At 58.9% G+C, this 57,671-nt stretch carries 49 protein-coding genes and 2 pseudogenes (1 of these 51 running past the window's edge); 34 read left to right on the forward strand and 17 right to left on the reverse strand.

Features of this window, described 5'->3' with window-relative positions:
* Positions 1 to 153 precede the first annotated feature (153 nt).
* Entirely contained in the window at positions 154 to 972 is an 819-nt protein-coding gene (suhB, locus tag AACY18_RS19975) for a type III secretion system regulator SuhB (RefSeq protein ID WP_016773320.1), read from the reverse strand.
* 145 nt (positions 973 to 1,117) lie between these two features.
* On the opposite strand from suhB, the gene trmJ reads away from it, so the two are divergent.
* From trmJ to AACY18_RS20080, 21 genes are all read left to right on the forward strand, one after another.
* Entirely contained in the window at positions 1,118 to 1,888 is a 771-nt protein-coding gene (gene trmJ / locus AACY18_RS19980) for a tRNA (cytosine(32)/uridine(32)-2'-O)-methyltransferase TrmJ (RefSeq protein ID WP_108226533.1), read from the forward strand.
* 3 nt (positions 1,889 to 1,891) lie between these two features.
* Positions 1,892 to 2,668 carry a serine O-acetyltransferase gene (cysE, locus tag AACY18_RS19985; RefSeq protein WP_339432824.1) on the forward strand — a complete coding sequence of 259 codons (777 nt, stop codon included), beginning with the start codon at positions 1,892 to 1,894 and terminating at the stop codon, positions 2,666 to 2,668.
* A 232-nt stretch (positions 2,669 to 2,900) separates the two neighbouring features.
* The gene (gene iscR / locus AACY18_RS19990; protein WP_009045442.1) at positions 2,901 to 3,392 is read left to right on the forward strand and encodes a Fe-S cluster assembly transcriptional regulator IscR; all 492 of its coding nucleotides are present in this window, start codon (positions 2,901 to 2,903) and stop codon (positions 3,390 to 3,392) included.
* Between the two features lie 50 nt (positions 3,393 to 3,442).
* Positions 3,443 to 4,657 (forward strand): IscS subfamily cysteine desulfurase, encoded by a 1,215-nt coding sequence (locus AACY18_RS19995; RefSeq protein ID WP_221733371.1) that lies wholly within the window; start codon positions 3,443 to 3,445, stop codon positions 4,655 to 4,657.
* A gap of 83 nt (positions 4,658 to 4,740) precedes the next feature.
* Positions 4,741 to 5,127: a Fe-S cluster assembly scaffold IscU gene (iscU, locus tag AACY18_RS20000; RefSeq protein WP_003227907.1), complete on the forward strand. Its 387-nt coding sequence runs from the start codon at positions 4,741 to 4,743 to the stop codon at positions 5,125 to 5,127.
* 34 nt (positions 5,128 to 5,161) lie between these two features.
* The gene (iscA, locus tag AACY18_RS20005; RefSeq protein ID WP_003227904.1) at positions 5,162 to 5,485 is read left to right on the forward strand and encodes an iron-sulfur cluster assembly protein IscA; all 324 of its coding nucleotides are present in this window, start codon (positions 5,162 to 5,164) and stop codon (positions 5,483 to 5,485) included.
* An 8-nt stretch (positions 5,486 to 5,493) separates the two neighbouring features.
* Entirely contained in the window at positions 5,494 to 6,015 is a 522-nt protein-coding gene (gene hscB, locus AACY18_RS20010; RefSeq protein ID WP_008084660.1) for a co-chaperone HscB, read from the forward strand.
* A 51-nt stretch (positions 6,016 to 6,066) separates the two neighbouring features.
* Complete coding sequence (hscA, locus tag AACY18_RS20015) at positions 6,067 to 7,932, forward strand: Fe-S protein assembly chaperone HscA (RefSeq protein WP_339465869.1); 1,866 nt, start codon at positions 6,067 to 6,069, stop codon at positions 7,930 to 7,932.
* The gene (gene fdx, locus AACY18_RS20020) at positions 7,932 to 8,273 is read left to right on the forward strand and encodes an ISC system 2Fe-2S type ferredoxin (protein WP_007916885.1); all 342 of its coding nucleotides are present in this window, start codon (positions 7,932 to 7,934) and stop codon (positions 8,271 to 8,273) included. The genes hscA and fdx overlap by 1 nt, the downstream gene beginning before the upstream one ends.
* Before the next feature lie 14 nt (positions 8,274 to 8,287).
* The gene (gene iscX / locus AACY18_RS20025) at positions 8,288 to 8,488 is read left to right on the forward strand and encodes a Fe-S cluster assembly protein IscX (RefSeq protein ID WP_339432826.1); all 201 of its coding nucleotides are present in this window, start codon (positions 8,288 to 8,290) and stop codon (positions 8,486 to 8,488) included.
* Between the two features lie 88 nt (positions 8,489 to 8,576).
* Positions 8,577 to 9,002 carry a nucleoside-diphosphate kinase gene (gene ndk, locus AACY18_RS20030; RefSeq protein WP_007916882.1) on the forward strand — a complete coding sequence of 142 codons (426 nt, stop codon included), beginning with the start codon at positions 8,577 to 8,579 and terminating at the stop codon, positions 9,000 to 9,002.
* A 28-nt stretch (positions 9,003 to 9,030) separates the two neighbouring features.
* Entirely contained in the window at positions 9,031 to 10,179 is a 1,149-nt protein-coding gene (rlmN, locus tag AACY18_RS20035; RefSeq protein WP_339465870.1) for a 23S rRNA (adenine(2503)-C(2))-methyltransferase RlmN, read from the forward strand.
* A gap of 12 nt (positions 10,180 to 10,191) precedes the next feature.
* Positions 10,192 to 10,950, forward strand: a complete 759-nt coding sequence (gene pilW, locus AACY18_RS20040; RefSeq protein WP_339432828.1) for a type IV pilus biogenesis/stability protein PilW — start codon at positions 10,192 to 10,194, stop codon at positions 10,948 to 10,950.
* A complete protein-coding gene (locus AACY18_RS20045) occupies positions 10,950 to 11,957 on the forward strand; it encodes a RodZ family helix-turn-helix domain-containing protein (protein ID WP_339432829.1) in 1,008 nt (335 codons plus the stop codon). Before pilW ends, AACY18_RS20045 begins: the two co-directional genes overlap by 1 nt.
* A gap of 3 nt (positions 11,958 to 11,960) precedes the next feature.
* Positions 11,961 to 13,070 (forward strand): flavodoxin-dependent (E)-4-hydroxy-3-methylbut-2-enyl-diphosphate synthase, encoded by a 1,110-nt coding sequence (gene ispG / locus AACY18_RS20050; protein WP_064589068.1) that lies wholly within the window; start codon positions 11,961 to 11,963, stop codon positions 13,068 to 13,070.
* Between the two features lie 37 nt (positions 13,071 to 13,107).
* Positions 13,108 to 14,397 (forward strand): histidine--tRNA ligase, encoded by a 1,290-nt coding sequence (hisS, locus tag AACY18_RS20055; RefSeq protein ID WP_339432830.1) that lies wholly within the window; start codon positions 13,108 to 13,110, stop codon positions 14,395 to 14,397.
* 41 nt (positions 14,398 to 14,438) lie between these two features.
* On the forward strand, positions 14,439 to 15,080 hold the full coding sequence (locus AACY18_RS20060) for a tetratricopeptide repeat protein (RefSeq protein ID WP_221733378.1): 642 nt from the start codon (positions 14,439 to 14,441) through the stop codon (positions 15,078 to 15,080).
* The gene (bamB, locus tag AACY18_RS20065; RefSeq protein WP_221733379.1) at positions 15,073 to 16,224 is read left to right on the forward strand and encodes an outer membrane protein assembly factor BamB; all 1,152 of its coding nucleotides are present in this window, start codon (positions 15,073 to 15,075) and stop codon (positions 16,222 to 16,224) included. The genes AACY18_RS20060 and bamB overlap by 8 nt, the downstream gene beginning before the upstream one ends.
* Positions 16,225 to 16,363: 139 nt before the next feature.
* Complete coding sequence (der, locus tag AACY18_RS20070) at positions 16,364 to 17,833, forward strand: ribosome biogenesis GTPase Der (protein WP_339432831.1); 1,470 nt, start codon at positions 16,364 to 16,366, stop codon at positions 17,831 to 17,833.
* A 132-nt stretch (positions 17,834 to 17,965) separates the two neighbouring features.
* Positions 17,966 to 19,114, forward strand: coding sequence for a pyridoxal phosphate-dependent aminotransferase (locus AACY18_RS20075; RefSeq protein ID WP_339465872.1), 1,149 nt, complete (start codon positions 17,966 to 17,968; stop codon positions 19,112 to 19,114).
* Positions 19,102 to 19,893, forward strand: a complete 792-nt coding sequence (locus AACY18_RS20080; RefSeq protein ID WP_339432833.1) for an amidohydrolase — start codon at positions 19,102 to 19,104, stop codon at positions 19,891 to 19,893. Before AACY18_RS20075 ends, AACY18_RS20080 begins: the two co-directional genes overlap by 13 nt.
* Before the next feature lie 162 nt (positions 19,894 to 20,055).
* On the opposite strand, the gene leuA is transcribed toward AACY18_RS20080, so the two are convergent.
* From leuA to xseA, 3 genes are all read right to left on the reverse strand, one after another.
* Positions 20,056 to 21,735, reverse strand: a complete 1,680-nt coding sequence (leuA, locus tag AACY18_RS20085) for a 2-isopropylmalate synthase (protein ID WP_339432834.1) — start codon at positions 21,733 to 21,735, stop codon at positions 20,056 to 20,058.
* A gap of 457 nt (positions 21,736 to 22,192) precedes the next feature.
* A complete protein-coding gene (locus AACY18_RS20090) occupies positions 22,193 to 23,014 on the reverse strand; it encodes a peptidoglycan DD-metalloendopeptidase family protein (protein WP_339465873.1) in 822 nt (273 codons plus the stop codon).
* Between the two features lie 3 nt (positions 23,015 to 23,017).
* Positions 23,018 to 24,397, reverse strand: coding sequence for an exodeoxyribonuclease VII large subunit (gene xseA / locus AACY18_RS20095; protein ID WP_339465874.1), 1,380 nt, complete (start codon positions 24,395 to 24,397; stop codon positions 23,018 to 23,020).
* 219 nt (positions 24,398 to 24,616) lie between these two features.
* On the opposite strand from xseA, the gene AACY18_RS20100 reads away from it, so the two are divergent.
* From AACY18_RS20100 to guaA, 3 genes are all read left to right on the forward strand, one after another.
* Complete coding sequence (locus AACY18_RS20100) at positions 24,617 to 25,165, forward strand: sugar ABC transporter ATPase (protein ID WP_339432837.1); 549 nt, start codon at positions 24,617 to 24,619, stop codon at positions 25,163 to 25,165.
* Positions 25,166 to 25,281: 116 nt separating this feature from the next.
* Positions 25,282 to 26,751: an IMP dehydrogenase gene (guaB, locus tag AACY18_RS20105; protein ID WP_339465875.1), complete on the forward strand. Its 1,470-nt coding sequence runs from the start codon at positions 25,282 to 25,284 to the stop codon at positions 26,749 to 26,751.
* Positions 26,752 to 26,850: 99 nt separating this feature from the next.
* Positions 26,851 to 28,428 carry a glutamine-hydrolyzing GMP synthase gene (guaA, locus tag AACY18_RS20110; protein WP_339432839.1) on the forward strand — a complete coding sequence of 526 codons (1,578 nt, stop codon included), beginning with the start codon at positions 26,851 to 26,853 and terminating at the stop codon, positions 28,426 to 28,428.
* An 81-nt stretch (positions 28,429 to 28,509) separates the two neighbouring features.
* Here the strand turns inward: guaA and AACY18_RS20115 are convergent, their stop codons facing one another.
* Together AACY18_RS20115 and treR are read right to left on the reverse strand one after the other, a co-directional pair.
* Positions 28,510 to 31,602, reverse strand: a complete 3,093-nt coding sequence (locus AACY18_RS20115; protein WP_339465876.1) for a membrane-targeted effector domain-containing toxin — start codon at positions 31,600 to 31,602, stop codon at positions 28,510 to 28,512.
* A 101-nt stretch (positions 31,603 to 31,703) separates the two neighbouring features.
* Positions 31,704 to 32,408, reverse strand: coding sequence for a trehalose operon repressor (treR, locus tag AACY18_RS20120; RefSeq protein WP_339432841.1), 705 nt, complete (start codon positions 32,406 to 32,408; stop codon positions 31,704 to 31,706).
* A 238-nt stretch (positions 32,409 to 32,646) separates the two neighbouring features.
* On the opposite strand from treR, the gene treP reads away from it, so the two are divergent.
* The 7 genes from treP to tadA all read left to right on the forward strand — a co-directional run bounded on the left by treP (position 32,647) and on the right by tadA (position 41,975).
* Positions 32,647 to 34,089 (forward strand): PTS system trehalose-specific EIIBC component, encoded by a 1,443-nt coding sequence (gene treP, locus AACY18_RS20125; RefSeq protein ID WP_339432842.1) that lies wholly within the window; start codon positions 32,647 to 32,649, stop codon positions 34,087 to 34,089.
* A 28-nt stretch (positions 34,090 to 34,117) separates the two neighbouring features.
* Positions 34,118 to 35,770, forward strand: a complete 1,653-nt coding sequence (gene treC, locus AACY18_RS20130) for an alpha,alpha-phosphotrehalase (protein WP_339432843.1) — start codon at positions 34,118 to 34,120, stop codon at positions 35,768 to 35,770.
* Between the two features lie 97 nt (positions 35,771 to 35,867).
* On the forward strand, positions 35,868 to 37,091 hold the full coding sequence (locus AACY18_RS20135) for a maltoporin (RefSeq protein ID WP_339432844.1): 1,224 nt from the start codon (positions 35,868 to 35,870) through the stop codon (positions 37,089 to 37,091).
* 62 nt (positions 37,092 to 37,153) lie between these two features.
* Positions 37,154 to 39,691 carry a phosphoenolpyruvate--protein phosphotransferase gene (gene ptsP / locus AACY18_RS20140; RefSeq protein WP_339465878.1) on the forward strand — a complete coding sequence of 846 codons (2,538 nt, stop codon included), beginning with the start codon at positions 37,154 to 37,156 and terminating at the stop codon, positions 39,689 to 39,691.
* 2 nt (positions 39,692 to 39,693) lie between these two features.
* A complete protein-coding gene (locus AACY18_RS20145) occupies positions 39,694 to 39,984 on the forward strand; it encodes a PTS glucose transporter subunit IIB (RefSeq protein WP_339432846.1) in 291 nt (96 codons plus the stop codon).
* A gap of 117 nt (positions 39,985 to 40,101) precedes the next feature.
* Positions 40,102 to 41,478 carry a multicopper oxidase family protein gene (locus tag AACY18_RS20150; RefSeq protein WP_339432847.1) on the forward strand — a complete coding sequence of 459 codons (1,377 nt, stop codon included), beginning with the start codon at positions 40,102 to 40,104 and terminating at the stop codon, positions 41,476 to 41,478.
* Positions 41,478 to 41,975 (forward strand): tRNA adenosine(34) deaminase TadA, encoded by a 498-nt coding sequence (gene tadA, locus AACY18_RS20155; protein ID WP_339465879.1) that lies wholly within the window; start codon positions 41,478 to 41,480, stop codon positions 41,973 to 41,975. Before AACY18_RS20150 ends, tadA begins: the two co-directional genes overlap by 1 nt.
* Before the next feature lie 133 nt (positions 41,976 to 42,108).
* Here tadA and cmoB read toward each other — a convergent pair whose 3' ends face one another.
* From cmoB to lon, 8 genes and pseudogenes are all read right to left on the reverse strand, one after another.
* Positions 42,109 to 43,065, reverse strand: coding sequence for a tRNA 5-methoxyuridine(34)/uridine 5-oxyacetic acid(34) synthase CmoB (cmoB, locus tag AACY18_RS20160; RefSeq protein ID WP_339465880.1), 957 nt, complete (start codon positions 43,063 to 43,065; stop codon positions 42,109 to 42,111).
* Positions 43,062 to 43,805 carry a carboxy-S-adenosyl-L-methionine synthase CmoA gene (gene cmoA / locus AACY18_RS20165; protein WP_339432850.1) on the reverse strand — a complete coding sequence of 248 codons (744 nt, stop codon included), beginning with the start codon at positions 43,803 to 43,805 and terminating at the stop codon, positions 43,062 to 43,064. The genes cmoB and cmoA overlap by 4 nt, the downstream gene beginning before the upstream one ends.
* A 156-nt stretch (positions 43,806 to 43,961) precedes the next feature.
* Positions 43,962 to 44,456, reverse strand: coding sequence for a hypothetical protein (locus AACY18_RS20170; RefSeq protein ID WP_339432851.1), 495 nt, complete (start codon positions 44,454 to 44,456; stop codon positions 43,962 to 43,964).
* Positions 44,457 to 44,584: 128 nt separating this feature from the next.
* Positions 44,585 to 44,716, reverse strand: a pseudogene (locus tag AACY18_RS20175) (lysoplasmalogenase); the annotation flags it as partial.
* Between the two features lie 2 nt (positions 44,717 to 44,718).
* A pseudogene (locus tag AACY18_RS28185) lies at positions 44,719 to 44,821 on the reverse strand (carboxy-S-adenosyl-L-methionine synthase CmoA); the annotation flags it as partial.
* Positions 44,822 to 45,559: 738 nt separating this feature from the next.
* Positions 45,560 to 46,195 carry a lysoplasmalogenase gene (locus tag AACY18_RS20180; RefSeq protein WP_339432853.1) on the reverse strand — a complete coding sequence of 212 codons (636 nt, stop codon included), beginning with the start codon at positions 46,193 to 46,195 and terminating at the stop codon, positions 45,560 to 45,562.
* 2 nt (positions 46,196 to 46,197) lie between these two features.
* The gene (locus AACY18_RS20185) at positions 46,198 to 46,590 is read right to left on the reverse strand and encodes a protease inhibitor I42 family protein (RefSeq protein ID WP_339432854.1); all 393 of its coding nucleotides are present in this window, start codon (positions 46,588 to 46,590) and stop codon (positions 46,198 to 46,200) included.
* A 214-nt stretch (positions 46,591 to 46,804) separates the two neighbouring features.
* On the reverse strand, positions 46,805 to 49,222 hold the full coding sequence (lon, locus tag AACY18_RS20190; RefSeq protein WP_339465881.1) for an endopeptidase La: 2,418 nt from the start codon (positions 49,220 to 49,222) through the stop codon (positions 46,805 to 46,807).
* 230 nt (positions 49,223 to 49,452) lie between these two features.
* On the opposite strand from lon, the gene AACY18_RS20195 reads away from it, so the two are divergent.
* The gene (locus AACY18_RS20195) at positions 49,453 to 50,712 is read left to right on the forward strand and encodes an IS256 family transposase (protein ID WP_339465882.1); all 1,260 of its coding nucleotides are present in this window, start codon (positions 49,453 to 49,455) and stop codon (positions 50,710 to 50,712) included.
* Between the two features lie 428 nt (positions 50,713 to 51,140).
* Here AACY18_RS20195 and AACY18_RS20200 read toward each other — a convergent pair whose 3' ends face one another.
* From AACY18_RS20200 to AACY18_RS20210, 3 genes are all read right to left on the reverse strand, one after another.
* Positions 51,141 to 52,511, reverse strand: a complete 1,371-nt coding sequence (locus tag AACY18_RS20200; protein ID WP_339465883.1) for a hypothetical protein — start codon at positions 52,509 to 52,511, stop codon at positions 51,141 to 51,143.
* Positions 52,512 to 52,806: 295 nt separating this feature from the next.
* On the reverse strand, positions 52,807 to 55,218 hold the full coding sequence (locus tag AACY18_RS20205; protein WP_339465885.1) for a glucose/quinate/shikimate family membrane-bound PQQ-dependent dehydrogenase: 2,412 nt from the start codon (positions 55,216 to 55,218) through the stop codon (positions 52,807 to 52,809).
* Between the two features lie 152 nt (positions 55,219 to 55,370).
* A complete protein-coding gene (locus tag AACY18_RS20210) occupies positions 55,371 to 56,732 on the reverse strand; it encodes a carbohydrate porin (protein WP_339465886.1) in 1,362 nt (453 codons plus the stop codon).
* 300 nt (positions 56,733 to 57,032) lie between these two features.
* Between AACY18_RS20210 and AACY18_RS20215 the strand changes: the two genes are divergently transcribed.
* Both AACY18_RS20215 and AACY18_RS20220 read left to right on the forward strand, forming a co-directional pair.
* Positions 57,033 to 57,263: a VF530 family protein gene (locus AACY18_RS20215; protein ID WP_221732149.1), complete on the forward strand. Its 231-nt coding sequence runs from the start codon at positions 57,033 to 57,035 to the stop codon at positions 57,261 to 57,263.
* A gap of 1 nt (position 57,264) precedes the next feature.
* Positions 57,265 to 57,671, forward strand: the 5' portion of a protein-coding gene (locus AACY18_RS20220) for a Pr6Pr family membrane protein (protein ID WP_339432860.1). 226 nt of this gene lie beyond the right edge of the window; the window shows 407 of its 633 coding nt (coding positions 1-407); it begins with the start codon at positions 57,265 to 57,267; its stop codon lies off the right edge, out of view.

Below are 57,671 nucleotides of genomic sequence, written 5' to 3' on the forward strand. Positions count from 1 at the left end.
CAGGCTGGTCTGGCTGCGAGACTCTCCTTGGATGTAAGCCATAACGAAAAATGCTCCGTATCTTTCGATACGGAGCATTTTCATTGAGCGCTGCGCAGATTGCTAGGTTTTCACACAGTCTGCGAAGGGTGCTTTTTGCGTTTCGCTAAAAGCTTAGCGCTTCAGCGAAGCCGGCAGGTGCGGCTGGATCGCCGTCAGAACTGCCTTGAAGCACTTGGTGTTGCCGGCAACGATGTGGCCTTTTTCAAGGAAATCGTGACCGCCGGTGAAGTCGCTCACCAAACCGCCGGCTTCTTGAATCAGCAGGGCGCCTGCAGCCATGTCCCACTCGGACAGGCCCGACTCCCAGAATGCATCGAAACGACCGGCAGCGACGTAAGCCAGGTCCAGGCTCGCCGAACCAGCGCGGCGGATGCCGGCAGTTTGACCCACCAGAGCGCGGAACATGCCCAGGTAGTTGTCGAGGTTGTCCATCTGGTCGTCCCGGAACGGGAAGCCGGTGCCCAGCAGGGCGCCGTCGAGGCTGGTACGACCGCTGACGCGCAGGCGACGACCGTTCAGTTGAGCGCCGCGACCACGGCTGGCGGTGAATTCTTCCTGGCGAACCGGGTCCAGAACCACTGCGTGTTCCAGGCGACCGCGATATTTGCAGGCGATGCTGACGGCAAAGTGAGGAATGCCGCGCAGGAAGTTGGTGGTGCCGTCCAGTGGGTCAATGATCCACAGGTATTCTTCGCCTTCGATGCCGGTGCCGGCGTGCAGGCCAGTTTCTTCACCCTGGATCGAGTGATTCGGGTAAGCCTTGCGCAGGGCGTCGATGATTTTCTGTTCGGCGGCACGGTCAACCTCGGATACATAATCCTTGGCGTCTTTTTCGTCGACCTTGATGGTATCCAGGCGCTCGATGGAGCGGAAGATCAGTTCACTGGCGCTGCGGGCGGCGCGCAGCGCGATATTCAGCATGGGCTGCATGGATGTGTCACCTAAGGTTGTTAAAGAAAGCCGCGCATTCTATCAGAACTTTTCTTCAGGTGAAGGACGCTGTTCGCTTTCATAGCTTAACGGTAGGCTGTTCTGTAAGATTTGCACCCCTTCCCTGTGTCCGAGAGCGCCTCCCTTGCTGCAGAACATTCGTGTCGTCCTGGTCAATACCAGCCACCCCGGCAACATCGGCGGGGCTGCGCGCGCCATGAAAAACATGGGTCTGTCGCGATTGGTGCTGGTTGAGCCGCGGCTGTTCCCGCACCACGAAGCCGATGCTCGTGCTTCCGGTGCCGGTGACATTCTTGAAAACGCGCAAGTCGTCGCCACTTTGGAAGATGCCTTGGTCGGCTGCAATCTGGTGCTCGGCACCAGTGCTCGTGATCGACGCATTCCGTGGCCACTGCTGGATCCGCGCGAATGCGGCACCAAAGTGGTTGAGGAGGCCGGGCAGGGTGCCGAAATCGCTCTGGTGTTCGGTCGTGAAGATTCCGGCCTGACCAATGAAGAGTTGCAGCGATGTCACTTTCACGTGCACATCCCCTCCGATCCGGAGTTCAGTTCGCTGAACCTCGGCGCGGCGGTGCAGGTGTTGAGTTATGAAGTGCGCATGGCCTGGCTGGCCGCACAGGGTCAGCCGAGCAAGATCGAGAAAGAAGAAGTGGCCTCGGTGAAAAGTGCCGAACTGGCGACCATGGATGAGTTGGAGCGATTCTATGAGCATCTGGAACAGACGCTGGTCGCCATCGAATTCCTTGATCCGGAAAAACCACGGCACTTGATGGCGCGCCTGCGCCGGTTGTACGGACGCAGCTCGGTCAGCCGGGCGGAAATGAATATTTTGCGTGGCATTCTCACGGAAACCCAAAAAGCGGCCCGTGGTGAGCTTCTTAAGCGGAAGGACTAAATGATGTTTGAGCGTTTGCGTGAAGATATCCAAAGTGTGTTCCATCGAGACCCGGCGGCGCGTAACGCTTTTGAAGTCCTGACCTGCTACCCCGGGATGCATGCGATCTGGATTCACCGATTGGCCGGGATGCTCTGGCGCCATGATCTGAAATGGCTGGCGCGTCTGGTGTCGAACTTTGGTCGCTGGTTGACCGGGATCGAGATTCATCCGGGGGCGAAAGTCGGTCGACGCTTCTTTATCGATCACGGCATGGGGATCGTCATTGGCGAAACCGCCGAGATTGGCGATGACGTAACCATTTATCAGGGCGTGACCCTGGGTGGCACCAGTTGGAATAAAGGCAAGCGCCATCCGACGTTGGGTGATGGCGTTGTGGTGGGGGCAGGCGCCAAGGTGCTTGGTCCATTCACGGTCGGCGCTGGTGCCAAGGTCGGCTCCAATGCCGTGGTAACCAAAGAAGTGCCGCCGGGCGCCACGGTTGTGGGGATTCCTGGGCGAATCATCGTCAAATCCGATGAGGAGCAGGACGCCAAACGCAAGGCCATGGCCGAGAAGATCGGCTTCGATGCCTATGGTGTCAGTGAGGACATGCCTGACCCGGTGGCGCGTGCCATCGGTCAGTTGCTTGATCACCTGCAAGCGGTGGATGGGCGACTGGAGGGGATGTGCGGCGCGCTGAAGGATCTGGGCAGTAGTTACTGTGCGAAAGATCTGCCTGAGCTGCGTGAAGAAGACTTTGCCTGCGTCAAAGGCAAGGATCAGAGTCAGGCGAGCTAAACCGCGTCGTTTTCTTCGCGAGCAGGCCAGCGTTGCACTGCATTCCCTTGTGGGAGCGGTCTCGCTCGCGAAGAACGATAACGCGGTATGTCTGGCTGTGCGCCACCAGCCTTTGCTATGATGCGCGCGCTCTTTTGCGGGTAAACCCGACTAAAGCACTAGGTCTTATAGTTGACTTAAATGCTCGGGAATTGCATACTCCCGCCCATTCTGAACTCCGTGGTAACTGTCCATGCGACTGACTACAAAAGGCCGATACGCCGTGACCGCCATGCTCGACCTGGCGTTGCACGCGCAGCACGGGCCCGTGTCTCTGGCCGATATCTCCGAGCGCCAAGGCATCTCCCTGTCCTACCTCGAACAGCTTTTTGCCAAGCTGCGCCGCAGTAACCTGGTTTCCAGTGTTCGCGGTCCGGGCGGTGGCTACCAGTTGTCCCGCGACATGCAGGGCATTCAGGTTGCTCAGGTGATCGATGCGGTGAACGAGTCGGTCGATGCTACCAAGTGCCAGGGCCAGGGCGATTGCCATTCCGGTGACACCTGTCTGACCCATCATCTGTGGTGCGACCTGAGCCTGCAGATTCACGAATTTCTGAGCGGTATCAGCTTGGCTGACCTTGTGACTCGCCGTGAGGTGCAAGAAGTAGCCCAGCGTCAGGATCAGCGTCGTTGCAATGGCAAGGCGCAGCACCTGGACAAGATTGAAGCGTCCGCCGTCGAATGACAGCCAAAGAGCTAGCGGCACGCCAGCCAGCCTGATTTAGGAGATAGTCCATGAAATTGCCGATTTACCTTGATTACTCTGCGACCACCCCGGTCGATCCGCGCGTTGCGCAAAAGATGAGTGAATGCCTGCTGGTCGACGGAAACTTCGGTAACCCGGCGTCCCGTTCCCATGTGTTCGGCTGGAAGGCTGAAGAGTCCGTCGAAAATGCCCGTCGTCAGGTGGCCGACCTGGTCAACGCCGACCCGCGCGAAATCGTCTGGACTTCCGGTGCTACCGAGTCCGATAACCTGGCAATCAAGGGCGCGGCACATTTCTACGCCTCCAAGGGCAAGCACCTGATCACCTCCAAAATTGAGCACAAGGCTGTCCTCGACACCATGCGCCAACTGGAGCGTGAAGGTTTCGAAGTGACCTACCTCGATCCTCAGACTGACGGTCTGATCACTCCTGAGATGATCGACGCCGCGCTGCGCGAAGACACCATCCTCGTGTCGATCATGCACGTAAACAACGAAATCGGCACCGTCAACGACATCGCTGCCATCGGCGAACTGCTTCGTTCGAAAGGCATCCTGTTCCACGTTGACGCCGCTCAGTCCACTGGCAAGGTCGAGATCGACCTGCAGAAGCTGAAAGTCGACATGATGTCGTTCTCGGCCCACAAAACCTATGGCCCTAAAGGCATTGGCGCGCTGTACGTCAGCCGCAAGCCGCGTGTGCGCATCGAAGCGACCATGCACGGCGGCGGTCACGAGCGCGGCATGCGTTCCGGCACTCTGGCGACTCACCAGATCGTCGGCATGGGCGAAGCGTTCCGTGTGGCCAAGGAAGACATGGTTGCTGAAAACGTTCGTATCAAAGCCTTGAGCGATCGTTTCTACAAGCAGGTCGAACATCTGGAAGAGCTGTACGTAAACGGCAGTCTGACTGCCCGCGTTCCGCACAACCTGAACCTGAGCTTCAACTACGTTGAAGGCGAATCGCTGATCATGGCGCTCAAGGATCTGGCGGTTTCGTCCGGTTCGGCCTGCACCTCGGCATCGCTTGAGCCTTCGTACGTACTGCGCGCTCTGGGCCGCAACGACGAACTGGCGCACAGCTCGATCCGCTTCACCTTCGGCCGTTTCACCACCGAAGAAGAAATCGACTACGCCGCGCAGAAAGTCTGCGAGGCCGTTACCAAGCTGCGCGCTCTGTCGCCGCTGTGGGACATGTACAAAGACGGTGTCGACATTTCGAAAATCGAGTGGGCGGCACACTGATTTCAAGTCGCCGCGAACCGGCCCTGTCAACTCAGGTTGTGGGGCATAAAGAGCGACTCTCTGATGAGTGAGGATTAAGAATCATGGCTTACAGCGAAAAGGTCATCGACCACTACGAAAACCCGCGTAACGTCGGCAAGATGAATGCCGAAGACCCGGATGTCGGCACTGGCATGGTCGGCGCACCGGCGTGCGGCGACGTGATGCGTCTGCAGATCAAGGTCAACGATCAGGGTGTGATTGAAGACGCCAAGTTCAAGACCTATGGCTGCGGTTCGGCCATCGCTTCCAGCTCCCTCGCTACCGAGTGGATGAAGGGCAAGACCCTGGACGAAGCGGAAACCATCAAAAACACTCAGTTGGCCGAAGAACTGGCCTTGCCGCCAGTGAAAATTCACTGCTCGGTACTCGCTGAAGACGCTATCAAAGCGGCCGTTCGCGATTACAAGCAGAAGAAAGGCTTGATCTGACTTTCAGGATTTGGCGACGAGTAAGGAGTCACCGATGGCTATCAGCATGACAGAAGCGGCTGCTCGACACGTGCGGCGCTCCCTCGACGGGCGCGGCAAAGGTGAAGGGATTCGTCTGGGTGTTCGCACCACGGGCTGTTCCGGCCTTGCCTACGTGCTGGAGTTTGTCGACGAGGTGGTTGCAGAGGATCAGGTGTTCGAAAGTCACGGTGAAAAAGTGATTATCGACCCCAAAAGCCTGGCCTACCTGGACGGCACCGAGCTCGATTTCGTCAAGGAAGGGTTGAACGAAGGCTTCAAGTTCAACAACCCCAACGTGCGCGGCGAGTGTGGCTGCGGCGAAAGCTTCAACATCTGAGGCTTGTCGTGGGTATTCCTTGTCATTTCGCTTTATTCGAGCTGCAACCGAGTTTCCGTCTGGATCTCGAGCAGTTGGCCACGCGCTATCGTGAGTTGGCGCGTGGCGTTCATCCTGACCGCTTTGCCGACGCTTCAGAGCGCGAGCAGCGGTCGGCTCTTGAGCAGTCTGCGCGTCTGAATGACGCTTATCAGACGCTCAAGAGCCCGGCCCAGCGTGCGCGCTACCTGCTGACCATCAGTGGGCATGAAGTGCCGATGGAGGTCACGGTCCACGACCCCGAGTTTCTTTTGCAGCAGATGCAATGGCGCGAAGAGCTCGAAGACCTTCAGGACAGCGCCGACCTGGACGGTGTCGCCGTATTCAAGCGTCGCCTGAAAGTGGCTCAGGAAGAACTCAATGAAAGCTTCGCAGCCTGTTGGGATGATGCAGCGCAACGCGAACAGGCCGAACGCCTGATGCGGCGCATGCAGTTCCTCGACAAGCTCACCTACGAAGTGCGCCAGTTAGAAGAGCGCCTCGACGATTAACCCAGTGCCGCTCCGGTCGCACGCCTGATATACAGATAAGTCCTGATCACGATGGCCCTACTGCAGATCGCCGAACCCGGCCAAAGTCCTCAACCGCACCAGCGTCGTCTGGCTGTGGGGATTGACTTGGGCACTACCAATTCGCTGGTCGCTGCGTTGCGCAGTGGTCTTTCCGAGCCGCTGGCCGACGCTGACGGGCAGGTCATCCTGCCGTCCGCCGTGCGTTATCACGCCGATCGCGTCGAAGTCGGCGAGTCGGCCAAATTGGCCGCCGCTTCCGATCCCCTGAACACTGTGCTGTCGGTCAAGCGCTTGATGGGGCGTGGTCTGTCCGACGTCAAGCAATTGGGCGAGCAACTGCCCTATCGCTTTGTCGGCGGCGAATCGCACATGCCGTTCATCGATACCGTACAAGGCCCGAAAAGCCCGGTCGAGGTCTCGGCCGATATCCTCAAGGTGCTGCGTCAGCGTGCGGAAGCGACCTTGGGTGGCGAGTTGGTCGGGGCGGTGATCACCGTGCCAGCGTATTTCGATGATGCTCAGCGTCAGGCCACCAAGGATGCGGCGAAACTCGCCGGCCTCAATGTGCTGCGCCTGCTTAATGAGCCAACCGCAGCCGCTGTGGCTTACGGTCTGGATCAGCACGCCGAGGGCCTGGTCGCGATTTATGACTTGGGCGGCGGCACCTTCGATATTTCCATTTTGCGTCTGACCGGCGGTGTTTTCGAAGTCCTGGCCACTGGCGGCGACAGCGCGCTGGGCGGTGACGACTTCGATCACGCGATTGCCGGCTGGATCATCGAGAGTGCGGGTTTGTCCGCTGATCTCGATCCGGGCGCGCAACGTAATCTGCTGCAAACTGCTTGCGCAGCCAAAGAAGCCCTGACCGACTCGGCGACTGTTGAAGTGGCTTACGGTGACTGGAAAGCGCCGCTGACCCGCGAAGCTTTCGATGCGCTGATCGAGCCGATGGTCGCTCGCAGCCTGAAAGCATGCCGCCGCGCCGTTCGTGATTCCGGTGTTGAGCTGGAAGACGTACACGCCGTGGTCATGGTCGGTGGCTCGACCCGTGTTCCACGCGTTCGCGAAGCGGTCGCCGAAGCTTTCGGTCGTCAGCCATTGACGCAAATCGACCCGGATCAAGTGGTGGCCATTGGTGCCGCGATCCAGGCCGACACACTGGCTGGCAACAAGCGCGATGGCGGCGAACTGCTGCTGCTCGACGTGATTCCGCTGTCCCTGGGGCTGGAAACCATGGGTGGCTTGATGGAGAAGGTAATCCCGCGCAACACCACCATCCCCGTCGCACGCGCACAGGATTTCACCACTTATAAAGACGGCCAGTCGGCCATGGCGATCCATGTGCTGCAGGGTGAGCGTGAGCTGATCAGCGACTGCCGCTCCTTGGCGCGCTTCGAATTGCGCGGCATTCCGGCGATGGTGGCCGGTGCGGCGAAGATTCGCGTGACCTTCCAGGTCGATGCTGACGGTCTGCTCAGCGTTTCTGCCCGTGAACTGGGGTCGGGCGTTGAAGCGAGCATTCAGGTCAAGCCGTCCTACGGTCTGACCGACGGCGAAATCGCCAAGATGCTCAAGGATTCGTTCCAGCACGCCAATGACGATAAGGTCGCCCGCGTTCTGCGCGAGCAACAGGTGGATGCCCAGCGCCTGATCGAGGCTGTGCAGGGCGCTCTTGAGGTGGATGGCGAGCGTTTGCTCGACGCCGAAGAGCGCATGGTCATCGACCTGCAGGTGCAGGAGCTGGCCGAACTGATGAAAGGCACCGATGGTTACGCCATCGAGCAGCAGACCAAGCGTCTGTCGCAAGTGACCGACGCCTTTGCTGCCCGCCGGATGGATTTGACGGTGAAAGCCGCTCTGTCGGGGCGCAACCTGAATGAAATCGAGGATATCTGATGCCGCAGGTCATTTTTCTGCCCCACGAGAAGTTCTGCCCTGAAGGCATGGTGGTCGAGGCTGCGCCCGGCACATCGATTCTCGAACTGGCCCACGAACACCATATCGAGATGGAAAGCGCCTGCGGCGGCGTTTGCGCCTGCACCACTTGCCACTGCATCATTCGCGAGGGTTTTGACTCGATGGAAGAGGCTGACGAGCTGGAAGAGGACTTCCTCGATCGTGCCTGGGGTCTGGAGGCGCAATCGCGTCTGGCCTGTCAGGCTATCGTGGGAGAAGAAGACATCACCGTCGAGATTCCGAAATATTCGCTTAACCATGCGGCCGAAGCGCCGCACTGACTGGTAAGACTGTCATGAGCTACGGTTGGAATGATGTTCAACGCATTGCAGAAGAATTGGCCGAAGCCAAGCCGGATGTAGATCCGCTTTCTGTGAATTTCGTCGACCTGCAGCAATGGATCAAGGAATTGCCTGACTTCGACGACACCTCTGGCCGCGTCGGCGAGAAGGTGTTGGAAGCGGTTCAGGCGCTCTGGATCGAAGAAGTAGACTGATCGTCCTCGCAGGTTAGGCAATACCCAAGAACCCGCGTATAATTCGCGGGTTTAATTTTTCGCAAATTACCGTTTCTGGAGTTACACCATGGCTGTTCAACGCACTTTCTCCATCATCAAGCCTGACGCTGTTGCAAAAAACGTCATCGGCGAAATCACCACTCGTTTCGAAAAAGCCGGCCTGCGCGTTGTAGCTTCGAAACTGAAGCAACTGTCCAAAGCCGAAGCTGAAGGCTTCTACGCTGAGCACAGCGCTCGTGGTTTCTTCGGCGACCTGGTTGCTTTCATGATCTCCGGCCCGGTTGTTGTTCAGGTTCTGGAAGGCGAAAACGCTATCGCTCTGAACCGTGAGCTGATGGGCGCTACCAACCCTAAAGAAGCTGCTGCCGGTACCATCCGCGCTGACTTCGCTGATTCCATCGACGCCAACGCTGTTCACGGTTCGGACTCCGAAGCCGCAGCTGCTCGTGAAATCTCGTACTTCTTCGCAGCTACTGAAGTAACCACTCGCTAAGCATTGGCTTAAGAGTGAAGGTGAATCCATGACTACATCGACTGTAAAAACCAACCTGCTGGGTCTGACTCAACAGGAAATGGAAAAATTCTTCGACTCAATCGGGGAGAAGCGTTTCCGTGCCGGTCAGGTAATGAAATGGATTCACCACTTTGGCGTCGATGATTTCGACGCCATGACGAACGTCAGCAAGGCCTTGCGCGACAAGCTCAAGGCTATTGCTGAAGTCCGTGGTCCTGAAGTGGTCAGCGAGGATATCTCCAGCGACGGCACCCGTAAGTGGGTGGTGCGCGTGGCGTCCGGCAGCTGCGTCGAGACCGTGTACATTCCCCAGGGCAAACGCGGCACTCTGTGCGTTTCGTCCCAGGCAGGCTGTGCCCTGGATTGCAGTTTCTGCTCCACCGGCAAGCAAGGCTTCAACAGCAACCTCACCGCCGCCGAAGTGATCGGCCAGGTGTGGATTGCCAACAAATCTTTCGGCAGCGTCCCGGCAACCGTCGACCGTGCCATCACTAACGTGGTGATGATGGGCATGGGTGAGCCGCTGTTGAACTTCGACAACGTCGTCGCCGCCATGCATCTGATGATGGATGACCTTGGTTACGGGATCTCCAAGCGCCGCGTGACCCTGTCCACGTCGGGTGTGGTGCCGATGATCGATGAGCTGGCCAAGCACATCGACGTATCCCTGGCGTTGTCCCTGCACGCACCGAATGACGCATTGCGTAACCAATTGGTGCCGATCAACAAGAAATATCCGCTTAAGATGCTGCTCGAGTCGTGCCAGCGCTACATGTCCGCACTTGGCGAGAAGCGTGTGCTGACCATCGAGTACACCTTGCTCAAGGATATCAACGACAAGATTGAACACGCCGTTGAGATGGTCGAGTTGCTGAAGAACATTCCGTGCAAGATCAACCTGATTCCGTTCAACCCGTTCCCGCATTCCGGGTACGAGCGCCCGAGCAACAACGCAATCCGTCGCTTCCAGGATCAGTTGCATCAGGCCGGTTTCAACGTCACCGTCCGCACTACCCGTGGTGAAGACATCGACGCCGCGTGTGGTCAATTGGTAGGGCAGGTGCTGGATCGCACCCGTCGCAGCGAACGTTACATCGCCGTGCGTGAGTTGAGCGCCGACAGCGATCTGGCACAGAACGCCGCGAACACTAACTAAGAGAGGATCTCTATGTCCCTGCGCTTTGCGCTGCTGTTGCTGTTGGCCAGCCTGTGTGCTGGTTGTGTCCTGTCGGGTGACTACAACCCGATGAAGACCAGCAAGGGCCGCGATGAAGCGCGAGCTGCCTACGTGCAACTGGGGTTGGGGTACTTGCAGCAAGGCATGAGCGAGCGGGCCAAAGTGCCGCTGAAAAAAGCGCTGGAGCTCGACAGTTCGGACCCTGACGCCAACGCTGCCCTCGGGCTGGTATTTCAGGCTGAAATGGAGCCAAAACTGGCTGACGAGCATTTTCGCAAGGCGTTGTCCTCCCGTCCGGGTGATGCGCGAACGCTCAACAATTACGGCAGTTTTCTCTACGAAGAGCAGCGATATAAAGAAGCCTACGAGCGTTTTGAACAGGCCGCCGCCGATACCCTGTATCCTGAGCGTTCGCGTGTGTTCGAGAACCTCGGCATGACAGCATCGAAGCTCGGCGAGCGTGACCTGGCGCAGCAGCATTTGGAAAAGGCGCTGCGATTGAATCGTCAACAACCGCGCGCATTGCTGGAAATGGCTGAGTTGTCCTTCGAAGACAGGCATTATGTGCCCGCACGTGACTATTACGACCGTTTCAGCCTGCTTACCGATCAAAATGCACGTAGTCTATTGCTTGGCGTTCGGCTGGCTAAAGTGTTTGAAGATCGCGACAAGGCAGCCAGTTACGGCCTGCAATTAAAACGACTCTATCCCGGTACGCCGGAATATCAGCAATACCTGTCGGAGCAATGATGAAAGCGGCGCATCCCGAAGTTGTAGCAGCGAATCGCGTTAACCCCGGTGAGACCCTGCGCCAGGCACGCGAAAGCAATGGCTGGTCGCTGGCCGAAGTGGCCCTCAAGCTCAACCTCACTGTGACTTCCCTGAGCAATCTTGAAGCCGGCGCTTTCGACAAGCTGCCGGGGCATACCTTCGCACGCGGTTACATTCGCGCTTATGCCAAATTGCTCGGCATGGACCAGACCGTTCTGGTCCAGCAATTCGACCAGTCCACCGGCACCGACTCCCAAGGCAGTAACGTACACGCCCTTGGCCGTATCGAGGAGCCTGTTCGGGTTTCCCACACCATTTTGCGTATCGTCTGCCTGCTGTTGCTGATCGCGGTGATTGGCGGTGGTTTCGTCTGGTGGCAGGATCAGACATCGCTGCGAACCAAAGAATTGACCAGCCTGGCATCGGAGCACGTTGAAGTCGAAGGCGCCGACGGCACCACCCAGATACACCCGATAGACGAGCCGCAGGACCAGGCTGTTGCGCAAGGTCAGGCCGAGGGCACCACCGCGCTGGCGCTACCGCAGTCGGAAACCACAGCCGAATCGAGCGGCCCTGAAGGCGCCGCCCCGGCACCCGCTCCAACTGAACCGGCCGCGCCCGCGCCCGCGCCAGTTGTTGCGACCCCGGCCCCCAGCGTACCGGCCACGCCAGCGCCGACTGTCACAGCACCGGTCGCCTTGGCAACGCCTGCACCGACCCAGGAAACGCCTGCCCCCGTTGCCGGCGATGGTCAGGTGCAGTTGCAGTTCACCGGCGATTGCTGGGCACAAGTGACCGATGGTCGTGGCAAGGTTCTGTTCAGTGGTCTGAAGCATAAAGGCGACAGCGTATCTGTTTCCGGCAAGCCGCCGCTTGCTGTGCGCCTGGGTGTCGCCCGCGCCGCGCAGGTCAGCTACAACGGCCAACCGGTCGATATCGCTCCGTTCACCAGTGGCGAGACTGCTCGCCTGAAGTTGGGTCAATAAGTCATGCACGGCGAATCACCAATCAAACGTCGCGTCTCGCGCAAGATCTGGGTCGGTAACGTACCGGTAGGCGGCGATGCGCCTATCGCTGTGCAGAGCATGACCAACAGCGACACCAATGATGTTGCGGCCACTGTTGCGCAAATCAACCGTCTTGAAGCTGCCGGCGTCGACATCGTCCGCGTCTCGGTGCCAGACATGGACGCTGCCGAGGCGTTCGGCAAGATCAAGCAACTGGTCAAGGTGCCCCTGGTTGCCGACATCCACTTCGACTACAGGATCGCTTTGCGCGTAGCCGAACTGGGTGTGGACTGCCTGCGTATCAACCCGGGCAATATTGGTCGTGAAGACCGCGTGCGCGCGGTGGTTGATGCCGCCCGTGACCGCGGGATCCCGATTCGCATCGGCGTTAACGCCGGTTCCCTGGAAAAAGACCTGCAAAAGAAATACGGCGAGCCCACCCCCGCTGCGCTGGTTGAATCCGCGCTGCGTCACGTCGAGCACCTCGAACGCCTGAATTTCCAGGACTTCAAGGTCAGCGTGAAGGCCTCCGACGTATTCATGGCCGTCGAGGCCTACCGTCTGCTGGCAAAAGAAATCGTTCAGCCACTGCACCTGGGGATCACCGAAGCGGGTGGATTGCGTTCGGGTACAGTGAAATCCGCCGTGGGCCTAGGTATGCTGCTCGCCGAGGGGATTGGCGATACTATCCGCATCTCGCTGGCGGCCGACCCGGTCGAGGAAGTGAAGGTCGGCTACGACATTCTCAAGTCTTTGCACCTGCGTTCCCGTGGAATCAACTTCATCGCCTGCCCGAGTTGCTCGCGGCAGAACTTCGATGTGGTCAAGACCATGAACGAGCTGGAAGGGCGCCTTGAAGACCTGCTGGTGCCGCTGGATGTCGCGGTGATCGGTTGCGTGGTCAACGGCCCCGGCGAGGCCAAGGAAGCCCATATCGGCTTGACCGGCGGCACGCCAAACCTGATTTACATCGACGGCAAACCGTCGCAGAAACTGACGAATGACAATCTGGTGGATGAGCTGGAAAAGCTGATCCGCCAGAAAGCGGCCGAGAAGGTCGAAGCTGACGCTGCGGTTATCGCGCGCGGTTGAGCCTGACTGTAGAGCCGAACGAATTTAAGGATTTAAAGTGAGCAAGTCATTGCAAGCCATTCGTGGCATGAACGACATCCTGCCCGAACAGACCCCGCTGTGGCGTTATTTCGAGAGCACTGTTGCGCGTCTGCTGGATAACTACGGTTACAAGCAGATCCGCATGCCGATCGTCGAGTTCACCGAGCTGTTCAAGCGCTCGATCGGTGAAGTCACCGACATCGTTGAAAAAGAGATGTACACCTTCGAAGACCGCAACGGCGACTCCCTGACCTTGCGTCCGGAAGGTACCGCAGCGTGCGTGCGTGCAGTGCTCGAGCACGGCATCACCGGTGGCGGCCAGGTACAAAAACTCTGGTACATCGGCCCGATGTTCCGCCACGAGCGTCCGCAGAAGGGGCGTTATCGCCAGTTCCATCAGATCGGTCTGGAGGTGTTCAACCTCGACGGTCCGGACATCGACGCCGAACTCATCATCATGACCTGGCGCCTGTGGGGCGAACTGGGTATTCGGGACGCCGTCAAACTCGAACTCAACAGCCTGGGTACCAGCGAGTCCCGTGGTCGTTATCGTGAAGCGCTGGTCGAGTACCTCTCGGCGCACCACGACAAGCTCGACGAAGACAGCCAGCGTCGCTTGAAAACCAACCCGCTGCGGGTGCTCGACACCAAAAATGCCGACACTCAAGCCGTGTTGGTCGATGCGCCGAAAATGGCTGACTACCTGGACGACGAGTCCCGTGCCCACTTCGAAGGCCTGAAGGCCCGTCTGGACGCCGTTGGCATTCCTTACGTGCTCAACCCCAAGCTGGTTCGAGGCCTTGATTACTACAGCAAAACCGTTTTCGAATGGGTCACCGACAAGCTCGGTGCCCAAGGCACCGTGTGCGCGGGCGGCCGTTACGACGGTCTGGTTGAGCAGATGGGCGGCAAGCCGACCACAGGCGTTGGTTTCGCCATGGGCATCGAGCGTCTGGTGCTGATGCTCGAAACCCTGGAACAGATCCCGGAAGAAATCTCCCGTCAGGTCGACGTCTATCTCTGTGCCTTCGGTGAAGAGGCCGAGTTGGCCGCTCTGGCGCTGGCCGAGCGTGTTCGCGATCAACTTCCAAACCTGCGTCTGCAAGTCAATGCCGGCGCCGGTAGCTTCAAAAGCCAGTTCAAGAAAGCCGACAAGAGCGGTGCACTGTACGCACTGATCCTGGGTGACGACGAAATGGCCCAGCAAGTGGTAGGTTTCAAACCCCTGCGTGGCCAGGGCGAACAACAAAGCATTGCCTGGGATGCGCTCGCCGCTCACCTGGCCACCTGCGTCGTGCAGGGTTGAAGCTGTCTAAACAGCCGATTTAGCGATTAAGGAGTATTGGGGTGTCGAGTACCGAAGACGAACAGTTGGCGGATTTGAAGGACTGGTGGACACGCAACGGCAAACCTCTGGTCACCGGCGGCCTGTTGGCGCTGGTCATCGTGTTCGGCTGGCAGGCTTATCACAAGTATCAGAGCAACCAGTCGCAAGGCGCTTCGGTGCTCTATCAGCAACTGCTGGAAACCACACTGACGCCTGATGGCAAGCCTGATACTGCCCGCGTTGCGGATCTGGCCGGCAAGCTCAACAGTGAATTCGGCGGTACTGCCTACGCGCAGTACGGCAGCCTGTTCGTGGCCAAGGTTGCAGTCGACAGCGGCAAGCTCGATGACGCAGCGATGGAACTGAAAGCCATTGTCGACAAACCGGCCAACCCGGCGCTCGGCGAAATCGCCCGTCAGCGTCTGGCGCAAGTGCTGGGTGCGCAGAACAAGGCCGATGACGCTCTGAAACTGCTCGACGGCGATGCCGATAAAGCGTTCCTGGCCACTCGCGAAGAGCTCAAGGGCGACTTGCTGGTGCAGTTGGGTCGTACCGATGACGCGAACAAGGCGTATCAAAAAGCCAAGGCAGCACTGTCGGATGAAGCGGCAGTCGGTGGCCTTCAAATCAAACTCGACGACCTGGCCAAAGGGGATGCGTGACGTGATCCGTTGGAAGCATGCAGCATTGCTGGCTCTGGCCCTTCTGGCCGCGGGTTGCAGCAGCAACAGCAAAAAAGAATTGCCACCGGCTGAACTGACCGACTTCAAAGAAGAAGTGGTTCTGCAAAAGCAGTGGAGTCGTTCGATTGGTGATGGTCAGGGCGAAACCTACAACATGCTGGTGCCAGCGGTTGACGGTGACACCATTTACGCTGCCGATGTAACCGGCATCGTGATGGCGATGGATCGCAGCAACGGCGACGTGAAGTGGAAAAAAGATCTTGAACTGCCTGTCTCCGGCGCCGTAGGCGTTGGTTACGGTCTGGTTCTGGTTGGCACGCTGCAAGGCGAAGTCGTTGCTCTGGACACCGTCACCGGTGAAGAGAAGTGGCATGCTCGCGTGAACAGCGAAGTCCTCGCCCCGCCGGCCAACAACGGCGACGTGGTCGTGGTGCAGACTCAGGACGATCGTCTGGTCGGCCTGGATGCCTCCACCGGTACTCAACGCTGGGTGTATGACAGCACGCCGGCCGTACTGACACTGCGTGGTACCAGTGCGCCGATCGTGACCAACCGCCTCGCGGTGGCTGGCTTGTCGACCGGTAAAGTGGTTGCTGTGGACATTTCCAACGGTGTGCCGGTCTGGGAACAACGGATCGCGATTCCACAGGGTCGTTCGGAACTGGAGCGCGTAGTCGACATCGACGGCGGTCTGCTGCTTTCCGGCGGTACGCTTTACGTTGCCAGCTATCAGGGCCGTGTTGCGGCACTGGATCTGGAGAGCGGTCGTCAACTCTGGCAGCGCGATGCGTCGAGCTACGCCGGTATTGCCCAGGGTTTCGGCAGCGTCTATGTCAGCTTGGCATCGGGCACAGTTGAAGGCGTCGACGAACGTTCCACCACTGCATTGTGGAGCAACGATTCGCTGGCTCGCCGTCAACTGTCGGCGCCGGAAGTGTTCTCCAGCTACGTTGCAGTCGGCGACATGGAAGGTTACCTGCACCTGTTGAGTCAGGTGGACGGTCGATTCGTCGGCCGTGAGCGCATCGACAGCGACGGCCTTCGCGCCCGTCCGCTGGTGGTGGGTGACACGATTTATGTGTATGGCAACAGCGGCAAACTGGAAGCCCTGACCATCAAGTAACAACTATGCTTGGGGATAACACCCCAGGCAGCTTCACTTGTGGGAGTGAACCTGTTCGCCCCCACAGTGTTGCCCCGAGCACCAGCCGCTGCCTCGCAGCGGCTTTTGTATTTTCTGAAATAACGAAGTGGAGAGCCGCATGGTTCCCGTAATCGCCCTGGTGGGCCGACCGAACGTCGGCAAATCCACCTTGTTCAACCGCCTGACCAGGACTCGTGACGCCATCGTCGGCGACTTGTCCGGTCTGACCCGTGATCGCCAGTACGGTGAGGCCAAGTGGCAAGGGCGTTCCTACATTCTGGTCGACACCGGTGGTATCTCCGGTGACGAGCACGGTATGGACGAAAAAATGGCCGAGCAGTCGCTGCTGGCCATTGAAGAAGCTGATGTTGTGCTGTTCCTGGTAGATGCCAAGGCCGGTTTTACCGCCGCCGACCAGATGATCGCCGAACACTTGCGCAAACGTAACAAGCGCTCCTACGTGGTTGCCAACAAGGTCGACAACATCGACCCGGAAATGGCCCGCGCTGAATTTGCTCCGTTGGGTATGGGCCACGCGATTCCGATCGCCGGTGCTCACGGCCGTGGCATCACTCAGATGCTGGAAATCGCCTTGGGTGATTTCCCGAGAGACGAAGAAGAGCCGGAGGACGGCGAAGAAGAAGTCGTTGCCGAAGGCGAGGAAGCCAAGCGCATTCCTGGCCCGAGCGAAAAAGACGGGATCAAGATCGCCATCATCGGCCGTCCGAACGTCGGCAAGTCGACTCTGGTCAACCGCATGCTCGGTGAAGACCGGGTAATCGTCTACGACCAACCCGGCACCACGCGCGACAGTATCTACATTCCGTTCGAACGCAATGAAGAGAAGTACACGCTGATCGACACAGCCGGTGTTCGCAAGCGCGGCAAGATCCATGAAGAAGTCGAAAAGTTCTCCGTGGTCAAAACCCTGCAAGCGATCAAAGACGCCAACGTGGTGATCTTCGTGATGGACGCCCGCGAAGGCGTGGTCGATCACGACCTCAACCTCTTGGGTTTTGCCATTGAGTCCGGTCGTGCGCTGGTTATTGCCATTAACAAGTGGGACGGCATGACGCCGAGCGAGCGCGACTTCGTGAAGGTCGAGCTGCAACGTCGACTGTTCTTCGTTGATTACGCCGATATCCACTTCATCTCGGCTCTGCACGGCACGGGCGTGGGCAACCTTTACGCGTCCGTACAGAACTCGTTCAAGTCGGCGGTCACCCGCTGGCCGACCAACCGCCTGACCCAGATTCTGGAAGACGCGGTTGGCGAGCACGCGCCACCGATGGTCAACAACCGCCGGATCAAGCTGCGTTACGCTCACTTGGGGGGGGCCAACCCGCCGATCATCGTGATCCACGGTAACCAGATCGAGAAAGTGCCCAAGTCGTATGTGCGCTATCTGGAGAACACTTACCGCCGTGTGCTGAAGCTGGTCGGTACGCCGATCCGTATCGAGTTCAAGGGCGGCGAGAACCCGTACGAAGGCAACAAAACCACGCTGACCGACCGTCAGGTCAACAAGAAGCGTCGTTTGATGTCGCACCACAAGAAAGCCGACAAGAAGCGCCGCGACAAGAAGTGATTCATCGCTTCTTGTGCGATCAAGATAAAAAGGGGGGCGCCGGTTGGCGCCCTTTTTTTATGGGCGTCGTATGGGCTATCCTCGGGCTCTCCCGCGCCGTCGTCAGAGCCGGGGGCAGAGCAGGGAACCCGGATGATCACCAGTAAGCTGCCGAATGTCGGCATCACTATTTTCACGCAGATGTCTCAGCTCGCGGCGCAGACCGGGGCCATCAACCTGTCCCAGGGTTTTCCTGATTTCGACGGCCCACAGTCCCTGCGCGATGCGGTCGGTCGGCATATTGCCAGTGGCCATAACCAGTATTCGCCGATGACCGGGTTGCCGGCGCTGCGTGAGCAGATTTCAGCGAAGATCGCCCGCAGTTATGGCGTGAACGTCGATGCCGACAATGAAGTGACAGTGACGCCGGGTGCAACCCAGGCGATTTTCTGTGCCATTCAGGCCGTTATCCACAGCGGTGACGAAGTGATCGTTTTCGACCCGTGCTACGACAGCTATGAACCCGCAACGGAACTGGCCGGCGGTCGCTGCATGCATGTGCAACTGAGGCCCGACGATTTCTCCATCGATTTTGACAAGCTTGCCGCTGCCCTGAGTCCGCGCACGCGAATGATCGTCCTCAACACCCCGCATAACCCGAGCGGAGCGCTGATCAGCCGCGCAGAGCTTGATCAACTGGCGGCGTTGATCCGCGATCGTGACATCTATTTGATCAGCGATGAAGTCTACGAACATCTGGTGTTCGATGGCACGCCACATGTCAGCGTGCTGGCCCATGAAGCGTTGTATCAGCGCGCATTCGTGGTCAGTTCGTTTGGCAAGACCTACCACGTCACGGGCTGGAAAACCGGTTACGTTGTTGCACCGCCCGCGCTGACGGCTGAATTGCGCAAGGTGCATCAGTACGTCAGTTTCTGCGGCGTGACGCCGTTGCAATACGCCTTGGCCGATTACATGGCGCAACACCCTGAGCACGTCGAAGAGCTGCCAGGTTTCTATCAGGCCAAGCGCGATCTGTTCTGTGATCTGCTGACGCCGTCGCGATTGAGCTTTACCCGAGTCACCGGTACTTACTTCCAACTGGTCGATTACTCACAGATACGTCCCGACCTGAACGACGTCGAGATGGCGATGTGGATGACCCGCGAGCATGGCGTGGCGAGTATTCCGGTGTCGGTGTTCTACCAGAAACCACCCGAAGGCCAGCGCCTGGTGCGCCTGTGCTTCGCCAAACGCGAGGAGACGCTGCGCGAAGCGGCGGCCAAACTATGCGCGATCTGAGTGCGTTACCCGATCTCAATCTGGCACTGATTCAGACCTGCCTGGCATGGCATGACCGTCAGGCCAACTTCGAGCATTTCGAGGTGTTACTGGAGCAGGCGCGTGGGGCGGACCTGATCATCCTGCCGGAAATGTTCACCACCGGCTTCTCCATGGAGTCAGAAACCCTCGCCGAAGCCGAGAATGGCCCTACCAGCAAATGGCTGCGGGTGCAGGCGGCCAAGCTCAATGCGGTGATCACCGGCAGCGTGATCGTTCAGGCCGCCGACGGTAGCCACCGCAATCGTTTGTTGTGGGCAAGGCCCGACGGCGAAGTCTGGCATTACGACAAGCGCCACCTGTTCCGCATGGCCGGCGAGCACAACCACTACACCCCCGGTGAACGTCAGGTGCAGTTCGAGCTCAAGGGCTGGAGGGTTCGACCGCTGATTTGCTACGACTTGCGATTCCCGGTGTGGAGTCGTGACGCGCAGGACACCGATCTGCTGCTGTACACCGCTAATTGGCCGGGTGCACGGCGTTTGCACTGGAATCGCCTGCTGCCTGCGCGAGCCATCGAAAATCTGTGCTACGTGGCGGCGGTCAATCGTGTGGGCACTGACGGCAAGGGGTTTGCGTATACCGGCGACAGTCAGGTACTGGATTTCCAGGGCGAAACCTTGCTGGCGGCGGGGGAGGCTGACGGGGTGTTCAGGGCTGTGCTGGAGGCCGCGCCGTTGGCTGCTTACCGTGAGCGTTTTCCGGCGAATCTGGATGCCGATACCTTCGAGTTCACCTGATATTTGCGGTGTCTGGCAGGCCGTCTTCGCGAGCAAGCCCGCTCCCACAGTTGACCGCGTTCCAATGGGGGAGCGGGAGGCCAGATTGAGCAACACAAAACCATCAGGCAAAAAAAGGCCCCGGCGTTCGCACTCCGGGGCCTTGTGCGTTTCAGCGATGGCTTAAGCCGCTTTCGCTTCCGGCTGGCTCAGCGAACGGTTGAGTGCGCTGAACAGTGCCTTGAAGCTGGCCGTGGTGATGTTCTCATCGATACCCACACCGTGCACCGCACGTTCGCCGTTCACGCGCAGCTCGATGTAGGCCGCCGCTTTGGCATTGGTGCCCGCGCCGATCGCGTGCTCGTTGTAGTCCATGATCTCCACCGGAATCGGCAGGCCAGCGACCAGTGCTTCCAGCGCACCATTGCCTTTGCCGCGCCAGTGCAGGTTGGTTTCGCCCTGACCTTGGCTTGCCACCTCCACTTCGACCGAGCTGTTGCCGTTTTCTTCCTGCAGGCGATGGCTGACCAGAGCATAAGGGGTGTTGGCTTGCAGGTATTCGCTGATCAACAGCGAGTGGATCTGCTTGGCGGACATCTCCAGGCCCAGACGGTCGGTTTCACGCTGCACGACCTGGCTGAACTCGATCTGCATGCGGCGTGGCAGGCTGATGCCATATTCCTGTTCCAGCAAATAAGCGATGCCGCCCTTGCCCGACTGGCTGTTGACGCGGATCACCGCCTCGTAGCTGCGGCCGATGTCGGCCGGATCGATCGGCAGGTACGGGACTTCCCACAGGGCATCGGGTTTCTGCTGGGCGAAACCCTTGCGGATCGCATCCTGGTGGGAGCCGGAGAAGGCGGTGTGAACCAGGTCGCCAACGTACGGGTGACGTGGATGAACCTGAATCTGGTTGCATTCTTCGACGACTTTGCGCACGCCGTCGATGTCGGAGAAGTCCAGCTCAGGGTTGACGCCCTGGGTGTACAGGTTCAGTGCCACGGTGACGAGGTCGACGTTACCGGTACGCTCGCCGTTACCGAACAGGCAGCCTTCGACACGATCGGCGCCCGCCATCAGGCCCAGCTCGGTCGCAGCCACGCCGGTGCCACGGTCGTTGTGGGTGTGCAGGCTGATGATCACGCTGTCACGACGGTTGATGTTGCGGCCGAACCATTCGATCTGGTCGGCGTAGATGTTCGGGGTCGCGCATTCCACGGTGGCCGGCAGGTTGAGAATCATCTTGTGCTCGGGCGTCGGGTTCCAGACCTCGATCACCGCGTCACAGACTTCCTTGGCGAACTCCAGCTCAGTGGCGCTGAAGGTTTCCGGCGAGTATTCGAACGTCCACTCGGTGTCCGGCTGCATCGCGGCGTATTTGACGAACAGCTTGGCGGCGTTGACCGCGATGGCCTTGATGCCGTCCTTGTCCTGATTGAAGACGATGCGACGGAAGGACGGCGAGGTGGCGTTGTACAGGTGAACGATGGCTTTCTTCGCACCGCGCAGGGATTCGAAGGTGCGCTCGATCAGGTCTTCACGACCCTGGGTCAGCACCTGAATGGTGGTGTCGTCCGGGATGTGGCCTTCTTCGATCAGGGTGCGCACAAAGTCGAAGTCGGTTTGCGACGCGGCCGGGAAGGAGGCTTCGATTTCCTTCACGCCCACTTGAACGAGGGTTTTCCAGAAACGCAGCTTTTTCACCGCATCCATTGGCTCGATCAGCGACTGGTTGCCGTCACGCAGGTCGGAGCTGCACCAGATCGGCGCGACATCGATGGTTTTTGACGGCCAGGTGCGATCCGGCAGGTTGATGACGGGAAACGCACGGTACTTCGAAGACGGATCTTTGAGCATGCTCATCGGGAAATTCCTTATTGTCTGGGCCGAAAAGAGGCGGCCTGCCGGTGGAACGAATGTTCTTGGAAAAGCGTGGGACGAGGCGTAGCGATTCAGCCTCGCAGTCGTGCGCTGACGAGGCACAGGCTGCGGTGCTGGCGAAGCTGAATGAGGGTGTGAGAGGTTTTCATGCCCTCAACCCTAACCGCGGGTGGGAAGGATGGCAAGCAGTCGGAAAAAATTGAGAGGAATACTCGAAAAGTACAGATTTGCACGATTTTATTGTGCGCTATGGCGGGAATCGTATGGATGTTTGCGCGAGGTTCGATACGGGCGCAATCGCTTTTCGGTGGCAGTCACGACGCCTTCACGAGCAAGCCCGCTCCCGCATTGTCCGTGTCGCACACGCATCTCGTGAACACCACCAACCTGTGTGGGAGCGGGCTTGCTCGCGAAGAGGCCTGCGGCCTCAGCGCATGACTCAGGGCTGGAAAGCGCCGATAAAGATCGCCGGATCGACCCGCGCATCATTCAGGCTGACATTCCAGTGCATGTGCGGCCCGGTCGCCCGGCCGGTCGCCCCCACCTTGCCCACCACGCCGCCACGGGCCAATTGATCGCCAACCTTCACATCAATTTTCGACATATGGCAGAACATGCTGATAAAGCCCTGCCCATGGTCGACAAACACAGTGTTGCCGTTGAAGAAATAGTTGCCGATCAGGATCACCTTGCCTGCCGCCGGGGTCTTGATCGGCGTGCCTGCCGGCACCGCAAAATCTAGGCCCGCGTGGGGGTTGCGTTCTTCACCATTAAAGAAGCGGCGCACACCGAACTTGCTCGACAGTGGCCCGTTGACCGGTTTGTCCAGCAGCAGATTGCTCGGCGTGTTCGGGCTAAAGCTGCGGTAAGCCTTGATCTGTTCGGCCAGTTCACCCTGTATGCGCTTGAGGTTGGCCGGGTTTGGATTGACTTGCTGAGTGTTCTTCAGGGTGATGCGTTGTTCCGGGTATTTTTTGTTACCGACGGTGAACGGCAGATTGCGTCCGCCGCTGCTGATCTGTTGCGCGCCGGGCTTGACCGTCAGCGGCACACCGACGATCGCCAGCCAGTTGTTCTGTTCCTTGACCACCAGTACCGGTTTGCCTTGATAAGTAGCTTTAGGCGCTTGGCTCGATACGCCCAGATCAACCACGGCGACGCCGCCCGGCACCGGTTTGTTCAGCATCCGGGTGATGTAACTGTCGGCGTGGGCATTGAAAGTCAGGCACAGGAGCAACAGTGGAGCCAAAAAACGCGGCATGGATCAGTCCAGTAAAGAGAGGGTGACAGGCGTCAGATGATTGTCTTCGACGCGCACTTGCAGTTCGCCTTCGCCCAGTTTGGCTTTCAGGCGCTGGCCGGTATGGGTTTGCGCCGCGTTGCGAATCGCGTTGCCGCGCTCGTCGAGCAAAATGCTGTAACCGCGGCCGAGGGTCGCCAATGGGCTGACCACATGCAGTGTCTGCATTTGGCTGTGCAGTTGCAGGCGACGGCTTTTCAGGCCTTCACGCATCGCGCGTGGCAGACGCTCGGCGAGGCTATCGAGACGCTGGCGCAACATTGCCAGTTGCCGCCCCGGATGTTGCCCGGCGAGGCGGGTTTGCAGGCGGATCAGGCGTTCTCGACGGGTATTCAAGCTGCGTTCGAACGCCCGGCGCAGGCGCATGTCCAGATCATCCAGGCGCTGAGCCTGCTGGCGCAGACGTTCGCCGGGATGGCGCAGGCGACGCGCCATGCCTTCCAGTCGCAGGCGATCACGCATCAAACGGTCACGCATACGCATCACCAAGCGGCGATGCAGGCTTTCGACCTGACGGATCAGATGGCTGGAATCGGGGGCGAGCAATTCGGCGGCCGCGGACGGCGTCGGTGCCCGCACGTCGGCAACAAAGTCGCTGATCGACACGTCGGTTTCATGGCCGACCGCGCTGACAATCGGTGTGACACAGGCATCGACCGCACGGGCCACGGCTTCTTCGTTGAAGCACCAGAGGTCTTCCAGCGAACCACCGCCGCGAGCGAGGATCAGTGCGTCAAAACCACGGGCATCGGCCATTTTCAAAGCACGGACAATCTGCGCGGTGGCTTCGCGACCCTGCACGGCGGTGGGAATCAATGTCAGTTGGACCTGCGGCGCACGGCGGCGGAACACACTGATAATGTCGCGGATGACCGCGCCGGTCGGCGAACTGATGATGCCGATGCGTTGCGGATGCGCTGGCAGCGGTACTTTGCGTTCAGCGCTGAACAGGCCTTCGGCGCTGAGTTTTTCTTTCAGCGCATCGAAGGCCAGTCGCAGTGCACCGTCACCGGCCGGCTCAACCGTGTCGAGAATCAACTGATAGTCGCCACGGCCTTCGAACAGCGAGACCTTGCCGCGCACCTTGACTGCCAAGCCATCCTTCAACGCTTGACGCACCCGCGCCGCGTTCTGCCGGAACAGCGCGCAACGCACCTGCGCGCCACTGTCCTTGAGGGTGAAATAGATGTGGCCGGACGCCGGGCGGGCGAGGTTGGAAATTTCGCCTTCGACCCAGATATTGCTGAACACGTCTTCCAGCAACACCCGCGCGCGGCCGTTGAGCTGGCTGACAGTCAGGACTTCACGGTCCAGGCCGAGTCTTGCAAAGGGGTCTTTAATCATGGGGCGCAGTTTAAAGGCATTCGCCTGCCAATCACCACATGTCCACTCGGCACTTGACCGGATTTCGTCAGGGCTTAAGCTGCCGGCCTTTAGGGCGTCTTCGCGGGCAACCCGCTCCCTCAAGGTATCTCTGCTGTACACGCGATGTGTGAACGATGGAGGCCTCTGTGGAGCGACCTTGCCGGCGCAGGCGTCAGAAGCCACACCGCAGGTTTTTCCATGAATTCGCAAAGCATCATTGTCCCGAAAATCTCCACCCTGCCGGTCCACGAACCCCGGGCCCGGGCGATCGTGCGCTGGCTGGTGCGCAAGAACATCATCAAGGAAGAACTGACGACCTGTGGCCGCACCGGTAACCGCATGGCTTACGCCATTGCCGATGGCGCGCGGGCCGTGGTGTTGCACCCGCAGGCGTTGCCGTTCGGTGAGCCGATCAACGGGTTGGAGATTGTCACTAAACGCTGCATCTACACCCCGGCCAAGGGCTTTCTCGAAGAGGCCGGTTGCGCCGAGTGCCGTCGTGAGGTCGGCGAAGCGTTGTTCGAAAGCCTCGAAGACTGGATGCCGGGGCGCACCGACAACTTCACCTGCCCGGAATGCGGCCATGAAGATGACATCAACGGTTTCCTGTATTTGCAGGAATGTGCGTTTTCCAACCTTGGTTTCATCTTCAACAACTGGCTGGAAGCAGGGTTCAAGCAAAGCTTTATCGATGAGTTTGCTGATTGGCTCGATCAACCTGTCTCTTGGGTCAAGGTGGAGCTGTAGCGGCGGGGATCTCCGTATATCAGCAACATTGATATTAAGCGGAGTTTTACATTGAACAGCGGGGGGTGTCTGACTATAATGGCGCGCTTCCATTTTCCCGCTCGGGAGCCCCCGCGATGCTGCGTATCAGCCAAGAAGCTCTGACATTCGACGACATTCTACTAGTGCCTGGTTATTCCGAGGTGCTTCCTAACGAAGTCAGTCTCAAGACCCGCCTTACCCGTGGCATCGAGCTGAATATTCCTCTGGTTTCTGCCGCCATGGACACCGTCACTGAAGCCCGTCTGGCAATTGCCATGGCTCAGGAAGGTGGCATCGGCATTATCCACAAGAACATGACCATCGAGCAGCAAGCTGCCGAAGTTCGCAAGGTCAAGAAGTTCGAAGCCGGCGTCGTCAAGGATCCAATCACCATCGAGGCCGATGCCACGGTTCGTGATCTGTTTGAATTGACCCGCATGCACAACATTTCCGGCGTTCCGGTACTGCACGATGGCGACCTGGTCGGCATCGTCACTTCCCGTGACGTGCGCTTTGAAAACCGCCTGGATGCCACCGTCCGCGAAGTGATGACGCCTAAAGAGCGTCTGGTCACGGTCAAGGAAGGCGCCGACAAGAACGACGTGCGTGAACTGCTGCACAAACACCGCATTGAGCGCGTACTGATCGTCGACGACAAATTTGCCCTCAAAGGCATGATGACGGTCAACGACATCGAAAAAGCCAAAGCCTACCCGCTGGCCAGCAAGGACGATCAAGGTCGTCTGCGCGTTGGTGCTGCTGTCGGCACCGGTAAAGACACCGGTGATCGTGTCGCTGCGCTGGTCAATGCCGGTGTGGACGTGGTAGTGGTCGACACCGCTCACGGTCACTCCAAAGGCGTGATCGACCGCGTTCGCTGGGTCAAATCGAATTTCCCTGAAGTGCAGGTGATTGGCGGCAACATCGCCACCGGCGCAGCCGCCAAGGCCCTGGCCGAAGCGGGTGCCGACGCCGTCAAGGTCGGTATCGGCCCTGGCTCGATCTGCACCACCCGTATCGTCGCCGGTGTCGGCGTCCCGCAAATCAGTGCCATCGCCAACGTTGCCGCAGCCCTTGAAGGCACCGGCGTACCGTTGATCGCCGACGGCGGCATCCGTTTCTCCGGTGACCTGTCCAAGGCCATCGTAGCCGGTGCCTCCTGCGTGATGATGGGCTCGATGTTCGCCGGTACTGAAGAAGCGCCGGGCGAGATCGAACTGTTCCAGGGCCGTTCGTACAAGGCTTATCGTGGCATGGGGTCGCTGGGCGCCATGTCCCAGGCTCAGGGCTCCTCCGACCGTTACTTCCAGGACTCCTCGGCAGGCGCCGAGAAACTCGTTCCGGAAGGCATCGAAGGCCGGGTTCCTTACAAAGGCACCTTGAGCGCGATCATTCACCAGTTGATGGGCGGTCTGCGTTCCTCGATGGGCTACACCGGTAGCGCCAACATCGAAGAGATGCGTACCAGGCCTGAGTTCGTGCGGATCACCGGCGCTGGCATGGCCGAATCCCACGTTCACGACGTGCAGATCACCAAGGAAGCGCCAAACTACCGCGTAGGTTGAGCCTTCAAGCAACAAGCTAAGCAACCGGGGCTGTTTTATTCAGCCCCGAGTTGTTTCTGAATCACGACTGTTTCTGAATGACTTAGACGAGACTGAATCATGGCCCTCGATATTCACGCTCACCGCATCCTGATCCTCGACTTCGGTTCGCAATATACCCAACTGATTGCCCGCCGCGTGCGCGAGATCGGTGTGTACTGCGAACTGCACCCGTTCGACATGGACGAGGATGCGATTCGCGAATTCGCTCCGAAAGGCGTCATCCTCGCCGGCGGCCCCGAGTCCGTGCACGAAGCCAACAGCCCGCGCTGCCCACAAGCTGTGTTTGACCTGGGCGTACCGGTCTTCGGTATCTGCTACGGCATGCAGACCATGGCCGAGCAACTGGGCGGCAAGGTTGAAGGTTCCGAACTGCGTGAGTTCGGTTACGCCCGCGTTGATGTGGTCGGCAAGAGCCGCCTGCTCGACGGCATCGAAGACCACATCGACGCCGACGGCCTGTTCGGCCTCGACGTATGGATGAGCCACGGTGACAAGGTCACCAGGATGCCGGAAGACTTCCACATCCTGGCCAGCACCCCGAGCTGCCCGATCGCCGGCATGTTCAACGACGACCGTGGCTACTATGGCGTGCAGTTCCACCCGGAAGTGACCCACACCAAACAGGGCGGCCGCATCCTGTCGCGTTTCGTTCTCGACATCTGCGGTTGCGAAGCCCTGTGGACGCCATCGAAGATCGCTGAAGATGCCATCGCCAACATCCGCGCACAGGTCGGCACCGACAACGTGCTGCTGGGGCTGTCCGGCGGTGTTGACTCCTCGGTGGTTGCGGCGCTGCTGCACAAAGCCATCGGCGATCAGCTGACCTGCGTGTTCGTCGACAACGGCCTGCTGCGTCTGCACGAAGGCGAGCAAGTGATGGCCATGTTCGCCGAGAACATGGGCGTCAAAGTGATCCGCGCCAATGCTGAGGACCAGTTCCTCAACAACCTGGCCGGCGAAGCGGATCCTGAGAAGAAGCGCAAGATCATCGGTCGCACGTTCATTGATGTATTTGATGCCGAATCCTGCAAGCTGGATAACATCAAGTACCTCGCTCAGGGCACCATCTACCCGGACGTGATCGAGTCGGCTGGCGCGAAAAGCGGCAAGGCGCACGTGATCAAGTCGCACCACAACGTGGGCGGTCTGCCGGAAGAGATGAACCTGAAACTGGTCGAGCCACTGCGCGAACTGTTCAAGGACGAAGTCCGTCGTCTGGGCCTGGAACTGGGCCTGCCGTACGACATGGTCTACCGTCACCCGTTCCCGGGCCCGGGCCTTGGCGTACGCATCCTCGGTGAAGTGAAAAAGGAATACGCCGACCTGCTGCGTCGTGCCGACCACATCTTCATTGAAGAACTGCGCAAGGCCGACTGGTACCACAAAGTCAGCCAGGCGTTCGTGGTGTTCCAGCCCGTGAAATCGGTTGGCGTGGTCGGCGATGGCCGTCGTTACGCCTGGGTCGTGGCCCTGCGTGCCGTGGAAACCATCGACTTCATGACCGCGCGTTGGGCACACCTGCCTTACGAACTGTTGGAAACCGTTTCCGGCCGCATCATCAATGAAATCGAAGGTATTTCGCGCGTTACTTACGACGTGTCGAGCAAGCCGCCGGCGACGATTGAGTGGGAATGATCCTGCTGCACTTCGATGCTTGCATTGAGTGACAGAAAACCCCTGGCCCAGGCCAGGGGTTTTTCGTTTCTGACGTGGATGTCAGTCAGGGAGACTGCTCTGTAGCGCCAGCCCCATCTCTGTCAGTCGTAGCGACATTTCCTCGATGTTGGCGAACTTGACGTCGTTCACCCGAGTCCATGCGGGACGATGCAGGGAAATGCCGCCGTCGGCTAGATTCGCCACAGGCGTACGCACGAGCATGCCTTGCTTGCTACGGTGCAACACGGTGTAAGTGTCTGCGGTTTTCTGGATCATATACATGCCACGCCTGTGCAGCAGGTTCTCCAGTGTCTCCTCATTCCAGGCCACCGGTTCGGCTGGCATTCGCAGGCGAAAGTCAGCGCGAAGAACATCGTCAGTCTGTGTCGCTGCACCATTTGAAAATGATCCTCGACGCACTTCGATACCCGGGTCGGCGTCGACTTGCAGGGTGTCAACCATTCCGGCTTCCTCGATGCGCAAACCGATAGCGCCCTTTATTTCGCTGAGACCAGGCAGACCTCTCAGTGTGTTGGTGTTTTGCACACCGGTCAGCGCGATCCATTTTTTCGGGCTGTTGAGGTAGGTGTCACCCGTCATGATGTCGCTTGCCAGATAGGTGCCCATCATTTGTTCGTCATAGGGCGAAAGCGGTGACTTCATTTTGTAGCTCGCTGCGCAGTCTATGCCCTGGATGCGCACACCGTTGGCCTTGGCTGCCTTGACCAGTTCCAGCGCATTGAATCGCCCCGTAGGATCGGTGCCCAGGCTGCTCAGGTAGGTTCGTAACTCTGCCGACAGGCTGCCGGATGTGAAGTAGCGGTTCAATTCCACTTGAGCGAAGTCACTGAGCACGCCACGCAGGTAAAGGGTTTTGGCGTGCCTGGCCAGCGCTGGCATGTGTTCGATCATGAAGCGCATGCTGGCAATTCGGTTCAGCGTTTCACCCACTACCAGTCCGGGTGCAGATTCAAAGATGCGATCAATGAACTCTGAAATTGAAATCGGCGTACTGATGGCGGTCATGGCGGGCCGGGGAGGCGGGGTGATCCACGGAAGATTGCTGAAAAATTTTCTCGCGCCGGCCTGCAGCAGTTTGCGCTTGCCCACGGCATACAATTCAAAGGGGTCGTGCATGCTGAAGCTACCGTCGGCATTTGGCATCAGTTGGGCATGGGTTTCGGTCAGGTTCAGTGCCCAGGCTCTTATCGAACTGCGCACAGTCGGTTCGATATCGTAGGCAGAGTTCACTATGCGCAGTGGGCGTGATACCGGAGTATGTGATTCGACCTGCGGTTGAGCGGTTGCCTCAGGCCCGGTCGGTTCAAGGGGGGCGAGCGGAATATCGGGAACGCAGGTTTTTCCCATGCATTGGCCGCCGCCGTTGAGGCGCAACGACTGCATTCGCTCCCACTCGCCAGCGGCATTCAGACGTACCGGCAAGGAATGAATAAACTGATTGGGTCTGTCCGGGTCCACGATAGCCCAATAGCCGCCTTCGCTATAGTCGCCGAAATAGCGCACATAGTACGGGTTGTCATTTATCAGAATGGCGTAAGGCGGATCGCTGTCGAGTCGAAAGATGCCTTGGAACTGTCCGGGTTCGGTCTGCATATCCAGGCCGTCGAGCAGTTCGTTGCACATGTATTTGTCAGGAATCGGCGGCGCTAGAGCGCTTTGCGCCGGGGTCGACCCGGACGCTTCAGGGCCAGGAGCAATAACGTCTGGCTCGACCGCAACGATGAGTTCCTGTTGTCCGACCCGCGGATCCGTCAGCTCCGGTGCCGACGTGGACGCGGTCAGCTCGGCCATTTCTGCTGCCTCGGCCGCTTCCACCTCGGCTCCCACCTCCAGCATCGAGCCGGTGCCCTTGAGGAAGGGAACGTTAAACAGCGCGTCAATCCCGCTCAGCACTGCACCCAGTACGCCTGCGTGACGATCACGGGCGGTTGTGCCGTTGACCGCCTGATCGATGTTCAGCCCCATGCTGACGATGCTGGCGCCAATGACCGGCAGTGCGACCGGCCAGCCTACAGCGGCCATCGGGCCAAAAACCTTGAGGCCGGCGCTCAGATACCCGATCCATAGTTTTTTGCGCAGGTCGCCATTGGAGGTCAGGGACAGGCTGGCTTCGGCAAACATTGCGTTGCGGGTCGAATCACGCAACCAACTGAACGCATCACCACTGATCGCCAGGTTGTGCCGATTGATCAGGTGGTGATCGGTACGGCCCCAGGTGCTGACCAGACGATTCATCAAATCGGTGATGTTCTCGGTCATCTGCTGACGTTCGGCGAGTGGAAAGTGATTGAGCAGATTCTTGCGTCGCGTGTCGTGATTCATCTGCTCTAGAACCCACCAATGCATGTCCGCTGAGGTTTCCAGCACTACGAACGTCAGGACCTCACCGGGCAGATAGAGAATCTGCCGACCAACCGGATCGACAATGCGCAGCAGGTTGCTGGCCGTATGGCCGTCGATATCGAACGCACGCACCTCATTGCCCGCCGCATGAGGCGTTTGTAGCGTTGAGAGGTTCATCGGCCAGGTGACAGGCCCGATCACCGAATCGACGATCCACTGGAAATCCGTACCGGTCAATTGCCCGACTTCCAGTGCCTGCACGGCTCGGCTGAGGAAGTTGCACTTGGCCAGCGTGCGGAAATCATCGGCGTGCGTGTTCCAGAAAGCCGTCAACCTGTCGTTGTATCGCGTGCTGAAGTCGATATCCCAAAAAGTGTTGAGCACCTCGTTGCCGTGCAGACGCACTTCGTTGCGGTGGTCGAAATTTTCGGTCTGGGGCCCATCCTTGTAGAAACCGGCGTAGAGATCCAGCAGATCGGCGTTGTCCTGGTCGGTGGCGCGAAAACGATGAATCACCAGTTGGGTGAGGGTCATCGATTCGTAGGGTTTTTCGCGCACGTGCTCCCAGCCGGTAAATGACCGGGTGCTGCTCTGGGCGGCCTTGAATCGATGAAAATAGACCTGATCCGGGTCAAGATTCGCTAGACCTTTTTCTTGTAACAGATGACGGGCGGCTTCATGTGCCGTGTCGTGCAGGCCCGGACAATTTTGCACGATGGCCGTGGCCATTGCCTTGAGGGCCGCTTTATCTGCCGCATTGGGCTGAGGACGTTGTACGGGGGCGTTCATGCTGTCTCCATCCATGAGAAACGAAGGCCGAGCATGGCCGATTCGCTCAAGGGGAGTGCACTACCTATGTACCGCACATTGCCGTCGAAAACGTGCTGCGGTCAGCGCCGTGCCACGTCGGAGAAGTAGAACTTGTCCAGCGTGTGCCGGGACTCGGTGTACTCGAACTGCCGACCGTCCTGGAGGAAAGTCTGGTTGCTGACCACGATCACATGGCTTTGCTCATCGAGATCAAGGTGCAACTGATCATCCTTGCTGCGCGGCACCGCCTCGATGGTGCGTTGGGCGTAGGCGATCTGCAGCTGCAAGGTCTGTTCGATGTAGGCGTAAATCGACTGCTTGGCGATATCGAGGGACAGGCCTGGAATCACCTCGGTAACGAAATGGTTGATGTCGAGAATCACCCGTTTGCCGTCGATGCGCCGCACCCGTTTGACTCGCGTGATGGGGCTGCCGGGCTCGGCGTTGATGTGTTCGAGCAGAGCACCTTCCAGTGTGATTTGCGTCAGTTCGACGACTTCGGTGCTGACGTCGTTGCCCAGTCGCGGATAGGTTTCCTGGAAGCTGACGATGCCGCCGAGCTGGAACTCGATCGGGTTGGTCGACAGCACGAACGTACCTTTGCCATGGATCTTCTGGGCGAAACCGCGCTCCTGAAGTTGCTCGATGGCCTTGCGTACGGTGCCGCGGCTGGCCTGATAGCTGTCCATCAGTTCGGTTTCCGAAGGCAGACGGGCGCCGCGTTCCAGGCGTTCAGTCGTGATGCTGGCCAGCAGATCGCTATAGATCCGGTTGTATTTGCTCATGGGTAGGCTGCTCTGTGCCGACTGTGCTCAAAACGTCGAACCTTAAGGGCAGGGTAGGGCTTTGTCCATGTGGGGAATGGAAATCACCCAAGGGTAGGGTAGGAAAATTCGCTGCCGATCTGACGGGAATATGCAAAAACAAACTCGTCTGTACGAGTTGTTGCATTAACTCGTACAGACGAGTATTTTTCGCTTCGGCGTGCTGCCAATAACAACAATTCACGGTGGAAGAACAAGCATGAGCCATGACTATCCGAACATCGCCAGCGAGTTGCTGCAAAGCCTCGGTGGCAGCGACAACCTCGAACAAGCCGCGCATTGCGTCACGCGCTTGCGTCTGGCCCTGAAGAATCCCGGCCTGGTCGACAGCGCCACGCTCAACCAGATCGATCTGGTCAAAGGGTCGTTCTTCACCGGTGGCCTGTATCAGGTGGTGATCGGTCCGGGTGAAGTGGAAAAGGTCTACGCCGAATTGCGCCGACAGACCGGTCTCGCCGCAGCGACCATCGCCGACGTTAAACAGAAAAGTGTCGAGAAGATCAACGCCATGCAACGTCTGGTGCGGGTGTTTTCCGATGTGTTCATGCCCATCCTTCCGGCGCTGATCATTGCCGGTCTGCTGATGGGCATCAACAACCTGCTGGGTGCCAAGGGCATGTTCATCGAAGGGCAGACCCTGCTGGATGCCTACCCGAAACTCGACGGGCTCTGGAGCCTGATCAATCTGATGGCGAACACCTCGTTTGTGTTTTTGCCGGCGCTGGTGGGCTGGTCGGCGGCCAAGCGTTTTGGCGGCAGTGAAATCCTCGGCATTGTGCTCGGCCTGATGCTGGTTCATCCGGACCTGCTCAACGCCTGGAACTACGGCAAGGCCGTGGCCGGGCTGGACGGCCAGCAAATGCCGTACTTCGACATCCTTGGTCTTTTTCAAATAGAGAAAGTCGGCTATCAGGGGCAGATCCTGCCGATATTGCTGGCCGCCTATGTCATGAGCGTCATCGAAAAATGGCTGCGGGCGCGCGTGCCCAACGCGGTGCAGTTGCTGGTGGTGCCGATCACCACCATCGTCGTCACCGGCGTGCTGGCGCTGGCCGTGATCGGCCCGGTGACGCGCCACATCGGCATCCTCATCACCGAAGGCGTGGTCATGCTGTTTGACCTGGCACCGATGGTCGGCGGGGCGATATTCGGACTGCTGTACGCGCCACTGGTCATCACCGGCATGCACCACATGTTTCTCGCGGTCGATCTGCAATTGATCTCGACCCAAGGCGGCACCTTCATCTGGCCGATGATTGTCATGTCGAACCTCGCCCAAGGCAGTGCTGCGCTGGCGGTGTTCTATATGACGCGCAACGCGCGGGACAAGAGCATGGCGTCGACCTCGGCGATTTCCGCGTATTTCGGTATCACTGAACCGGCCATGTTCGGGGTCAATCTGCGCTACAAGTTTCCGTTCTATGCCGCACTGACGGGGTCGGCAATGGGCTGCATCTTCCTGTCGCTGAACAAGGTTCAGGCATCGGCCATCGGCGTCGGAGGCCTGCCCGGTTTCATCTCGATCATTCCGCAGTTCATCCCGATGTTTGTGATCGGGATGGTCATCGCCATGGTTGTTCCGTTTGTTTTGACCTGTGCACTGAGCATGAAGATTGTCCGGCCTGGATATCGGGTTGCCTGACGCTTCCATTTATTGAAGGAATTGAGCCATGCAAGACTGGCAACGTTCGGTGATCTACCAGATCTACCCGAAGAGTTTTTACAGCCACGCAGGCAACCCGACAGGTGATTTGCTCGGGATCGTGGCCAAGCTCGATTACCTGCATTGGCTGGGTGTCGATTATTTGTGGATCACCCCATTCCTGCGCTCGCCGCAACGGGACAACGGCTACGACATCAGCGATTACTACGCGATCGACCCGAGTTACGGCAGCATGGCCGATTGCGAGTTACTGATCGCCGAAGCCGGCAAGCGCGGGATCAAGCTGATGCTCGATATCGTGGTCAACCACACTTCGATCGAACACGTCTGGTTCCAGCAGGCGCGCAGCAGTCTCGACAATCCCTATCGCGACTTCTATATCTGGCGCGATCAGCCGAACAACTGGGAGTCCAAGTTTGGTGGTTCTGCCTGGGAGTACGAAGCCCAGACTGGCCAATACTTCCTGCACCTGTTTGACCACACCCAGGCTGATCTGAATTGGGATAACCCCAAGGTGCGCGCCGAAGTGTTCAAGATGATGCGCTTCTGGCGGGACAAGGGCGTGGGTGGTTTCCGTCTGGACGTCATCAATCTGATCTCCAAACCGGCAGATTTTCCCGAGGACAACAGCGACGGCCGACGCTTCTATACCGATGGCCCGAACGTCCACGAGTACTTGCAGCAGATGCACCGCGAAGTCTTCGAAGGGCACGACCTGATCAACGTCGGCGAGATGTCGTCCACCCGCCTGGAACACTGCATTCGTTACTCGAATCCGCAATCAAAAGAACTGTCGATGACCTTCAACTTTCATCACTTGAAAGTCGATTATCCGAACCTGCAAAAGTGGGTTCACGCTGAATTCGATTTCCTGCAGCTCAAGCAGATTCTGTCTGACTGGCAGACCGGCATGCAGGCCGGTGGTGGCTGGAACGCGCTGTTCTGGTGTAACCACGATCAGCCGCGCGTGGTTTCGCGTTTCGGCGACGACGGCGAGTATCGGGAACTCTCGGCGAAGATGCTCGGCACCGCGCTGCACTGCCTGCAGGGCACGCCGTTCGTGTATCAGGGCGAAGAACTGGGGATGACCAATCCGGGTTTCGAGCATATCGATCAGTACCGCGATGTCGAAACGCTGAACATCTTCCGGCTCAAGCGTGAAGCGGGAGCCAGTGATGTCGAGAACATGGCGGCGATCATGCAGAAGTCCCGTGACAACGGGCGCACGCCGATGCATTGGAACGCCGAGCCCAATGCCGGTTTCAGCCGTGGCGAGCCGTGGATCGGGGTGCCGGCCAATGCCGCGCACATCAACGTCGCCAACCAGCGCGATGACCCGGAGTCGGTGCTGCATCACTACCGCCATTTGATTGCGTTACGGCGCACAGAGGCGTTGATCTCAGAGGGCGTCTATCGACAGTTGCTGCCCGAGCACAAGCAGGTCTGGGCCTACCTGCGCGAAGGGACGGGGGAGCGCCTGCTGGTGGTGAACAATTTCTATGGCACACCGTGTGACGTCGAACTGCCGATAGAGATCGACGAGTCGCTGAGCCAGCGGTTGTTGATAAGTAATTATCCGCACTGTCCATTGCGCAATCGACGGGTGAGTTTGCGACCTTACGAATCGTTCGCCCTGCATCTGATCGACCCTGACACCTAACCAAAAACAGTGTTTCAAAAAACACGCAGAACCCTGCGCGGGAGAGTTTTGCGCGCCGATTTCATGCAATCACACAACAAAAATAATGGGGTGGCTTATGAAAACAACAATAAATCGTAGCCTTGCAGTCGCAGGTTTTTGCCTGGCGTTACCACAAACATCACAAGCGCTGGAGTTCGGCGGTTACTTGCGCAGTGGCGTCGGCAGCTCGACCCAGGGCGGTGGCCAATCGTGTTTCCAGTTGCCGGGCGCGCAGACCAAATACCGTTTGGGCAACGAGTGCGAACAGTATGGCGAGCTTGAGCTACGCCAGGATTTGTACACCCTCGACGACGGCTCGGTGCTTAGCGTTGATGGCATGGCCTCGCTGTACAACCGCTACGACCGCCGGCCCACGTTCAAGGACGACAACGGCTCGATTCGCCTGCCGCAGGCCTACGCACAGTGGTCGAACCTGCCCGCGCTCAATGGCGGTTCACTCTGGGCGGGCCGCCGCTACTACAAGCGTAATGACATCCACATTTCCGATTTCTACTACTGGAACCAGAGCGCTACGGGCGGCGGGATCGAGGATGTGTTGATCGGCGACCTGAAATACAGCTACGCCTTTTCGCGCAAGGACAACCTGTACCAAAAGGACTACATCAACCGGCACGACTTCAACGTGGCCGGTTTCAATACCAACCCGGGCGGTCAGCTTGAGTTCGGCTTGAGTTATATCGACAAGCCCGATAGCCGTGACGCCCACCGTGGTTGGGCAATCACCACTCAGCATGTGCAGAAGGACTTTCTGGGCGGCAAGAACAAACTGGCCCTGCAATATGGTGAAGGCCCCGGCACCGGGCTGGGCTACACCGGCAACGTCAAACTGGACGACAGCAATAAAAGTTATCGGATCGTCGAGTTTTTCGACTGGCAGGTAACGCCACGTTTCGGCGGGCAGTTCGAGGCGGTGTATCAGAAAGACATTCGCCCGGACGGTGCTGACCAGAACTGGGTTTCTCTGGGCGTGCGCCCGACTTATGCGTTCACCGAACAGTTCAAACTGGTGACGGAACTGGGCCACGATCAAGTCGAAGCGCCGGGCGGCACGCGCAAGCTGAGCAAGTTCACCGTTGCCCCGACCTGGTCACCCAAGGGCCCGGAGTTCTGGGCGCGCCCTGAGGTGCGTCTGTATTACACGTACGCCACCTGGAACGAGGCCGCCAAACGTGCGGCCAATGAACTGGCCCAAGGTTCGGCGCTGTCCGACACCGGTGCCTTCGGCAGTGCACGCCACGGTGCGAACGTCGGATTGCAGGTCGAATACTGGTGGAAATAAGCGATGCTGGTGGGGCGTCGCGCTCCATCGGCACTTCAAAGAACAAAACCGCAGGTGACGTCATGGCCACATCCCAACCATTACAACTGCTGGCGCCTTTGGCTGGCGTGCTGATACCGCTGGATCAAGTGCCGGACCACGTGTTTTCCAGCCGGGTGATCGGCGACGGTCTGTGCATTGATCCGACGTCGTCGACCCTTTGCGCACCGCTGGCTGGAGTGGTCAGCAACGTCCAGGCCAGCGGGCATGCCGTGAGCATTACCGATGACAACGGCGTTCAAGTGTTGCTGCACATCGGGCTCGATACGGTCAATCTTGCAGGCCAGGGGTTCACCCGCCTGGTCGAGGAAGGCCAGAGGGTTGAGGCCGGGCAGGCGCTGATCGAATTCGATGCCGATTACATCGCGCTGCACGCCCGCAGCCTGATGACCCTGATGCTGGTGGTCAGTGGCGAGTCATTCACCTGGCTGACCGCGCCAACCGGTCTCGTTGACCCCGGCCAGCCGTTGTTGAGCCTCGCCACTTGCGGGGCGACCGGCGAGGCCTCGGCGGCTGCTGAAGGCGAAAGGTTTTTCTGCGCACCACTGACATTGCCCAATCTCAATGGCCTGCATGCGCGTCCGGCGGCAGTGTTCGCTCAGGCGGCAAAAGGCTTTTCAGCAAGGATTTATCTGCACAAACAGCAGGCTGAAGCCAACGCCAAGTCATTGGTGGCGATCATGGCGTTGCAGACCGCTTTGGGTGACCGTGTGCAGGTGAGTGCGGTGGGCGAAGACGCTGAAGCCGCGATCAACACGCTGTCCCGATTACTGGCCCAGGGCTGTGGTGAAGCGGTGGATGTGAAGCCTGATGCGGTGCAGGTCGAGGCGGCCGAGCCTGAGGCCCTGACGGTCATGCGTGGGGTCTGCGCATCACCCGGTTCGGCATTGGGCCAGGTGATGCAGATCGTCGAGCCAACGCTTGACGTGAAAGAGTTCGGCGCCGGGGCGCATTTAGAGCGCGAAGCCCTCGCCAATGCATTGATCGAGGCGGATATGGCCTTGCAGCACCTGCGCGACACCGCCACGGGTGACGCGCAGGCAGACATTTTCAAGGCTCATCAGGAACTGCTCGAAGACCCGGGTCTGCTCGATCAGGCTCAAACGTTGATTGCCGAAGGCAAAAGTGCAGCGTTTGCCTGGCGCGCGGCCACGCAGGCAACAGCGACACTTTTCCAGCATCTCGGCAGTCCGTTGCTGGCCGAAAGGGCGGCGGATCTGGTCGATGTGGGCCTGCGCGTCCTCAAGCTGATCCTCGGGGTTCGTGAGAATGCGCTGGAGCTGCCGGAGGGGACCATTCTGATCGCCGATCAACTGACGCCGTCCCAGACCGCCGGGCTCGATACAAACAAAGTATTGGGGTTCGCCACGGTTGGCGGTGGAGCGACCAGTCACGTCGCGATTCTCGCCCGCGCCTGTGGCTTGCCGGCGATCTGCGGGATGCCCATGCAAATGCTGGCGTTGGTCAGTGGCTCGCGCGTGTTGCTCGATGCCGACCGGGGCGAGCTGCACATAGACCCGGATCCCCTGGCGATCAATGAATGGCAGATCAGGCATGATCAACAACGCCAGCGCCATCAACACGAACACGCAAACGCAGCGCAGGCAGCCTGTACCCGCGACGGGCATCACGTCGAGGTGACGGCCAACGTCGCTTCGCTGAGTGAGACCGAGCAGGCGATGACCCTGGGAGGCGCCGGTGTGGGGCTTTTACGTTCGGAGTTTCTTTATCTGGATCGCAATCACGCACCCACTCGCGACGAACAAGTATCGACTTACAGCGCCATCGCCCGGGCTGTGGGGCCATCGCACAATCTGGTGGTGCGCACGCTGGATGTCGGCGGCGACAAACCGCTGGCCTACGTGCCGATGGACAGCGAAACCAACCCGTTCCTGGGGCTGCGCGGGATTCGCCTGTGTCTGGAGCGCCCGCAGCTTTTGCGCGAGCAGTTCCGGGCCATCCTGGGCTGTGTCCATCTGACGCGTCTGCACATCATGTTGCCGATGGTGGCGCAGCTCTCGGAGCTGCATCTGGCTCGGCAGATGCTGGAGCAGGAAGCGCTGGCGCTGGGCCTCGTTGAACGGCCGAAGCTGGGAATCATGATCGAAGTGCCGGCGGCAGCATTGATGGCCGACGTGTTTGCGCCGCATGTGGACTTCTTTTCGATCGGCACCAACGATCTGACGCAATACACGCTGGCCATGGATCGCGATCATCCTCGTCTGGCCAGCCAGGCGGACAGCTTCCATCCCTCGGTATTGCGCCTGATTGCGATGACCGTGAAGGCTGCGCATGCCCACGGCAAATGGGTCGGCGTCTGTGGTGCGATGGCTTCTGAACGCTCGGCTGTGCCGTTGTTGCTCGGACTTGGCGTGGATGAGCTGTCAGTGAGCGTGCCGCAGATTCCGGCGATCAAAGCCGCAGTGCGCGAGTTGGATCTGCTCGACTGCAAGGCCATTGCCGAGCAGGTGCAGGGGCTTGAGAGTGCTGAAGACGTGCGCGAGGCGCTGCGTCTGTATCACGAGGCGACGGTCGATACTTTACGGGCACTGGAGAATTGAAAATGTTCGATAAATTGCAGACGGCGTTCTGGAAAGCACTGACCCCGGATCTGGTGGCAGACGAGCCGCCAGTACAGGCCGAACCTGTTGGCGGCCTGAGCACAGAGATCGTGGCGGCGCTGGGGGGAGTGGATAACCTCCAATCCCAGCAACCAGCGGCGTTGACCCGGGTGCGTGTGGCGTTGCGTGATGTATCGCGTATGGATCGTGAGGCACTGAGCAATGCCGGTGTTGCGGGCGTCATGGAACTGGAGGACGGCGTCATCCACCTGATTACGGGGCTGCGGCCATAGGGCTGTAGATGATGTGCGGCCTAAGGTCACCCTTACTGTTTCTCATCCGCAGGTGTATCGTATTCGCCTTTTACGGGCCTTCAGGGTCTGTCGCTGATACGTGAGGTAGTTGAGTTCATGTCCTTTACCCGTCGCCAAATCCTCGGTGGCCTGGCCGGTCTTGTTGTCGTTGGTGTGGGAGCGGGGGGCGCGTCGCGTTACTGGCTGGGCAAAATGGCTGACGCTCAAGCGGGGCACGACTACGAGCTGATCGCCGCGCCTTTGGACGTGGAGCTGGTGCCGGGGCACAAGACCGAGGCATGGGCGTTCGGCCCGTCGGCGCCGGGCACTGAATTGCGCGTGCGTCAGGGCGAATGGCTGCGGGTGCGTTTCATCAACCACTTGCCGGTCGCGACCACCATTCACTGGCACGGCATTCGCCTGCCGCTGGAAATGGACGGCGTGCCGTACGTTTCGCAGTTGCCGGTGTTGCCGGGTGAATACTTCGACTACAAATTTCGTGTGCCGGACGCCGGCAGCTACTGGTATCACCCGCACGTCAGCAGCAGCGAAGAGCTGGGGCGCGGGCTGGTCGGGCCGCTGATCATCGAAGAGCGCGAGCCGACCGGGTTCAAATACGAAAAGACCCTGAGCCTGAAGAACTGGCACATCGACGAAGAAGGCAATTTCGTCGAATTCAGCATTCCCCGTGAAGCAGCGCGTGGCGGCACGGCCGGGCGCCTGTCGACCATCAACGGCGTGCCAACGCCAGTGATCGAATTGCCAGCAGGGCAGATCACTCGGGTGCGACTGCTCAACCTCGACAATACCCTGACTTATCGCATCAACATTCCCGGCGTCGAAGCGCAGATCTACGCGCTGGACGGCAACCCGGTGGAGCCACGTCCGCTGGGCAAGGAATACTGGCTTGGCCCGGGCATGCGAATCTGCCTGGCGATCAAGGCGCCCGCAGCCGGTGAAGAGCTGTCCCTGCGCAACGGTCCGGTGCGTCTGGGCACCCTGCGCTCGGTGGCCAACACTGATGCTCCGACCGAGTGGCCGAAGGCCTTGCCGGCCAACCCGGTGGCCGAGCCGGACCTGGCCAATGCCGAAAAACTCAACTTCAATTTCGAATGGGTCGGTTCGGTGTCGGTCAACGTCGACAACGGCAAGCCACCGAGCCTGTGGCAGATCAACGGCAAAGCCTGGGACATCACTGACAAGACCTGTGCGGATCGGCCGATTGCCACCCTGAAACTGGGGCAGAGCTATATTTTCGAGCTGAAGAACATGACCCAGTATCAACACCCGATCCACCTGCACGGCATGAGCTTCAAGGTGATTGCGTCGAATCGGCACAAGGTCATTCCGTATTTCACCGACACCTATTTGCTGGGCAAGAACGAGCGTGCGCAAGTGGCGTTGGTGGCGGATAACCCGGGTGTGTGGATGTTCCACTGCCACGTCATCGACCACATGGAAACCGGCCTGATGGCCGCCATTGAGGTGAAGTGATGCGCCAGATTCGCCCCGCAGCGATCATCGACCGCAGCCGTGATCAGGACTTCATGCGCGAAGCCCTTTCCCTCGCCGCGCAAGGCGCCGCCCTCGGCGAAGTGCCGGTGGGCGCGGTGCTGGTGCAGGACGGCGAGATCATCGGTCGCGGCTTCAATTGCCCGATCAGCGCCAGTGACCCGAGTGCCCATGCAGAAATGGTCGCGATCCGCGCCGCCGCTCAGGCGGTGAACAACTATCGCCTGCCGGGCAGTACGCTGTACGTGACGCTGGAACCGTGCAGTATGTGCGCCGGGCTGATCGTCCATTCGCGCATTGCGCGGGTGGTGTATGGCGCACTGGAGCCTAAGGCCGGGATTGTGCAGAGCCAGGGGCAGTTTTTTACCCAGGGCTTTTTGAATCATCGGGTGGTGTATGAAGGCGGGGTGTTGGCGCAGGAGTGTGGCGTGGTGTTGACCGAGTTCTTCCGGGCCCGCCGAGCCAAACCCACTGAATAAACACAAACCCAAAAGTGGGAACGGGCTTGCTCGCGAAAGCGGTGTGTCAGGCGACTAAAATGTTGCCTGACACACCGCTTTCGCGAGCAAGCCCGCTCCCACAGGGGGGATCTCCTTTGTAGGGTAGATCGGTTTATTTCTTCGCGACAATCACTGCCCGCATCGGCGCCGGCAGGCCTTCGATGGTTTTGCTGTGATCTTCCGGATCGAGGAAGTCGCTCAGCGACTGATACTTCATCCACTCGGTGCCGCGCTGTTCCTCAACCGTTGTGGTGCTGACGTCGACACACCGAATATCAGTAAACCCGGCACGCCGCAGCCACAACTCCAGCGCCGGCACCGACGGCAGGAACCACACGTTGCGCATCTGCGCGTAGCGGTCTTCCGGCACCAGCACCTGGTGCTTGTCGCCTTCGACCACCAGGGTTTCCAGCACCAGTTCGCCACCCTTGACCAGACAGTCCTTCAGCGCCAGCAAATGCTCGATCGGCGAGCGACGGTGATAGAACACGCCCATGGAAAACACCGTGTCGAATCCTTCAAGGTTCGGTGGCAGGTCTTCAAACGGGAACGGCAGGTGCCAGGCATTCGGCTCCGACAGGTAACGCTGCACAGCCTGGAACTGGCAGAAGAACAGCCAGTTCGGATCGACGCCGATCACGCTGTCCGCACCGGCACCGAGCATGCGCCACATGTAATAACCGTTGCCGCACCCGACATCGAGGATGCGTTTGCCTTTCAGATCCAGATGCGGTGCGACTCTCGACCATTTCCAGTCCGAACGCCATTCGGTGTCGACGTGCACGCCAAACAGATCGAACGGCCCCTTGCGCCATGGCGACAAGCCCATCAGCGCGGTGTGCATTTGCGCGCGGGTTGCATCGTCGCAATCGGTGTCCAGCTTCAAGCCGTTGAGCAAATCGACGTCGCTCGGCTGGATCTTCGGCAGCGCGTCCAGCGCACTTTGCCAGCGCTCCAGATCGCCGTGGCCCTTTTCCATTTTCTTGTCGAGTTGTGCTTGCAGCGTGTTGGCCCAGTCGGCCAGCGGAGTACCTGCCAAGCGGCGGGCGAGGGGGGACAGATCAATCATGGCAAGGCAATCAACGAGGCAAAGTTAAGACACTGGAACCACGGCACGACTTTCGAGAACCCGGCGGCCAACAGGCGCTCGCGGTGTTCTTCAAGGCTGTCGGGCTTCATGACGTTTTCGATGGCGCTGCGCTTCTGGGCGATTTCCAGTTCGCTGTAGCCGTTGGCGCGTTTGAACGCGACGTGCAGATCGGTGAGCAGTTCGTGCTCTTGAACATCGTTGAAGCGCAGCTTCTCCGACAGAATCAACGCCCCGCCCGGCAGCAGCGATTGGCGGATGCGCGACAGCAACGCCGTGCGCTGATCCGGGGCGATGAATTGCAGGGTGAAGTTCAGCGCCACTACTGAAGCAGGCTGGAAGTCGAGGGCGAGAATGTCGCCTTCGATCACTTCGACTGGCAGCAACTCCTGGAACATCGAATCCTGACCGTTAAGGTATTCGCGGCAACGCTCAACCATCGCCGCCGAGTTATCCACCGCGATCACCCGGCAACCATCGGTGCGCACGTGACGGCGCAAGGCCTGAGTCACGGCGCCGAGCGAAGCACCGAGGTCGTAGAGCACGCTGTTCGGTTGGGCAAATTGCGCGGCGAGCACACCGAGGTTTTCGACGATGGTCGGGTAACCCGGCACCGAGCGCTTGATCATGTCCGGGAACACCCGCACCACGTCCTCGTTGAAGGCGAAGTCAGGCACCTGGGCCAAAGGCTGGGCGAAAATGCGATCGGGGTCTTTGCTCACGGCGGTTTCCGGCGGTGTCGGTGGAAAAGGCCGGCATTTTAGCCAAAGTGGCGCGGGGATGCTTGGGTTGTCTGATGAAACGCGGGAAAGGCCATTGAGGAAAGCTGAATGACCCTGCTCTGGGATTGAGCGAGGTCATTCATCATTTAATGCGGATTACTGAGGTTGCAGTAAGACGATGTAAGTGGACTTGCCGGAAATTTTTAACTCTTGATTACGGTTGTTGACACCCTTGAAATCAAAGCCAATCTGGTAATGCAGTTTTTCTGAGGTCACTTCGATTGCTTCTACCGTGAATGTGCCGCTTTTCGCTACATATGAGTATGAGGTAATGAAACCAGGAATAGTTCCGGTTTCAAAATAATAGGAATGTTCGAAAGGAAAGCCTGGATCGCCAACTGGATAAGTGCCGGATTTAATCGCCTTATCGAATATAAGCACCAGACCCTTTTTAGTGCGATTTGAATAATCCTGAGTATTTGCGCGAGTCACCAAAGCGATCAGGTCGCTCGCGGTGTCGGCTTCAAATTGAACAATTTGGCTCTCAAATTTTACGCGGTCTGAGACCGTTGCATATGTTTCAGCACTGACTGTGATGATGGGTTCTGCAGTGTTGGCAGAATTTGAGTTTTTGCTTTTGAAGAAGCTCATGGGATCCATCCTTGTATTAAACGGTGAGTTGTGGACGCCATGGAATGCTAGGATGGGTCAAATAAACAAACCACTGTCAGATCTGACAGGTTTTTATAATGTTTCGAGATAGAAATTGCACTTTTTAGTTAAGGTGTTCCGAATAGTCGACGTGTTTTGCCAAACGCTGAGGCTGCAATACCCCATTGTCCCAACCAATAACTGATGATGATCACGTACGGCGCCCCGTGGAAGGGCGATACGAAACGATCAATGCCGATCCGTTGAAGGCGAGGTCAGGCACCTGGGCCAAAGGCTGGGCGAAAATGCGATCGGGGTCTTTGCTCCCGGCGGTTTCCGGCGGTGTCGGTGGAAAAGGCCGGCATTTTAGCCAAAGTGGCGCGGGGATGCTTGGGTTGTCTGATAAACCGTGGGAAAGCGCCTTGAGGAAGGCTGAATGACCGGGGCCGAAGCGTATCGTCTGGTCATTCATTATTTGAAGCTGATTACACAGGTCGCAGTAATACGATGTAAGTGGAGTCGCCCGCGATTCTCAGTTCCTGATTACGTGCATTGACACCCATGAAATTAAACTTAAATCGGTAATGTAGTTTCTCGGGAGTGGCCTGCATGACCTCTACAGTGAAAGTTCCGCTTTTTGCATAGTAGTTGAAAGAGGTAGTCGCGCCAGAGATGACCCCCGCTTCACCGTAATAGGCCTTCTGGAAAGGAAACTCAGGATCAGTAACAGAGTAGGTGCCAGGCTCAATGTTCCTATCGAACGTGAGCCCAATGCTTTTTGCACTTTGATAGGTGGGACCCCCGGCGTTTGCATGAGTCACCAGCGAAATCTGACTACTCGCAGGATTGGCGTGGAACTCAGCAAATTGGCTGTTGAATTCGACTCAACTGTTACAGCGCTGACTGTGATGACGGTATCCTCAGCGTTGGCAGCCGTGGCGCGTTTGAAAAAACTCATGAGATGCTTCCTTGTATTCAACGGGTGGTCGGAGATGACCACTGAATACTAGGGGAAAGGAGAAAATCCGAACTACTGTCAGATCTGACAGTTGTTTATAACGGTTTGGAATTATTTGCGGAGTTTATAGATATAAATTTTTACTTTAACCGTCCTTCGTATTAAACGCCGAGGCGGCAATACACCATTGTCCCAACCAGTAGCTGAGGATGATCACGTAGGGGGCTGGGTGAAATGGCGACACGAAGCGATCTATGCCGATCACGCTGTCGGAGAACACGAACGCCAGGGCACCGGCGGCGGCCAACAATGCCGAGCGCTTGGGCACATCGGTGCCGAGGCGGGCGAGGGCGCGCCAGAGCATGGCGCTGATCGCGGTGCCGTAAACAATCACCGGCACCAGCAAAGGCCCCAGCCCACTGGAAATCAGAATCCCCAGCAGCACCGCGCCGACGGCGACAGCGAGCACCAACGGCAACAGCGCCAGACGTTTGCAGTCGCTGAGGTAAGCCTTGAGATAAGCCAGGTGCGCGACCAGAAATGCACCGAGGCCGAACACAAACAAATCACCCGGCCAGGCCAGCAACACATCACCGAGCAGAGAGAAAATCAGACCGAGGCTGATCCAGCGCCGATAGTCGCTGGGTGGCGCGTCGTGCAGCCAGCCGAGCAGCGCCAGCACCGGTAACGGTTTGACCAACAGGCAGAGCAGCGCCGCATGGGTGCTCAGGCCATAGAGAAAGGTCACCGCGCCCATCAGCGCCAGAATCAGCCAGCCCACGATCAGTTCACCGATATCGCACAGTCAAAGGTTTCCACCGGCAACACTTCTGGTGCCCAAGGCTGTTGCGACGTCAGGCGCAGGCGCCCGGTGCCGGCAGCGAACGCCTGGAAGCGCCAAGTGGAAAGCCCGGCTGCACCGACGACGCCGGCATCTTCGGGGTTGCTGTAAACCTCGGGGCTGAGCGCGCGTAACACGCCACCGGCCGAATCCTGAATGGCCCAGCGATAACCGGTGGTCGGGTTGCTTGGCAGCATCACGATAAGGTTTTGCCCGATGGTGAGCCGCACGGGGCATTCGCTTTGTTTTTCCACGGTCACGTTATGTTTCGGCTGCGTGGCGCAAGCGGCCAGCAAGGAAAGGGCGAGGGGGACAAACAGGCGAGTGGGGGACATAAGATCGGCGGCTCCGGCGTTGGCGACGAACGGCGAGCATAACTGAAGATGAGACAAAGTGTGACGGTCGGGGCGGGTTTCGACTGTGCCGACGCTTTCGCGAGCAAGCCCGCGCCCACAATGGCCGGTGGTGATCACAAACCTTGTGGTCATCACCCAACCCTGTGGGCGCGGGCTTGCTCGCGAAAGGGGAATTTCGGGCTCTAAAGAACTATCAGAAGAGCACCTTCGCCACATCCGCAAACCGCTTGGCGAAGTGCACGGTAATGCCTTCCTTCAAGTAGTCCGGCAGTTCCTCGAAGTTGCCACGGTTCGGCTCCGGCAAGATCAGTTCGAAAATCTTCTGTCTTCTTGCCGCAATTACCTTCTCGCGTACCCCGCCAATCGGCAGTACGTGCCCGGTCAGGGTCAGTTCACCGGTCATCGCCACGCCTTTTTTCGGCGCTTGATTGCGTGCGAGCGAGAGCAGGGCGCTGGCCATGGTCACGCCGGCGCTCGGGCCGTCCTTCGGTGTGGCGCCTTCCGGTACGTGCAGGTGGACGAAGGCTTCGTCGAAGAATTTCGGATCGCCGCCAAACGACTTCAGGTGCGAACTGACGTAGCTGTAGGCGATTTGCGCCGACTCCTTCATCACATCGCCCAGTTGCCCGGTGAGTTTGAAGCCGCGATTGAGCGTGTGAATGCGCGTGGCTTCGATCGGCAATGTGGCGCCGCCCATGCTGGTCCACGCCAGGCCGGTGATGACACCGGTGCCGGACAGCACCTGCTCATTGCGGAACACCGGATGGCCGAGTGAGGCTTCCAGGTCTTTGGGCCCGAGCTTGATTACCGCTTTGGGGTCGTCGATCAGTTTCATCACCGCTTTGCGCACCAGTTTGCCCAGTTGTTTTTCCAACTGACGCACCCCGGCTTCACGAGCGTAACCGTCGATCAAGGCCTTGAGCGCGCTGTCGCTGATGCTCAGGCTGCCCTTAGACACGCCAGCCTTCTCCAGCAGTTTCGGCCACAGGTGACGCTTGGCGATGGCGACTTTTTCTTCGGTGATGTAGCCCGACAGGCGAATCACTTCCATCCGGTCGAGCAGCGGGCCGGGAATCGAGTCGAGGGTGTTGGCAGTGCAGACGAACAGGACTTTCGACAGGTCCATGCGCAGGTCGAGGTAGTGGTCGAGGAATTCGACGTTCTGCTCAGGGTCGAGGGTTTCCAGCAGCGCCGAGGCCGGGTCGCCCTGGTAGCTCTGGCCCATCTTGTCGATCTCGTCGAGCATGATCACCGGATTCATCACTTCGACGTCTTTGAGCGCCTGCACCAGTTTGCCCGGCTGCGCGCCGATGTAGGTGCGGCGGTGGCCCTTGATCTCGGCCTCGTCGCGCATGCCGCCGAGGCTGAAACGGTAGAACGGTCGGCCGAGGGATTCGGCGATGGATTTGCCAACGCTGGTTTTACCCACACCCGGCGGGCCGACCAGCAGCACGATGGAGCCGCTGATCTCGCCTTTATAAGCACCGACCGCGAGAAACTCGAGGATGCGATCCTTGATGTCGTCGAGGCCGGCATGGTGTTTGTCGAGGACTTTGCGCGCGTGCTTGAGGTCGAGTTTGTCCTCGCCGTACACACCCCAAGGCACCGAGGTCGCCCAGTCGAGGTAGTTGCGGGTGACCGCGTACTCAGGCGAGCCGGTTTCGAGGATCGACAGTTTGTGCATTTCTTCTTCGAGGCGTTTCTGCACCTGCGCCGGCAGGACTTTGCCTTCCAGGCGTTGCTCGAACTGTTCGAGGTCGGCGCTGCGGTCGTCCTTGGTCAGGCCCAGTTCCTGCTGGATGACCTTGAGTTGTTCCTTGAGGAAGAACTCGCGCTGATGTTCGCCGATCTTGCGGTTAACTTCCGCCGAGATTTCTTTTTGCAGGCGCGCGACTTCGACTTCCTTGCGCAGCATCGGCAGGACTTTTTCCATGCGCTTGAGCATGGGCACGCAGTCGAGCACTTCTTGCAGTTCGGGGCCGGTGGCCGAGGTCAGGGCGGCGGCGAAGTCGGTCAGTGGCGACGGATCGTTGGGGCTGAAGCGGTTGAGGTAGTTTTTCAGCTCTTCGCTGTACAGCGGGTTGAGCGGCAGCAGTTCCTTGATCGCGTTGATCAGCGCCATGCCGTAGGCCTTGACCTCGTCGGTCGGCTCGGTGGGCTGATGCGGGTATTCGACTTCGACCAGGTACGGCGGGCGGTGGTGTTTGAGCCAGGTTTTGATGCGCACACGGCTCAGGCCTTGGGCGACGAACTGGAGTTTGCCGTTTTCACGGCTGGCGTGGTGCACCTTGACCAGCGTGCCGTACTCGGGGAGGGCCTGGGTGTTGAAGTGGCGCGGGTCTTCCTGGGGGGAGTCCATGAAGAACAGGGCCAGGGAGTGATGTTCGGATTTGCTGACCAGTTCGAGGGTTTCGGCCCAGGGTTCTTCGTTGACGATGACCGGCAGGACTTGGGCCGGGAAGAACGGGCGGTTGTGGATCGGGATGATGTAGACCTTGTCCGGCAGGTTCTGGCCGGGCAGGGCCAGGCCTTTGCCGGCGGCGTGGTGTTCGATGTTGTCGGTTTCGGTGAAGTCTTCTGGGATGTCCGGGAATTCTTGCTGGTCGCTCATGGGGCACCTGCGCAATGGGGTATGGGTCTTAGATGGGGCAGGGCTTGGGTGGTTTCAATGGGGGCTGGTGTTTCTGCTTGTGTGTTCAGGGTTTTGACAGGGTTGGCTTTTTTGACGCAATCTGAGGTGGCAGCTGTACGCGGGTTCGCGGACCGATAACTGAGAAATCGGCATACCTGAGACTGTCAGAAATTTTGTGTTCGGGCATAACATGTTGAAAAGGAGCATGTATGCCGACCAAAAAGAAACCGGCCTCGGAGGTCAAACCCCAGTTTCCTTCGATCCCGAAAGAGCTGATTGATCAGTTCGTTAAAGGCCCAATGAGCGCCGAAGCGATTCAGGATGCGTCGATGGCGTTCAAAAAGGCGCTTATCGAGCGAGCCCTTGGCGCGGAGCTGGGTCAACACCTTGGCTACCCTCAGGGCGCGGAGCGCCCTGAGGGGGCGAGTAATCAGCGCAACGGCTCGAGTGGCAAGACCATACTGACCGACGATGGCCCGCTTCGTCTGGACATTCCCAGGGATCGCGATGGCAGTTTCTCTCCAATCCTGATCCCCAAACATGAGCGTCGTTTTACCGGCTTCGACGACAAGATCATTGCCATGTACGCCCGTGGCATGACCGTCCGCGAGATTCGGGCGTTCCTCTCGGAACAGTACGGGACTGACGTTTCCCATGATTTCATCAGCTCGGTCACCGACGCGGTGCTGGAGGAAGTTGCTGCGTGGCAGCAACGCCCACTTGAGCCGATGTATCCGGTGATTTTCTTCGATGCTCTGCGGGTCAAAATCCGTGAGGAAGGACTGGTTCGCAACAAGGCAATCTACCTGGCTTTAGGTGTATTACCGGACGGCACCCGAGATATCTTAGGGATCTGGATCGAAAACACTGAGGGAGCCAAGTTCTGGATGAAGGTTTTTAACGACCTTAAAACCCGTGGCGTCGAGGATGTATTGATCGCTGTAACTGATGGCCTTAAAGGCATGCCAGAAGCCTTGAACGCGGTGTTTCCGACGACGACCTTGCAAACCTGCATCGTGCACCTGATTCGTAACAGCCTTGATTACGCCGCCTGGGACAAGCGTCGCGAGTTGGCCAAAGCCCTGAAACCGGTTTATCAGGCACTGAATGTCGAAGCGGCCGAGCACGCTCTTAACGCATTTGAAGCTGGGCCTTGGGGCAAACAATACCCCACCGTCGTAGCCGCTTGGAGACGCGCCTGGGATCGAGTCATCCCGTTTTTCGTCTTCCCGCCAGCCATCCGAAAAGTGATCTACACCACCAATGCCATCGAGAGCATCAATTCTCAGTTGCGCAAGATCATCAAGACAAGAGGCCACATCCCGACTGACGATGCAGCGACGAAGCTGATCTGGCTGGCACTGCAAAATATCACTGCCAATTGGGGCAGCGCGGCGCACGACTGGAAGACAGCAATGAATCAGTTTGCGATTCTTTATGGAGATCGATTTACCAGGTTGAACTGGTGAAAGAAGGGCTTGCCTTACGGCAGGCCGTTACCGGCCCGCACACAAAAAATCTGACACTCCCAGCCATTCGGCAATCTCGGCATACCCGAAGGTATCCCGCGCACAGCCACCATCAAACCAAACCAAACCAAAAGCACCTGAGCGCTTCAGTTTGGGCCGGCGATTATGCATCAAATCGAATGAACTGCTCGGGCCGCGACGCCCGCTCGCTGAATTTGCAGCGAGCCTGCGAGCCTATCCACCCGATTTCCGAAGCACAACCGACGCGACTTGTCGGAAATCTCCCACCAAACGCTGATGCTGTAGGACATCCCCAATCCCTCTGTAGGAGCAGCCTTCGGCAGCGCCTACAGGGGGCGTGACAGTGGTGGGGTTTTTCGTTTGTGCATCAAGTGGGCTTACGCCAGCCGACTACAACCGCAACCCCCTCAACCGTGATAGCGCACTACATAACCCTTATAGCCTGTGGAGGAAAACGTAGGCCCACACACAACGATGCGCTGATCTTTCATGACGACACAGTCCGTGAGCGTTGGACTCCCTTGTGGATTTCTGTAGACAGCCCAGCCTGTTTTGTTGAACGACATGTCTGGAGCAGCGTCAACCAGATAACGAGCGATCAGGATGGAAGGATCTTGACCTACGAAGGCACCGCCACCCGATCCGCTGACGAGGAGTGCGCTATTTGTCTGCCATGCACAATAGTGCCATCTCACGCCTTCTGGCAGCATGTCGGAATACAAGGTTTTGCCGCCATTGAAGACAAGGTTGGCAGAGCCTCCTGGGTTCAGAACGGTGATCCAGCCCTTGCCGATACGTTCTCGAGTCAGCTCCCCGACAACGGCGATTGCGCCGTCAGCCTTTCTCACGGCGAGCGCTTCTACCCAACTCCAACCGTTGCCGGCAGTCAGGGGGATAGTTGCAATACCTTGGTCGGCAAATCCGCTATCCGGTTGGCCATTTTCCAGATAGCGCGCTACATAGATTCCGTACGTGGCGTTCTCATCCAATGGTTGGAATGTACCGGCGACCAGGACTTTTCCGTCTTCTTGCACTACAAGGGCCTGGACTCCGTTGTACTGATGCTCAATCGCGCTGAGTTCGATCAGCGTAAATCCCTTGCCATTGAAGGATGTGTCTAATTCGCCATTCCGGTGGAGGCGAACCACGATTCCCCTCAAGTCATAGGCAGAATCCGAGACGTGATCGATCAACACGATTTTTCCGTCGGGCAATACGACGGAGGAAGGCGCCGCAGACCCTGCGTTGCCGCTCGACTGTTGAAGGGGGTTCGGATCCTGTGCCCGTTTGGCCAGAATGGCGGCCAGAGCTTGCTCATCGGGAACGGCGAGTTTCTGGGTGTCAACGTAGACTATGCCGTTGTCGCCAAAGTCGGGATCGGGTGTGCCATCTACGAGCAGGCGGACGACGACCTCATAACCGTAGGAGAAATGCTCGTCTACCGCTCGCAGGACCTGGCCTGTGAGGATCCATCCTCCAGCGGGATGTGAGGCCAGCACGGGAATCGAAAACTCTTCATTTTTTGCAAAATGGATTTCGACAGAACCGCCAACGCCAAATGTTTCGTCCGGTGTTCCGTCAGCGTTCAATTGTGTTAGTACGGCGGGTCCGCGACGCGTCGATGGCTCTTCGGCAATGAGCAATTTGCCATCGGCAAGTTCGAGCATTGACTCTGGACTGTTGCCTGTCCGCCCCTTGATCGGCCAGCCGACCGCCCCATCAACACCAAAAAGAGGGTCGAGTGTGCCCGGTTCATTGATTGCCTGTGACTGATTCATGATCGGTGTCCTTGTGTGGAGGCGAATGCCTTTGCAACGCCAATGGAACACCTGGGGGGAGTTGCTGACACCTGTCAGAATTGACAGTTCTACAGTCTTTTAAAGCCAGATTAGTGGCTTTAGGGGGCAGGGAGGGGTGGAAAACAGAAATCTCGAAGGGGCGGACAGGGTTCGGCCCGGCGGGTATTTTTCAGATTGTCCGCCTGCGGTCGAATCTGCTGCGCAGGTAAATGGCGTGCACAAAAAAGGCGATGTCCCTCACGAGACATCGCCTTTGTTTTACCGCCGATAAAGCTTATTCCGGCAGTTTGTACGCAATCACATAGTCACCCATCTTGGTGCCCAGCGAGCCGTGGCCGCCGACAACCAGCAGGACGTATTGTTTGCCGTCCTTGCCGGTGTAGGTCATCGGAGTCGCTTGACCACCTGCTGGCAGACGCGCTTTCCACAACTCTTTACCGGAGTTGACGTCGTAGGCGCGCAGGTACTGGTCGAGGGTGCCGCTGAGGAAGCCGACGCCGCCGGCCGTCACGATCGAGCCGCCCATGCTGGGCACGCCGAGGGTGAAGCCGATCGGGATGGGCGAGCTGTCGCGGCTGGTGCCGTTCTTGCGTTTCCACACGACTTTGCCGGTGGTCAGGTCGATACCGGCGACGTAGCCCCAGGCCGGGGCCTGGCACGGTACGCCGAGTGGCGACATGAACGGGTGCATGATCACCGCGTAAGGCGCGCCGGTGTTCGGTTGCACGCCGGCGGTTTCGCTCTCGCGTTTGCTGCCGGCGGCGACTTGCGCGCGTGGCACCATTTTCGAAACGAAGGCCATGTAGTTCGGGCTGGTGAAGAGCATCTGGCGAACCGGATCGACCGACACGCCGCCCCAGTTGAACACACCGACGTTACCCGGGTAGATCAGGCTGCCCTGTTCGGACGGCGGGGTGTACTGGCCTTCATAACGCAGTTCCTTGAACTGGATGCGGCACAGCATCTGGTCGAACGGGCTGGCGCCCCACATGGCTTTTTCGGTCAGTTCCGGGGCCAGCAGGTTGAGGTCCGAACGGGCCTGGGTCGGTGCGGTGTGGTCGCCTTTCACGGCGCCTTGCGGTACCGGGATTTCGCGGATCGGGATGATCGGCGTGCCGTCACGACGGTCGAGGACGTACAGGCTGCCCTGTTTGGTCGGAGCGATCAGCGCCGGTTTCACGCCGTCGGCGGTTTTCATGTCGAGCAGGGTTGGCTGGCTGCCAACGTCCATGTCCCACAGGTCATGGTGGGTGAACTGGTAGTTCCAGCGCACTTTACCGGTGGCCAGGTCCAGAGCAACGACACCGGCGCTGAATTTCTCGGCGCCCGGGGTGCGGTCAGCGCCCCATTGGTCTGGAGTCTGGTTGCCCAGTGGCAGGTAAACCATGCCGAGTTTTTCGTCGACACTGGCCAGCGACCACATGTTGGCCGAGTTGCGGCTGTAGGTTTCGCCCGGTGCCAAAGGTTCGGTGGCGTCTGGCTTGTCGCTGTCCCAGTTCCACACCAGGTGCCCGTCGCGCACGTCGAAGGCGCGGATCACGCCCGATGGCTCGTTGGTCGACTCGTTGTCGGTGACGTGACCGCCCATGATCACCAGATCACGGGTAATCGCGGCAGGCGAGGTGGAGTAGTAACCACCGGCGGTGAACGGGCCGATGCCTTGTGTCAGGTCAACCACACCGTTTTTACCGAAGCCTTCGCAGATTTTGCCGGTGTCGGCGTTCAGCGCGATCAGGCGCGCATCAGCGGTTGGCAGGTACAGACGACGCGGGCAGGCCTGGGCAACGGCTTTGCCGGCTTCGGAAATCACCGCCGAGGCTGCGTTTTCAGACTTGGCGTAAGCGGCTTCGTCGTAGTACGACACGCCACGGCAAGTCATGTGGGCGAAGCCTTTGAAGCCGACCGGGCTTTTGATCTGCGGGTCGAAGCGCCACAGTTCCTTGCCGGTGTCCGGGTCCAGTGCCAGCACTTTGCTGTGCGCGGTGCAGGCATAGATCATGCCGTTGGCTTTGAGCGGAGTGTTTTCGTTGGTCAGCTCAACCGGGTCATCAGCGGTCGGCAGGTCGCCGGTCTGGATGCGCCAGGCTTCTTGCAGCTTGCCGACGTTGGCCGGGGTGATCTGCTTCAACGGCGAGTAACGATCACCGAATTCGCTGCGGCCGTAGGCCTGCCAGTCGCCATCAGGCATGGCTGGCGCGGTGCTGGTCATGTCGGCAGTGTCGCGGCCCAGTTCGCCGAAGGTTTCGCCCGGGTGGGTGAACAGGCTGGCCAGAGCGGTGACGCCGGCCAGAACCACGGCCACGGTCAAACCGCCGGTGCCCATCGGCGCAGGGCCTGCGAGCAGCAATGGACGACGCAACCACGGCAGCAGCATGACGAAGCCCAGAACAAACCACAGCGCCAGACGCGGCACCAGTTGCCACCAGTCCAGACCGACTTCCCACAAGGCCCAAACAGTGCTGGCGAACAGCACGATGGCGTACAGGCCCAGCGCTGCGCGACGTCGCAGCAGCATCAGAATGCCGGTCAGGGCGATGCCGATACCGGCCAGCAGGTAGTAAAGCGAGCCGCCCAGCATGCTCAGTTTGACTCCCCCGGCCAGCATGGCCAGGCCCATCAGTAGAAGCAGAATGCCGAGCAGGCTCGGTAGCAGACGGCCTCGACTCGAAGCACTTTCGGTGCTCATAGTGTGAATCTCCGTGACGTTTATGTAGTCCCGCGCTGTAGTCACTTTAGATGACGATTGGACGTGGGCATGGTTCAGATAAAAACTTGTCTGGCTAACTATTTTTTTTCTGTGGGAGCAAAACCCCTCCCACAGGGGTACAGCGGTGTCGGTTAGAACGAGGATTGGATCTTGATTCCGCCGATCAGGGCGTCATCGACCTTGTCCACGCCACCCGGGTGGCGGATGTATTGCAGGTTCGGGCGTACGGTCAGCCAGTTCGTTACGTGCACGCCGTAATACAGTTCGGCGCTGTATTCGGTGTCCTGCGGCGGCAGGAACGACGGGTCGTCGTAGTCGTAGACGGCGTTGGCGCGGTTGCTTGCTTCGGCGTTTTTACGCAAGGCCGGGTTGACGTGTACGCGGGCGAGGGCGAAACCGATGTCATCCTTGGCGCGCGCATCGAACGGGCCTTTGTAGGTGAGGCCGGCCTGCACGTAGTTGTCGATGGCGTTGGTTTTCTTGTCGTGCATCGTGCCGTTGGCGAACACGCTCAAGCCGCGGCTGATATCGCTGGCCATGCTGGTGATTTGCTGTTGAACACCCAGCCACACGCCGTGTTTGCTCGACGCGCTGCGGTAGGCTTGGCCGCTGAGGGCCGCCGGTTGGCCATGGTTGTCTTTGTAGACGTCGGTGGCGTTGGCGTTGCTGTAGTAGTAACCGGCGCGGTATTCGCCCGGCAGGCCGTTGAGTTTCGGCGTCCACACCAGTTCAATCGGCAGGATCGCGCCTTGGGTGCCGCTGCCGCTGAGTTTGAAGCCGTTGCCGCGGTCGAGGTTCGACGGGTTCTGCTCGTAGGCGCCGACCTGTGCGTACAGCTCCGGCGTCAGGTGATATTTGACGCGCAAGGCCCACTGGCTGACCGGCCAGTTGTACCAGATGCCGCCGACCCAGTTGCCGACCTGCGAGCCGCAGAACGCCAGGTTCTGGAAGTCGCACGGGAAGCTGTTGAAGTCTTCGCCTTCGCCGAAACGACCGATCTTGATGTCGAGTTTCTGATCGAAGAATTTCTGCTGATACCACATCTGCGTCAGGCGCGTGGTCTGGCCACGGCCCCAGACTTCCTGAGCCGAGGTGAAGCCACCGACACGTGGATCGTTGATGCGGTCGTTGCTGATGTTGTTGCCGTTGCGTTTGGTAATGGTCAGTTGAAACTCGGCGTCGTCCCAGCCGAGGATTTTTTGCAGGTCCAGGTGCGTGCCCAAGCCGAACTGATCGCTGTAGCGCGCGGTACGGTCGTGGTCGTAGCCGCCGTGCAGGTTGCTGCCCATTTCACCGGTGTAATCGAGCTTGAAGTCGTAGCCTTTTTCCGAGAGTTCTGTGCGCGTGCCGTTCCAGTCACCGAGCATGTAAGGTGATTCACTGTCGAACGCGGGAGCCGCTTGGGCGCAGGTGGCGAGGCCAAGGGCCGTGCAGCCGCCGATCAGGCGCAGGGATGAGATAGCGCTGTCTCGGAAAAACGGAAAATCGGGCATAAAGGGGTCTTTCTTGATCTTTTTTGGGGGATGAGCTGAGCGCTACGATTTGACGCAGGCAGTGAAGCGATTCAGCGGAAGGGCGGCAGGATAATGATCTGTAACAAAAAGACAAAGGGGTTTTGTTGACATGGATCGTTTCCGATTCGGTAACAGTGCGTCAAACGGGCGCATGGCGAGTCAGGTCACAGGCTGCGATCTTCTCGGGTTGGCCTACATTTGAAGCAAGCCCTTCCACCCGAACACCCCCTCGGCTAAGGTGCGCGGCTTCTGCATATTCACTTCGTCCAAAGGCCTGGCATGAACGAACACTCCCCCGATCCGCTGCACGGCGTGACCCTCGAACACATCCTCACGGCGCTGGTGGCCCACTACGAATGGTCGGGGCTGGCCGAACGCATCGACATTCGTTGTTTCAAGAGCGATCCGAGCATCAAGTCGAGCCTGACGTTTTTGCGTAAAACACCGTGGGCCCGAGAGAAGGTCGAGCGCCTGTACGTCAAGCTTGCGCGTACCAAGCGACCGCTCTGAGATGAACGCCTCGTTGCAGCGACGTCTGATCATTTTCGCTGCCATCCTCGGCTGGACGGGGTTGGGCCTTCAGCTCTATCTGATTTTCTTCGCCCGTTTGAGCGTCGATGCCGGTTTGCTGGGTGGGCTGGTGAGTTTCTTCAGCTATTTCACGGTGCTGACCAACACGCTGGTGGCGACGGTGCTGACCTGTGCCGTCACGCCGCGTGACGGCGCCGCGCGTCGCTGGTTTCTGCAACCCTGGGTGAGTAGCGCAGTGGCAGTGAGCATCGCCGTGGTTGGCCTTGCCTACAGCCTGTTGCTGCGGCATTTATGGCACCCCGAAGGTTGGCAATTGATCGCTGACGAATTGCTCCACGACGTCATGCCGCTGGTGTTTCTGGGCTATTGGTGGTTTTGCGTGCCGAA

The organism is Pseudomonas sp. EA_65y_Pfl2_P74 (genome assembly GCF_963970575.1).
Classification (GTDB): Bacteria; Pseudomonadota; Gammaproteobacteria; order Pseudomonadales; family Pseudomonadaceae; genus Aquipseudomonas; species Aquipseudomonas baetica_A.

Coding starts and splice junctions, on each gene's coding strand:
- suhB (WP_016773320.1), bottom strand. CDS start 972: ATGCAGCCCATGCTGAATATCGCGCTGCGCGCCGCCCGCAGCGCCAGT.
- cysE (WP_339432824.1), top strand. CDS start 1,892: ATGTTTGAGCGTTTGCGTGAAGATATCCAAAGTGTGTTCCATCGAGAC.
- iscR (WP_009045442.1), top strand. CDS start 2,901: ATGCGACTGACTACAAAAGGCCGATACGCCGTGACCGCCATGCTCGAC.
- AACY18_RS19995 (WP_221733371.1), top strand. CDS start 3,443: ATGAAATTGCCGATTTACCTTGATTACTCTGCGACCACCCCGGTCGAT.
- iscU (WP_003227907.1), top strand. CDS start 4,741: ATGGCTTACAGCGAAAAGGTCATCGACCACTACGAAAACCCGCGTAAC.
- iscA (WP_003227904.1), top strand. CDS start 5,162: ATGGCTATCAGCATGACAGAAGCGGCTGCTCGACACGTGCGGCGCTCC.
- hscA (WP_339465869.1), top strand. CDS start 6,067: ATGGCCCTACTGCAGATCGCCGAACCCGGCCAAAGTCCTCAACCGCAC.
- fdx (WP_007916885.1), top strand. CDS start 7,932: ATGCCGCAGGTCATTTTTCTGCCCCACGAGAAGTTCTGCCCTGAAGGC.
- iscX (WP_339432826.1), top strand. CDS start 8,288: ATGAGCTACGGTTGGAATGATGTTCAACGCATTGCAGAAGAATTGGCC.
- ndk (WP_007916882.1), top strand. CDS start 8,577: ATGGCTGTTCAACGCACTTTCTCCATCATCAAGCCTGACGCTGTTGCA.
- rlmN (WP_339465870.1), top strand. CDS start 9,031: ATGACTACATCGACTGTAAAAACCAACCTGCTGGGTCTGACTCAACAG.
- pilW (WP_339432828.1), top strand. CDS start 10,192: ATGTCCCTGCGCTTTGCGCTGCTGTTGCTGTTGGCCAGCCTGTGTGCT.
- AACY18_RS20045 (WP_339432829.1), top strand. CDS start 10,950: ATGAAAGCGGCGCATCCCGAAGTTGTAGCAGCGAATCGCGTTAACCCC.
- ispG (WP_064589068.1), top strand. CDS start 11,961: ATGCACGGCGAATCACCAATCAAACGTCGCGTCTCGCGCAAGATCTGG.
- bamB (WP_221733379.1), top strand. CDS start 15,073: ATGCGTGACGTGATCCGTTGGAAGCATGCAGCATTGCTGGCTCTGGCC.
- der (WP_339432831.1), top strand. CDS start 16,364: ATGGTTCCCGTAATCGCCCTGGTGGGCCGACCGAACGTCGGCAAATCC.
- AACY18_RS20075 (WP_339465872.1), top strand. CDS start 17,966: ATGATCACCAGTAAGCTGCCGAATGTCGGCATCACTATTTTCACGCAG.
- AACY18_RS20080 (WP_339432833.1), top strand. CDS start 19,102: ATGCGCGATCTGAGTGCGTTACCCGATCTCAATCTGGCACTGATTCAG.
- leuA (WP_339432834.1), bottom strand. CDS start 21,735: ATGAGCATGCTCAAAGATCCGTCTTCGAAGTACCGTGCGTTTCCCGTC.
- AACY18_RS20090 (WP_339465873.1), bottom strand. CDS start 23,014: ATGCCGCGTTTTTTGGCTCCACTGTTGCTCCTGTGCCTGACTTTCAAT.
- xseA (WP_339465874.1), bottom strand. CDS start 24,397: ATGATTAAAGACCCCTTTGCAAGACTCGGCCTGGACCGTGAAGTCCTG.
- AACY18_RS20100 (WP_339432837.1), top strand. CDS start 24,617: ATGAATTCGCAAAGCATCATTGTCCCGAAAATCTCCACCCTGCCGGTC.
- guaB (WP_339465875.1), top strand. CDS start 25,282: ATGCTGCGTATCAGCCAAGAAGCTCTGACATTCGACGACATTCTACTA.
- guaA (WP_339432839.1), top strand. CDS start 26,851: ATGGCCCTCGATATTCACGCTCACCGCATCCTGATCCTCGACTTCGGT.
- AACY18_RS20115 (WP_339465876.1), bottom strand. CDS start 31,602: ATGAACGCCCCCGTACAACGTCCTCAGCCCAATGCGGCAGATAAAGCG.
- treR (WP_339432841.1), bottom strand. CDS start 32,408: ATGAGCAAATACAACCGGATCTATAGCGATCTGCTGGCCAGCATCACG.
- treP (WP_339432842.1), top strand. CDS start 32,647: ATGAGCCATGACTATCCGAACATCGCCAGCGAGTTGCTGCAAAGCCTC.
- treC (WP_339432843.1), top strand. CDS start 34,118: ATGCAAGACTGGCAACGTTCGGTGATCTACCAGATCTACCCGAAGAGT.
- AACY18_RS20135 (WP_339432844.1), top strand. CDS start 35,868: ATGAAAACAACAATAAATCGTAGCCTTGCAGTCGCAGGTTTTTGCCTG.
- ptsP (WP_339465878.1), top strand. CDS start 37,154: ATGGCCACATCCCAACCATTACAACTGCTGGCGCCTTTGGCTGGCGTG.
- AACY18_RS20145 (WP_339432846.1), top strand. CDS start 39,694: ATGTTCGATAAATTGCAGACGGCGTTCTGGAAAGCACTGACCCCGGAT.
- AACY18_RS20150 (WP_339432847.1), top strand. CDS start 40,102: ATGTCCTTTACCCGTCGCCAAATCCTCGGTGGCCTGGCCGGTCTTGTT.
- tadA (WP_339465879.1), top strand. CDS start 41,478: ATGCGCCAGATTCGCCCCGCAGCGATCATCGACCGCAGCCGTGATCAG.
- cmoB (WP_339465880.1), bottom strand. CDS start 43,065: ATGATTGATCTGTCCCCCCTCGCCCGCCGCTTGGCAGGTACTCCGCTG.
- AACY18_RS20170 (WP_339432851.1), bottom strand. CDS start 44,456: ATGAGCTTCTTCAAAAGCAAAAACTCAAATTCTGCCAACACTGCAGAA.
- AACY18_RS20185 (WP_339432854.1), bottom strand. CDS start 46,590: ATGTCCCCCACTCGCCTGTTTGTCCCCCTCGCCCTTTCCTTGCTGGCC.
- lon (WP_339465881.1), bottom strand. CDS start 49,222: ATGAGCGACCAGCAAGAATTCCCGGACATCCCAGAAGACTTCACCGAA.
- AACY18_RS20195 (WP_339465882.1), top strand. CDS start 49,453: ATGCCGACCAAAAAGAAACCGGCCTCGGAGGTCAAACCCCAGTTTCCT.
- AACY18_RS20200 (WP_339465883.1), bottom strand. CDS start 52,511: ATGAATCAGTCACAGGCAATCAATGAACCGGGCACACTCGACCCTCTT.
- AACY18_RS20205 (WP_339465885.1), bottom strand. CDS start 55,218: ATGAGCACCGAAAGTGCTTCGAGTCGAGGCCGTCTGCTACCGAGCCTG.
- AACY18_RS20210 (WP_339465886.1), bottom strand. CDS start 56,732: ATGCCCGATTTTCCGTTTTTCCGAGACAGCGCTATCTCATCCCTGCGC.
- AACY18_RS20215 (WP_221732149.1), top strand. CDS start 57,033: ATGAACGAACACTCCCCCGATCCGCTGCACGGCGTGACCCTCGAACAC.